Genomic DNA, 56,757 nt, shown 5'->3' with positions numbered 1-56,757 from the left:
TATCGTCAGCAGATTAAGTGCGGATTCAGCCTGACTACAAAACTCGATATTACTGCTTTGCGTACCGCACTGGCGGAAACAGATTATAAATTTTATCCGGTGATGATTTATCTGATCTCCCTGGTTGTTAATCAGTTTCCGGAGTTCCGGATGGCAATGAAAGATAATGAACTGATTTACTGGGATCAGACCGATCCTGTATTTACTGTTTTTCATAAAGAGACTGAAACATTTTCTGCGCTTTTCTGCCGTTATTGTCCGGATATCAGTGAGTTTATGGCGGGTTATAATGGGGTGATGGCAGAATATCAGCATGATACTGCATTGTTCCCGCAAGAAGAGTTACCAGAGAACCACCTGAATATATCATCATTACCCTGGGTGAGTTTTGACGGATTTAACCTGAATATCACCGGTAATGATGACTATTTTGCTCCGGTGTTTACTATGGCGAAGTTTCAGCAGGAAGATAACCGCGTATTATTACCTGTTTCTGTGCAGGTGCATCATGCCGTTTGTGATGGCTTTCATGCAGCCCGGTTTATTAATACACTTCAGATGATGTGTGATAACGTACTGAAATAAGTTAATTAATACTTTATTTAAGCCACTGTATCCGGAAGGAATGGTGGCTTTTTTTTATCTTTTCATCGTGATGTGTAATCTCGTTTCAGAATGGTTCAGGATCACTGTACGATAATGCTCCCGTAGTTTGGTAATATCCTTAATAAGAAAAAACAAGCAAAGACGAACAGCAATAGTAATAAAGAAAGCAGTAACAATAACAGTAATAAGATAGTAACAACACCAGATGTAGTTATAACAATAATAGTATTTATAATAATAGCACTTATGATAATAGTACTTATAGTAATAGTATTTACAACACCAGAAAGACTGCTGCGACAGTCGTTTTAAATAATACCAGAATGCTGTAAAAGCACCTGTGGTATTAACATTAGTATTAACACCAGTGAAAACATCATGATGGTATAGAAATATGCCTGATTATGTTTAATTAAACAATAAATAAACCGACATGTATAACAGAAGATAATATTCTGGTTGGCATTCTTTCTGTTCAGTATAAACATATCGTCCGGTTTCGTCAGAGCGGTATATAATAAGTTAAACTGAATAGGTATATATTTTAGTTTAATTTTTTGATGTTATAAATAAAGTAAGACGATCTGCTAAGTCAAAGCGGGGTATATTTTTATACCCCGCTTTTTTTATCTGCCGGCAGGGTGCGGGTAGTGGATCAGATTGTGCAGCGTGACCACGGAATGTCCGGGGTTGGCGTATGCATGCGGGATATCCGCGTGGAAGCGCAGAGATTCCCCGGCCGAAACAGTATGCCATTCATCTCCCAGCCGCAGCTGTAATGCGCCTTCCAGCACAATGACATGCTCGATAACGCCCGGCTCATGCGGGCCGGATTCACTGAGCGCCCCGGGCAGCAGGTCAATCTTCAGTAAGTCTGTTTTCAGTTCATCATCAAACGGGATCAGCGGTGTGACACGCATCCCGGAGCGGGTCTGCTCAAAGACCGGCAGTTTTGCAAAAGGGTGAAGCCCCGGTTGCTGCTGTGGTTGTGCACCTTCCAGAAATACAGAAAAAGCCACATTGAATCCGGTGGCGATTTTCCAGAGTGTCGATACAGTCGGGCTGGACTGCCCGCGTTCAATCTGGCCGAGCATGGCTTTGCTGACGCCCGTCAGTTGTGCTGCCTGGCTGAGACTCAGTCCGCGTTCGGCACGCAGTTGTTTAAAAGTTTCAGCAACAGCCGGTGTGATATCGTGCATAAATTGTCATTATTCCGGGTGATCGTCATTGTCCGTTATAGCATCCGGTGGTAGAGTTCCGGTCGTATGCTATAACATCCGATGGTGTGTTCCTATGACTAAGTTAACATTTTTTCGTGCCTTTTCTCCAGCAATGATGATGACGGGACTGGTTGCGGTACTGGTCGGTTACGCCAGTTCGGTGGCCATTATTTTACAGGCACTGGAGGTGGCGGGGCTTGATGCCGCACAAACCGGCGGCTGGCTGATGATGCTGGGGATCGGGATGGGGGTGACGACTATCGGCTTGTCACTCTGGTATAAAATGCCGGTGCTGACGGCCTGGTCCACACCGGGAATTGCGCTGCTGGTCACCAGTCTGTCCGGTGTGAGCATCAGTGAAGCCGTCGGAGTGTTTATTTTTGCGTCCGGACTGATGTTTCTGTGTGGTGTAACCGGTATTTTTGCCCGGCTGATGAATCACATTCCCCGGGCGCTGGCATCAGCGATGCTGGCAGGCATTCTGTTACGTTTCGGGCTGACGGCATTCGGTGCGCTCGATACCAGTTTTGTGTTGTGCGCCGCCATGATAGCCGCCTATGTGGTGATGCGGCGGATTTTCCCGCTGTATGCCATCATTGCGGCGCTGATCACAGGGATTACCGTGACCGGACTGAGCGGTGACCTGCATTTTGTCCGGACGGGCAATGTGTTTGTCCTGCCGGAATTTATAATGCCGTCATTTACACTGACTTCTCTGATCAGTGTCGGTATTCCGTTTTTTATTGTCTCTCTGGCCTCTCAGAATGCCCCGGGGATTTCTATTTTACAGGCTAACGGCTATCCGCCGCATACCTCTGTATTGCTGGCCTGCTCCTCGCTGGCGGCGATGGTGCTTGCACCGTGGGGCGGATTCAGTATCTGTATTGCCGCGATCACCGCTGCGATTTGTATGGCACCGGATGTGCATCCTGATCCGGCACGGCGTTATACCGCAGCTGTCTGGGCGGGAATATTTTATCTGCTGGCCGGGGTTTTCGGCGGAGCGGTATTTATGCTGTTCAATGCCTTTCCGGCGGTTCTGATACAGATCCTGGCCGGGCTTGCGCTGCTGACAACCCTGATGAACAGCCTGCATCAGTCACTGGCGGATGAAAAAGGGCGGGATGCAGCGATTATCTGTTTTCTGCTGACAGCGTCCGGCATTACGCTGCTCGGCATCAGCTCTGCCTTTTGGGGATTACTGGCGGGTATTGTGGTGCATCAGATTATGGCGGTGCGCAGACGCTGAGTATCAGCGCAGCCCTGAAATACCTTAACATTCCGATAAGGTATATGACGGCTTATGTTATAGAGTGGAGCAATCTGCATCTGTATTCATCTTCCGGATGCTCAAAACCCGTGTTTTTACCTGAGAGGCTCCGATGAAAACTATTGCTATAGTGATTTTTGATGAATTTACAGATATCGATTACTTTCTGATGCGGGATATTTTCGGACGGGAAAAACAGGCGTGGACGGTAAAAGTGCTTGGCACGAAACCCGTTCATGTCTCTGTACTCGGACAGGAAGTGAAAACAGACGGGCCGTTGTCTGAGGCTGCTGATGCGGATGCTGTGCTGTTCACCAGTGGTCAGAAAGGCATTCCGGCGGCACTGGCAGATCCGGCATTTACCGGGGCATTACAGCTGAACCCGGAAAAACAGTTGCTGGGCTCTGTATGTGCCGGTTCGTTTATCCTGCATAAACTGGGATTACTGACGGGCCTGCGTTCGACAACTCACCCCGATGCCATGGCACGTTTCAGAGCTGAGGGGGCAGAGCCGGAAGATACACCTATCGTGATTGCCGGTAATATTGCTACCGCAGGCGGGTGTCTGTCCGCTATCTATCTGACCGGCTGGGTGGCGCAGCGCCTGTGTGATGATAACAAACGCCGGGATATTCACCGCCAGCTGATCCCGGGCGGCCAGGAAGCGTTATTTGAAGAACTTATCTCACAGACACTGGCCGAATCTTACGCTGTTCCGGAGACACCATGAGTTTACAGAATTACCGCGCCACAGAGCGTCATTTCTGGCGCAATATCGCACAAACCGTTATCACTGTCAGTGATCGTGCAGAGTGTTATCTGACACCGTTACCGGTGCCGGTATTTAACTATATCTATTTGCAGGCCGGTGCGGATAAACATGAATTTGCACAGGCACAGCAGGCTTTTTCCGTTCATCACAAACCCCATTGCCTGGTGGCGGAGAAATCTGCCGCGGAAGCACTGCATCCGCAGATTCAGGCTGCCGGTTATGAGGCTGACGGTGAAACCAGTGCCATGCATCTGAATATTGATGAGTGGCAGCCATCTTCTGTCCTTCCGGCGGGATGTGAAATCCGGGAGGTCAATGATCAGCTTGCGTTATGGGCTGAGCCGCTGGAAGCCGCGTTTCCGGCTGATGAGGAAGACGGAGAGGAAATGCCGCAGTTCAGTATCATCAGTGATTATATCAGCTATCATCAGCGCGCAATGGCAAACGGTACTGAGCTGCACCATGCGGTTTTACTGTGTGACGGGAAACCGGTCAGTTGCATCACGCTGTCTCTGTCTGAATGCGGGGCGCGGATTGACGATCTCGGGACAATACCTGCACATCAGGGCAACGGTTACGCCACACTGCTGCTGGACCATGCACTGACACTGTGCCGGAAACGCGGGCTCCGTGATTGTTATCTGGAAGCCTCTTCTGAGGGGCTGAGTTTGTATCAGAAGCTGGGTTTCCGCACATTGTTTGATTATCTGTTTTATGTGAAGGGGTAAAAATGCGTCAGGCTGTCATCGGTGCATTACTGGGTTGTCTGCTGATTATGCCGGCAATGGCATCAGAAACAAAAAATAGCGGGAAAGCAGCGGCCCGGACAGAAAGTCTTGTCCGGCAGGATGGCAGTGATATCCATTATTATCTGTTGCATCAGCAGGCGGAACCGGCCCGGAAATTACTGGTGCTGATTCAGGGCTCAGACTGTAACAGTGCCAAAAATAACCGTTTTATGGTGGATACATTCGGTGGTGCGTTCCCGGATCATGACATTCTGCTGGTGGAAAAATACGGCATTACCGATGCGCTGCCTTTTAATGACCGTGATGGTGAGCGGGCAGATTGCCCGGCGGAAACCATGCTCAACGATACTTTATCAGTCCGGGTCAGTGATTATGCGGCGGTGCTCGATCGCCTGAAAGGGGAGTATGACACCGTGCTGCTGCTGGGCGGCAGCGAAGGGGCAACGGTTGCGGAGCATACCGCGCTGGCGTCACCGGCGGTTGATGCGGTGGTGGCGATCAACGGCGGCGGGCGCTTTTTCCTTGATGATGTCACGGATAGCTTCCGCAATAGTCCTCAGCCACCTGAGGAGACTGAATTAGCCGGTTTTCTGGCATTTACCGATGCGGTAAAACGCAATGAGGTGGCAGACGATATGCTGGTCAGTCAGCACGGACCACGCTGGTGGCGTGAATATCTGGCGGCAGATGCACAACAGGTGCTGAACGGTCAGACAAAACCGGTTCTGGTTATTCAGACGCTGAATGATACCAATATCAGTATCACGTCGTTTAAGCAGATGCAGAATGCAGTGGTGAACCCGGCCGTGACATTCAGAACCTTTGATAATCTGGATCACTACTTTAAGGATAGTGACGGAAACCGCCATACCGGACAAATCCTGTCAGTTATCCGTGACTGGTATGCCGGACAGTGATTATCTGCGGGATTGCGGGGAAATAAAAAAAACAAACGCCCGTTAAAACGGGCGTTCAGTCAGGCACTGCCGCGTATCAGCGGACAACCAGAACCGAGGTATGGGCGTAACGCACAACCGCTGCGGCGTTGGAGCCAAGCAGATAGGTGGACATATCCGGGCGGCGTGAGCTGATCACAATCAGGTCACTTTCCAGGGTATCCGCCAGTTTCAGAATCTGATCTTTTGGTGAGCCGGAAACGACATGCAGCTCAAACTGCTCCGCAGGCAGATTAAAATCACTGACCATCTTCGCCAGTTGTTCTTTGGCGCTGTCCAGAATCTCATCTTTTTCCGGCAGGGTTGCGGCATAGGCAATGCCGAACGACGCAAAGTGAGAGAATGACGGGATCACAGCGATAAAGTGAATTTTGGCATTTTCAAATTTGGCTAATGTCTGAATCGTCGGGATCACCTCGCGGGTCAGCCCGGTTTCGGAAATATCGATTGGAACTATAATCGTTTTATACATACACACCTCTCAATCTGAAAGCCGGCAAATAAGTTATTAGTAATAGTAACCTGCGTAAAGAGCACTATACGTGAAAACGATCAAAATTCACAAATAAACCCCTTAACGGGGCTTAATTGTGTGATGTGGTGACTAACTGAAAATAAAACGGTCAGATTTATCATCCAGAATCTGTTTCAGCAGTGCACTCAGTGTGCCGGCCGGGGTGTCGGGATCCGGCTGCCATTTATTGTTATCCACATAAAAAAGCTGCCAGTTATCATCAGCTTCTGACCAGGTCAGTTTGGCGATTTGTTTTTCGATGGTTTGCGGAGTGCCGCACGGGCAGACGAGTTGTTTCTGATAAATCAGTATGTTGTTATTGTCAGTACGGTACTGAACATCGAACTCATCGGGGATATGACCATTCGGATACAGGCGCTCAGTGAACAGGCGCATGTTCTGCTTTATTTGCTGTGTCTGAACTGAATTAAATTCCATAGCATTACCATTTTGTGACGAACGAAAATGAAAACATCCCGTTTATCCCGCCCGCCGTTCCGGCGGACCCGGCCGCATCAGGCAATATGTTATCTGCATAAATTGCGGACCGTCACGGGAGATCATGTTAGCGCATTTCACTGAGGTGAGAAATACTTTTCCGGCTGTTTCCGGATAACAGGCAGGGGATAATACAACAGAATTAATCAATCAAAGGAAAACAGGCGAAAAAAAACGGCTTCCGCAGAAACCGTTTTTCAGTGTACAGACTATGGTGCAAACGCTGTTATTTTTTGATTTTAATGACAACAGTTTCACCGACAGTGACCGGGCCGGTCATTTTGGTCATCTCTTTGATTTCATCCATATTAGAGATAACCACCGGAGTCAGGGTGGATTTGGCTTTCTCTTCGAGCAGAGCCAGATCAAACTCAAGCACCAGATCGCCTTTTTGTACGCGCTGGCCTTCTTCCGCAATACGTTTGAAGCCTTCACCTTTCAGTTCGACAGTGTCGATCCCGAAGTGAACAAACAGTTCAATCCCGCTGTCCGATTCAATGGAGAAAGCGTGATTAGTTTCAAAAATTTTACCGATTGTACCGTCAACAGGGGCAACAATTTTGTTTCCCGCCGGTTTGATGGCAATACCATCACCGACAATTTTTTCAGCAAAAACAACGTCAGGCACATCTTCGATATTCACAATCTCACCGGACAGCGGCGCCACGATGTCAATCGTGCCGCTGTCTTTTTTATCATCCGAAACCAGCGACTTCAGTTTGTCAAACAGACCCATGAATACTCTCCTAAATGTTGATACGGGACCGGGCGTGAATTTGGCGTTCTCAGCACAGGGTTTTTTCTTTGGTGAAAGTTTCCACCAGTGCCATCAGTTCTGTTGCTGTCGGCTGAGCGAGTGCCTGTTCAGCCAGTGCTTTCGCATCTTCATAATGCGTATTGCGGATCAGTTTTTTGATACGCGGGATAGCAATAGAACTCATACTAAATTCATCTAAACCCATGCCCAGCAACAATAAAGTTGCACGTTCATCACCCGCCAGCTCACCACACATTCCGGTCCATTTCCCTTCCGCGTGGGAAGCGTCAATGACTTGTTTGATAAGGTTCAGCACCGCAGGAGACATCGGGTTGTAGAGATGGGAAATCAGCTCATTTCCGCGATCCACAGCCAGAGTATACTGCGTCAGGTCGTTGGTTCCAATACTGAAAAAATCGACTTCTTTTGCAATGTGACGTGCATTGACTGCTGCCGCCGGGGTTTCCACCATGATACCAACTTCGATAGTTTCATCAAAAGGTTTCTGTTCATCCCGCAGCTGCTGTTTCATTTCGTCCACTATCTTATTGAGTTCGCGGACTTCTTCGACGGAAATAACCATCGGGAACATGATACGCAGTTTTCCGAAAACGGATGCGCGTAAAATCGCACGCAGCTGCGTATCGAGAATTTCACGGCGATCCAGACAGATGCGGATAGCACGCCAGCCGAGGAACGGGTTTTCCTCTTTCGGCAGATTCATATACGGCAGATCTTTATCACCGCCGATGTCCATGGTGCGGACAATAATGGCCTCATCCGGCATGGCCTGGGCGACTTCTTTGTAAGCACGGAACTGCTCTTCTTCTGTCGGCAGCGAGTCGCGATCCATAAACAGGAACTCGGTACGGTATAAACCGACACCTTCCGCACCGTTACGCTCCGCACCCGGCATATCACGTACCGTACCGATATTGGCACAGACTTCGACCTGGTGGCCGTCGAGAGTGATGGCAGGCAGATCTTTGAGTTTTGCCAGTTCGGCTTTTTCCGCCAGATAGTCGTCACGCACTTCTTTCATGCGTTCAATATCGTCTTCTGACGGATTGAGATAAATGGTGTTATTAACCGCATCCAGAATCAGGTAATCATCACTTTTGATATTTTCAGTGGCATTACCGGTACCGACCACGGCAGGGATTTCCAGAGAACGCGCCATAATCGAAGTATGGGAAGTACGTCCGCCGATATCGGTGATAAAGCCCAGCACTTTTTTCAGGTTCAGCTGTGCGGTTTCGGACGGCGTCAGATCTTTGGAAACCAGAATAACTTCATCGGCGATGGCGCTGAGGTCAATAATCGGCATACCGAGAATATTTTTCAGCAGACGGTTACCGATGTCGCGGACATCTGCCGCACGTTCTTTCAGGTATTCATCATCAAGGCCTTCCAGCGCGGCAGCCTGCTCTTCAATCACCTGATGTACCGCGTAATCAGCCGTTTTTTTGCTTTTGATGATGTCAGTAATTTCATTTTCAAGCTCCTCGTCTTCGAGCAGCATGATATGACCTTCAAAAATTTCGGCTTTCTCGGCACCGAGATTTTTTTCAGCGGTTTCTTTGATGGCATTCAGCTGCGCGGACGCCTTGGCGCGGCCTTCAGTGAAACGCCGGATTTCAGCATCAATCTGCTCAGCAGAAATCGACTTCTGGCTGATAATGATAGGTTCTTCTTTGAGTAACAACGCTTTACCAAAAGCGATACCCGGTGAAACAGAGATTCCTGAAACCATAATAATACCTTTGAGTTTACTGGGGGACGTACAGCAGCGGGCTGCGTGAGCGTACCCGGAAACAGACTATCCCCGGCATGCAGCAATAGCCGGGGATCCTGACAGGTGAGGGCGGAAGGAGATTACTCCAGTTCACCCATCAGTTTGACGAGGTGCTCTACTGCTTTCTGCTCATCTTCACCTTCTGCGGCGATAGTCACCACAGTACCCTGTGTCAGACCCAGAGTCTGTAATTTGAACAGGCTTTTGGCACTGGCGCTTTTGCCGCCGGAAGTCAGGGTGATGTCAGATGCGAAGGTTTTGGCTTCTTTGACAAACTGAGCCGCAGGACGGGTGTGCAGGCCGTTAGGAGCAGTAATGGTGACTTCTTGCTGATACATAGCGTTACCTCATGTTAGAAATTTTTTATCGGCAGTTAATATTAAGACATATAACAGTAATCATAGCCGGAGCAAGTAAAATAGCACAACCCGAAGATTCGACATACGTATTTGGTGTCATTATTTTGAGCTGTGAAATAATTACATTTTTAATACTAAACAACCGCACAAAAATCACCCCGCAGAGTGCCAAACTTTGATCCGTTGCACAAAAAAAGCACCCTTTACGGGTGCTTTCGATGTCAGGCAGGGCGCGGACTGAATCCGTTCAGTTGATCAGTCATCACTGATATCTGCGAACAGGGCAGTACTCAGATAACGTTCACCGGAAGACGGCAGGATCACAACGATATTTTTGCCCTTAAATTTATCTTCTTTTGCGAGACGCTCAGCGGCAATAACGGCCGCACCGGATGAAATACCGGCCAGAATACCTTCACGCTCCATCAGTTTGCGGGCGGTTGCAAAGGCATCTTCGTTGCTGACAAGTTCAACACGGTCGATCAGGCTCAGATCCAGGTTGCCCGGGATAAACCCTGCGCCGATCCCCTGAATTTTATGCGGACCCGGTTTGATCTCTTCCCCGGCAAGTGCCTGGGTGATCACCGGAGAGCCTTCCGGCTCGACAGCCACGATAGTGACGTCTTTTTTCCCTTTGATATTTTTCAGGTAACGGGCAATACCGGTGATAGTACCGCCGGTGCCGACACCGGCAACCACCACATCCACATTACCGTCAGTGTCTTCCCAGATTTCCGGGCCGGTGGTTTTTTCGTGAATCGCCGGGTTGGCCGGGTTACTGAACTGTTGCAACACGATATAGCGGGACGGATCAGACGCGCTGATTTCATCGGCTTTTTCAATCGCACCTTTCATGCCTTTCGCACCTTCGGTCAGTACCAGGTTTGCTCCCAGTGCTTTCAGCAGTTTACGGCGCTCGATACTCATGGTATCCGGCATGGTCAGGGTCAGTTTGTAACCACGGGCGGCAGCAACATAAGCCAGTGCAATCCCGGTGTTACCGCTGGTCGGCTCCACCAGCTCCACGCCGGGCTTCAGAATACCGCGTTTTTCCGCATCCCAGATCATATTGGCACCGATACGGCATTTGACGCTGAAACTCGGGTTACGGGATTCCACTTTCGCCAGGATATTGCCGTGACCGAAATGTTTGAGGCGCACCAGCGGTGTGTGACCAATGGTTAGCGAATTATCTTCATATATCTTACTCATCGGTTTTCCTTATAGGGTTATTCATAATCAGACTAAATATAAAACCACATTACCCGCTGACCGGCGGAAAGGAAATACATAATCGGCATATCCATATAACCGGACGGATAATTAATAGCGAAAAGGCATAAGAGACGGGAAAAACGGCAGAGCGGCGCGATAACCGCCCTGCACGGAAAGGGATGGCAGATCAGCCGCGGACAAACTGTCCGCGGTAGCGATCCACCCACAGCGCGGTGGCACCGCAGACGGCGGCCGGCATGATAAACAGGTTCACAAACGGGATCATGGTCAGCACACTGACCAGTGAACCGAACTGGAGGTTGGTCATATTATCGCGGCGCAGGGTGCGTTTCATGTCCGGGAAACTGACCTTGTGATTATCAAACGGAAAATCCCCGTACTGGACGGACATCATCCATGCACCGAAAATAAACCAGAGTACCGGTGCGATTGTCTGTCCGACCCCGGGAATAAAGAACAGAATCAGCAGGATAACGGCACGCGGGATGTAATAGAGCAGCTTGACCACCTCCCGTTTCAGGATACGCGGAATATCTTTCATCAGATCCGCCCAGCCCTGATCCGGCGCGGGACGCCCGGTCAGTTCCGCTTCCAGTTTCTCCGACAGCCAGCCGTTAAACGGCGAGGCGATGATATTGGCGACGGTACTGAAAAAATAGCTGAAAATCAGCAGCACGGAGATCACCGCCACCGGCCAGATAAGATAATCCAGCCATTGCAGCCAGCCCGGGACTTTATCCATCAGCCAGGTCATCCATCCGCCAAACTGACTGAATAACCACCAGAGTGCACCGCCCATAACCACGATATTGGCCAGCAGCGGCAGAATCACGAAGGCCCGGATACCCGGACGCATCATCAGCCGCCATCCTTGTGCAACATATGCAAAGCCGCTGAGCGGCCTGACAGGATTTGTCATACTTCCTATTCACTCCTATGATTGGAAAACGTTATACTATCAGACTGAACTATTGATTTGTCCGGCCACAAATGAAATGTCAGGATGAAAAATCAGTCAAAAAGAGCAATTAAATGATCTTTATTGCAAGAAATACGTGCAGGGACTTGAACTTAACATCATTGACAAATACTCTTGTAATCAAACGATAGTATTTTGCCATGGTGGCCTTTAATTTAAACAACAGAGATAGCACTGATGCAAGATTTGCGTCTGATATTAATCGTTGTGGGGGCGGCAGCAATCATCGCATTGTTGCTTCACGGACTGTGGACGAGCCGTAAAGAGCGCTCATCCCTGTTTCGCGCGCGCCCCATGAAGCGTCGTAAATACGAGTCACAGGATGAAGCCGCTGATGACATGTCAGAGGCTGACGGCTCCCGTCATGCTGCCGCATTACCGGAAGATCCGGCTCCGCGGGTTTCTCCGTATTCAGAAGCGCAGAATGAGCAGGATCCGTTATTATCTGCCGGCAGAGCATATCCGTCATCAGCGCCGGAAGAGCAGCCTGTGATACCGAAAGCTCAGAGCCCGCGCCGTCAGCCGGTAAAAACACCGGAAACAGAGCCGCAAATCGGATTATTTGATGCTTTAGAGCAGGAAGCACCGGCACCGGATGCCTCTGCTCCGGAGGAAATAACAACGGCAGCGGTGATCACGGCAGCAGAAGCAGAAGCCGGTATTTCTCATACACACGCAGAGGAACCTGCGGCTGAACCGGAAGCGGTTCCGGTACAGGAAGAGGTTCCGGCCAGCAGCGCTGAGAACAAGGAACTGGTACTGGCTCTGTTTGTGTCCGCACATCCGGGACAGATGCTTGCGGGTGACACCCTGCGCACGGCGATTGAGCAGGCCGGGTTCCGTTTCGGTGCCATGAATATCTATCACCGCCATGTTGATCCGGCGGGCAGCGGTCCGGTTCTGTTCAGTCTGGCCAATATGGTGAATCCGGGCACATTTGTGCCGGAGCAGATGGAAGAGATCGAAACCCCGGGCGTGGCCATGTTTATGATGGTGCCGTCCTACGGCGATGCCGGTCAGAACTTCAAGCTGATGTTACAGGCCGCCCAGCGCATCGCATCGGATGTCGGCGGGGTGGTTCTGGATGAAGAGCGCAAGATGCTGACACCGCAGAAAATCGAGGTGTACAAGGCGCGCATCCGGAAAGTTCTCGTCACCGGACAGAACTGAGAAACATAAATCGCATAAAAACCCCCGCAATGACGGGGGTTTTTTTCAGGTATAAACAGATTGCAGATAACTATGATGCCAAAAAATAACGAAAACGACATTGAACAACTGCGCGCCACGCTGCGCCATCATGAATACTGTTATCACGTACTGGATAACCCGGAAGTGCCGGATGCGGAATATGACCGTCTGATGCAGAGCCTGAAAGCACTGGAAGCGGCACATCCGGAGCTGATTACACCGGATTCCCCGACACAGCGGGTCGGGGCCTCGCCGCTGAGTGCCTTTGAACAGGTGCGGCATGAAATCCCGATGCTGTCACTGGATAACGTGTTTGATGAGGAGAGTTATCTCGCTTTTGACAAACGTGTGCGCGACCGTCTGAAAGACACGCAGGATCTGACATTCTGCTGTGAACTGAAACTCGACGGCCTGGCGGTCAGCCTGCTGTATGAGAACGGCAGCCTGGTACAGGCAGCAACCCGGGGGGACGGTACGACCGGGGAAAATATTACCGCCAATGTGCGGACTATCCGCGCTATCCCGCTGAAACTGCGCGGAGAGAATATCCCGCAGCGTGTTGAGATCCGCGGTGAAGTCTTTATGCCGCAGAAAGGCTTTGAGGCAATGAATGAGGAAGCGCGCCGCACCGGCGGCAAAGTTTTTGCCAACCCGCGTAATGCGGCGGCCGGTTCACTGCGCCAGCTGGACCCGTCAGTGACGGCAAAACGTCCGCTGACCTTTTTCTGTTACGGCGTGGGTGTGCTGGAAGGCGGCACACTGCCGGGCAGTCATTATGAGCGGCTGCAGCAATTTAAAGCCTGGGGATTACCGGTCAGCGACCGGGTGATGCGCTGTACCGGCAGTCAGGCCGTGCTGGATTTCTATCACAATGTGGAAGAGAGCCGTCCGGTGCTGGGTTTTGATATTGACGGTGTGGTGATCAAAGTGGATTCCATCGCACAGCAGGAGGCGCTGGGTTTTGTATCCCGTGCACCGCGCTGGGCGACGGCCTTTAAATTCCCGGCCCAGGAGCAGATGACGGTTGTCCGTGATGTGGAGTTTCAGGTCGGCCGTACCGGTGCCATTACCCCGGTTGCCCGTCTGGAGCCGGTGCTGGTGGCCGGTGTGACGGTCAGTAATGCCACACTGCATAATGCGGATGAAATCAGCCGCCTCGGGCTGAAAATCGGCGATACTGTGGTTATCCGCCGTGCCGGGGATGTGATCCCGCAGGTGGTGGGCGTGGTGGAATCTGAACGTCCGGCAGATGCACGGGAAATTGAGTTTCCGCTCCATTGCCCGGTATGCGGATCAGATATTGAGCGGGTGGAGGGCGAAGCTGTTGCCCGCTGTACCGGCGGCCTGATTTGCGGGGCGCAGCGCAAAGAAGCACTCAAGCACTTTGTGTCCCGCCGCGCCATGGATGTGGACGGTCTGGGCGATAAAATTATCGATCAGCTGGTGGATGCGGAATATGTGAAGACACCGGCAGATCTGTGGAAACTCACACCCGGAAAGCTGACCGGACTGGAGCGTATGGGGCCGAAATCCGCACAAAAACTGACAGATGCACTGGCGGCATCAAAACAGACGACGTTCGCCCGTTTCCTCTATGCGCTGGGAATACGTGAAGTCGGCGAAGCCACAGCTGCTAACCTGGCGGAACATTTCAGAACGCTGGAGGCCCTGCAGCAGGCGGATACAGAAGCGCTGAAAGCGGTTCCTGATGTAGGTGAGGTTGTGGCGAAGCATGTGGTGAATTTCTTCCGTGAACAGCATAACCGGGAGGTTATCACCAAACTGACGGACGAAGCCGGTATCAGCTGGCCGGATGTGGTGGCTGTGGATGCATCGGCACTGGATAATCCGTTTGCCGGTAAAGTGGTTGTGCTGACCGGCTCATTGCAGATTCTGACCCGTGATGAGGCGAAAGATCGTCTGACAGCTCTGGGTGCCAAAGTGACCGGCAGTGTGTCGAAAAAAACCGATCTGGTGGTTGCGGGGGAAGCGGCCGGCTCCAAACTGGCCAAAGCGGAAGAGCTGGGTATTAAAGTAATAGATGAAAATGAATTTATTGCGCTGCTGAACTGACAACAATGATGAAAAACGGTCTTCCGCGGAAGACCGTTTCAGTCACATCAGGAGAGATGATGGAGAAAGAAGATTTAGTGGCTGTCGCTAATACTGCTATGCCATTTGGTAAATACAAAGGTTGTCGTTTAATTGACCTTCCTGAGGAATACCTGCTCTGGTTTGCCCGTAAAGACTGCTTTCCTGAAGGACGACTGGGTCAGCTGATGCAGATCACCCTCACTATCAAAATTGAAGGTTTAAGTGGCCTGATAAAACCGCTTAAACGTCCTGCTCACTGATCCTGTGTCAGTGCATCGATGACTTTCCTGCTCAGTATACGAAACTGACGCTGTTCATCGTCATCAAGACTTGCAAATACTTTTTCTGCATTGCGTGTGCGTCCTGTTGCCGCGCGTGACAGAAACTCTTCACCTTCCGGTGTCAGCTGGGTAACCAGTTCCCGTTTATCGGTCTCCGACTGATACTGGGAAACAAACTGATGTTTTTTCAGCGCCCGCAATGATTTCGAGACATTCTGGCGCGAAATCCCGAGTTTCTGGCTTAAATCCGACGGGGTTAAATCCCCCTGAAGGCGCAACATTTCCATGACATCATATTGTGCCCATGTCACCTTCTCAGGTGAGCAGATGGTTCGTTGCGCTACCAATGTGCACTGTAACAATGACAGTGTATTTTCCAGTTCCTTGAATGACATAACACCTCCCTTTTATCCTCACTCCTTAGTTTAGCTGAAAGGCAAAATCAGGAAAAGAACATTGATTAACAAAAGTTAATCAATTAAGCTTTTAGTTAACCAAAGTTAATTAAAAGGTGATATCGTGTCTGACTTTCAACAGAAGATTATACTGATTACAGGAGCTTCAACCGGGGTGGGTGAAGGAATTGCCCGTGAATTACTGAAAAGAGGCGCTAAAGTGGCAATTACCGGGCGAAATCCGGGTCTTTTACAAAAAGCAATAAATGAGCTGGATCCTACGGGGGATAGCGTGCTGGCAATCAAAGCAGATGTACGTAAATTGAATGATTGCAGACAGATGGTGGATACGGTGCTGGATAAATTCGGTGCTTTACACGGTCTGGTGAATAATGCCGGCATCACCGGGCCGCACGGTGTGAAGATTGCGGATTACGATTTTGAGGCCTGGCAGGATGTGATTGATACGGATGTAACCGGTACATTTCTCGGGATGAAATTCGGCATTCCCGCCATTATCAAAAGCGGCGGCGGGGCGGTGGTGAATTTATCGGCCTGTAACGGGATAACCGGTATTGCAGGGATCGCCCCTTATACTGCAGCCAAGCACGCCGTACTCGGGCTGACCCGTGCAGCGGCGCTGGAATATGCAGAGCAGGGCGTGCGGATTAATGCGGTCGGGCCGGGTTATGTGGCGACACCGGCTATTCTGGATTTACCGCAGGATGTGCAGACAATGATGGCAGAAAGTCACCCGATGAAACGGATGGCCACTCGTGAAGAAGTAGCAAAAATGGTGGCGTTTCTGCTGTCAGATGACAGCCGTTTCTGTACCGGCGGGTTCTATCCGGTGGATGGCGGCTATACCGCACAATGACAGAAAACAGAAACAAAAAACCCCGGTCAGAGACCGGGGTTTGAATTTGGTGGAGCTAAGGGGGATCGAACCCCTGACCTCTTGCATGCCATGCAAGCGCTCTCCCAGCTGAGCTATAGCCCCGGAAAACCGGATGTCGCGATATTATCAGTCACCAAAGATTTGGTGGAGCTAAGGGGGATCGAACCCCTGACCTCTTGCATGCCATGCAAGCGCTCTCCCAGCTGAGCTATAGCCCCGATAAAATCGACCGGACGCGCAGCATAATAGGCAAGCTTCCCTGTGCTGTCAACGGCTTAATATGAAATTAGTGTGCGACCGATGAAAAAATACCCGGCACAGGGCCGGGTATTGAGCAGCAGATAATGATTATTGTGCTTCGCGCTCAGCAATAAAGCCCAGCGCCATATCGATACGCGCCAGAGAGCGGGACTGACCAATCGCATGTACGGTCACATCCAGGCCCGGAGACTGACCGGCACCGGTCACAGCAACACGTAACGGCATACCGACTTTACCCATACCGATTTCCAGTTCATCAGCCGTTGCCTGAATGGCTTCATGTACGGCTTCCGGTGTCCAGGTGGTCAGTGCGGCCAGTTTGGCTTTAACCACTTCCAGCGGCTGACGGGCAACCGGGCGCAGGTGTTTTTTCGCTGCATCGGCATCGAAGCTGTCAAAATCTTCATAGAAGTAACGGCAGGTTTCCGCCATTTCTTTCAGTGTTTTGCAGCGCTCGCCCAGCAGGCGGACCAGGTCGGCCAGTTCCGGGCCGTTACGGGTATCGATCCCGGCGTTTTCAATATGCCATTGCAGGTAAACGGCCACTTCTTCCGCCGGCATACTGTTAATATAGTGGTGATTGAGCCACTGTAATTTCTCAGTATTGAATGCACTGGCAGATTTGCTGACAGCTTCCAGCGTGAACAGCTCAGTCATTTCTTCAATACTGAAGATTTCCTGATCACCGTGAGACCAGCCCAGACGCACCAGGTAGTTCAGCAGAGCCTGCGGCAGATAACCGTCATCACGGTACTGCATTACACCTACCGCACCATGACGTTTGGATAATTTTTTACCGTCGTCGCCGTTGATCATGGAGACGTGGGCATATTCCGGCACCGGTGCGCCGAGCGCTTTCAGGATATTGATCTGGCGCGGCGTGTTGTTGATATGGTCTTCACCACGGATAACATGGGTAATTTCCATATCCCAGTCATCGACAACCACACAGAAGTTATAGGTCGGGGAGCCATCAGTACGGCGAATGATTAAGTCATCCAGTTCCTGGTTGCTGAATTCAATCGGCCCGCGGATTTTGTCATCAAAAATAACAGACCCTTCCTGCGGGTTACGGAAACGCACCACATGCGGTTCGTCCGCAGTATGGTTATGCGCGTGATCGCGGCAGCAGCCGTCATAACGCGGCTTCTCATTATTTGCCATCTGTTTTTCACGCAGGGCTTCCAGGCGCTCTTTGGAGCAGTAGCAGCGGTAAGCGGTTCCGTTTTCAATCATGGTGTCGATCACCTGATTGTAGCGATCGAAACGTTTGGTCTGGTAATACGGGCCTTCATCCCAGCCGAGATTTAACCAGTTCATCCCGTCCATAATGGCGTCGATAGCTTCCTGAGTTGAGCGTTCAAGATCGGTATCTTCTATACGCAGGACGAATTCACCGTGATTGTGACGGCTGTACAGCCAGGAGTACAGAGCGGTACGTGCACCGCCCACATGCAGGTAGCCGGTAGGGCTGGGTGCGAAACGGGTTTTTACTTTACTCATTGGAATGCCTTTCATAACGTCTGCGCCAGACGTAGTGGATGATGAAATACGATGCGGGATATTTTAGCACTGAGACATAATTCCTCAATGAAAAGGGGGAAAGAAGGCCGAAAAAGTCATTTTTCTCGCGTTAAAAGGAAAAAAGCATGACAAAACAGCGTGTTTTTGCAGCGATTAACCCGACGGAGATCACGATTTATCCGATTTCTGCTTACATACTGCACGCGGATGGCGATAATCAGAACAGGGTGACTAAAATTACAACGAACGATCATTTTCTTTCGAAAAAGCGTTGACTCAAACGCGGAGATCCCTATAATGCACCTCCATCACGACGGGCGATTAGCTCAGTTGGTAGAGCATCTCCCTTACAAGGAGGGGGTCACTGGTTCGAGCCCGGTATCGCCCACCATTCTTATTAAGAATGAACGTTGTGATAGTGAAGTAAAGAAGTAAATGTTATGAATGGGCGATTAGCTCAGTTGGTAGAGCATCTCCCTTACAAGGAGGGGGTCACTGGTTCGAGCCCGGTATCGCCCACCATTCATAATAATGATGTAAGTTGCAGTCATCCTGAAGTGGGCGATTAGCTCAGTTGGTAGAGCATCTCCCTTACAAGGAGGGGGTCACTGGTTCGAGCCCGGTATCGCCCACCACTTCACATGATTCTCCCGCATCACTCAGGTATGGGTCGTTAGCTCAGTTGGTAGAGCAGTTGACTTTTAATCAATTGGTCACAGGTTCGAATCCTGTACGACCCACCATTCCTGAAAAGTAAATCCCAAAGATGGGTCGTTAGCTCAGTTGGTAGAGCAGTTGACTTTTAATCAATTGGTCACAGGTTCGAATCCTGTACGACCCACCATCTTTCTTCTTTCTTTTTTTTCTCTCTCTTTTTCGTCTTATTATCCTCTTTCTGTATTTCTGTCTGTTTCCCGATACTTTCCGTCTGATTCTGTGATCTGCCTCATACTGTTCCATTAAAGTTTTTAACCGGTCTGCCGTTATTTTCCTGTATCAGTCACGATTTTTTGTGATCTCTCTTTTTATAACCAATACTGACGTCGTTCCGGCAGCCCGGAGCGGCATATCTCTGTTTTTTTCAGCATGGAGCTCTATTCCGATGTCGTGGCCTGTTCCTGAATTTCCGGTTAAACGTGATGCGCCGGGTGCCAAAATTACGCTGTGGCTGGGATTGCTGTTCGCTGTTCTGGCACTGATCTTTTTCCTCGATTTTTATATTTTCAAACTCCCGCTGACAGAAGTACTGATCTTTATCTACCTGCCTTACATTCTGATCTGGATGTGTCTGTTTACTTATGCCATGCACCGTCATGAGCAGGCGCGGATAGCCTGTCAGAGCTGGAATGCCTCCATTAATTTTAAACGTAATGAATGGGTAAACTGGTGTCAGCGCAAACTGATGGTGACCGGGGTTTCATTACTGATGTCGAAAAATGTTAAACAAGCTTACACATCAGAGCAAAAACGGCGGACAGAAGAGGAAGATAAACAGCCGCTTGCCGGTTATGACCACTCGGTTGAAGCTATTTTTACCGCACTGGATAAAGATCTGAATCAGCAGCACGAAGGTTACCAGTCAAAATTAAAAACGGTGTATGTGGTTACCCCGAATCAGCTGCAAAATTCAGAAATCGAACGTGCGGTGACAAAAATCTGGGGTTGCACGGCAGAAATCATTCAGAGCCCGGATGATATCGGTCATTTGTTTGATGAGGAAGATAACAGCGCCATGTGGCTGCTCGCCGGACTGAATATCTGGCAGGTTGGTCAAATCCCGGCCTTTCATGAAATGGCAAGTGCCATTCTGCTGACGTCCTGCTACTATTTTGAGCGCAATACATTCCCGTTCAGCGGCAGTCTGTCACGTTTTATGCCGATCAATGAAATGCAGTTAACGTCCGATCTTCCGATGCTGGAAAAAATGAATCTGCTGGATAAAGAGGAAGAAAAATCGTTCTGGCTGATGCGGGAAAGTGAACTGGCTCAGGATGTGATTTATGAGTTCTGCAATAAAGCACAACGCCGTACCTTCCTGAAAAATAATATTTATATTGCGGATAATCAGGTCAGTGCTGACAGAGAAGCCGTCTTTGTGATGGCGATGATGCTGATAAAAGCCATGGAAACCCTCAGCCCGCAATGCCTGCTGATGATGGACAGTGACGGCCTGGGGTATGCGACAGTAGTCGGCTGTGAAGTCCGCTGATACATATTTTGCTGATACAATATTCCGGTGGTGAGCGCACCACCGGAATCACTCAGTTTTTCTGACTTGCGCGGATAGCTGCAGCCAGTTCAGCCAGTTTCCCGTCATCTGCCCGCTCACAGTCGTGGGATGACAAAAAACCGGGATACTGCGTGTAAAAAGCGGGTTGTTTATGTTCAATCGGCCGCCATTCCGTCATATCCGCCGTCCCGTGCATCGGGCTGAGTTTACTGTGGATATGATCCACACCGTAGCCCTCAAAAAACATCCCGCAGCGTGCGACATCCGGAAATGCCTGTTCCAGAATTTTTGCCACTTTCCTGGTCGCCAGTACCAGTCCGGTCAGGACATCATCTTCCAGATCAAATGCATAGCTCGGATAATGCGCTTTCGGGATCACAACAGTAAACCCGTCGGTATTGGGAAAAATGGACAAAAACGCCAGATAGTTTTCGTCTTCCCAAATCTTATGACAGGGGGATTTCCCCGCTGCAATATCACAAAAAATACAGGCCATTTATCAGATACTCCCGGGCAGTGAACAGGTTGTATCCAACATACAGGATGCAACCCGGAAATACCATTATGCAGGCATTAAATCAGTAACTTAGAGAAAACTTTATTATTTTCAGTAAGTTGCTATAATGGGTGAACGTTCATAACAATGAGGAGTTTATTATGCGAACTAATAGAGCTGCGAGACGTTTGTTAGGAATGCCTTACACGTACAGTAAGGGAAAATCAAAAATTAACATCTTTATTGCAGCTGCCGCGGATGAAAACGCGGAAAAAATCCCGCAGGCGCTGAAGTCAAAAAGCAGAATCTGTGTGATTCAGGACGACAATAAGAAAACCCGGACCTATCATAAAATCGAGACACATTATCCGGGCTATATGGCATGTTAATACCACGGCACATGTGATAACGGCATGATGCAATAAGAAAAGGGGCTGAGGCCTCTTTTTTAATGTCTGAAACGTGCAATAGCTCGCAACCGGAACAAATTATGTTTATGCTGGCAGCACAATAATTAAAACCATTCAGCATGTGATTACGGCAGGGGAAGATGGACTATCTGTATTACGCGGGGCAGGGGCTCGGTATTGTTGCGTTTATTATAGGAACAACTGTTTTTGTCCAGCGCAATGAGCGGAAGCTCAAAATCCGGTTATCAATTTACACCGCTATTATGGCATCCCACTTTTTTCTGCTCGGGGCTTATCCGGCGGGGATCAGTGCCACTCTCAACAGTATCCGCACGTATGTTTCCATCAGTCACCGCCAGCGCCGGATTCTCTGGTTATTTGTCTCACTGACGCTGATTCTTGCTGTGCCGAATATCCGTACCTGGCAGGAAGTGCTTCCGGTGACGGGCACACTGATGAGCACCTTTGCATTTTTTCTGCTGGGCGGATTGCGTATGCGCTATGTACTCTGGTGTTCAACGGCCTGCTGGGTGGTGTATAACGCCTGGCTGGGAACCGTGGGCGGTACACTGATTGAATCAACGTTTCTGGTAATCAACGGCTGGGCGATTTACCGTTTCCGGCGCCTGATAAAACAGGGAATTAATCCGTTCAGCTGAAGAATTACGGCTGCTCATCTGCGGGAAGCGTGTTTTCCGGATTGTCCGGAATACCGGGGCTGTCGTCATTGCCGGCGCCGGTTTCACGCATCACCTCATTACACATAAAATAGAGGCCGGGACGGCGTTTGGCGATATATTCCAGGCGGAGTTCACATTCATGTTTGCTATAGATATCCTCTGTGACCGGCAGAGCCTCGCAGGCATCATCGCCGCACGTACTCACCAGTAACACAAATCCGATAGTTTCTAACATAAACATCCGCCGGTTTTATTTCAGAGGGGCTATTATGTCGTAAATGGTTGCCTGTCGTCCAGTTTTTATACTGCGAAAGGGTCATCACCGGCATCATTATGCCACCGGTATTCAATGTGTTGTGCGATCTCTTCTGCTGCGGCTTCACCATGGCGATCAGCAATAAATGCCAGCGCCATATCTGTGCCTGCCGATACACCGGAAGAGGTATAAAAACGGCCGTCCGTACACCAGCGTGCCTTTTTCACCCAATTTACCTGTGCCGGCAGCGAGGTTACCCACTGCCAGGCGCGTTTATTGGATGTCGCCCGTCTGCCGTCAAGCACACCGGCCGCCGCCAGCAGGGCCGAACCGGTACAGACAGAAAGGCACCATTGTGCGTGCTGTGCCGCGGTACGCAACGCTGCGAGCATATCTTCATCACTGACCAGCCGCCGTGTGCCCTGACCTCCCGGCACCAGCATCAGTGCGGTTTTCTCCGGCTCAAATACAGTTGTTATTATCTGTGCCCCCTGTGAGCTGGTGATCACACCACCGCTGAGGGAACAGTAATTCAGTGTGTAATGCGGGGAACGGCCGAAAATCTCAGCGGGGCCGAACACATCCAGGGTTTCAAAACCATCGAACAATACAATATCGAACAATACAATACCGGCTTGCATCAGTGTGATCTCATTTGCGGAAGGCTGGTTAAGATGTAACGCATCAGCGGAAATTATACAACAACGGATATTTCCTGCCGGACATTGCTTTTGCGGATGTATTTTGTGGCTGAATCCGGGATGAAATGTAACCGTTTCATTGAAAAATGTGGCGGTAAACGATAACTTTTACTTGAACAGCATAAATGATAATGATTATTATTGTCGGTACTATTTGTATAATGACAATGAGGAATCAGCATGCGTATCGGGATGAGTGTGGCAGCAGCATTACTGGGCGTGGTATCAACCTCCGCCATGGCACTGGAGTATCCGCTCGGACAGCCTGTTATCAAAAACGGTATGGAAATTCAGGGTGTGTATCTGCAGCCGATTACCATGGCAGTGGAAGGCAAACATGAAATGCATCACCTGGCGGCAGACAAATCAGATATCCATCTGGAAGCGGATATCCATGCCGTTGAGGAAAACCCGAACGGTTTCGCGGAAGGAGACTGGATCCCGTATCTGAAAGTGGATTACAAAGTCACCAAACTGGATGATCCGAAGAAAGCCCAGTCCGGCACCTTTATGGCAATGGTTGCCAGCGATGGCCCGCACTACGGTGAAAACCTGAAGCTGGATGGCTACGGTAAATACCGTGTCGAATACCGTATCTCTCCGCCGAGCATGAATGACAGCGTGGCATTCGGTCGTCATATTGATAAAGAAACCGGTGTTGCCCCGTGGTTTGAACCGTTTGATGTCTCCTGGGACTTCGAGTATGCCGGTACCGGCCGCAAAGGCAGTTACTGAGTTTATTATTTAAGGAAAACAGCAGGCCGGGTAACACCGGCCTGCTGTCCGGACACCGGACGTCACTATCCCGCAGAGGTCACTCATGAAATCCTTTGTTATGGCACTGTGTTTATCTGTGCTTTCACTGATATCACTACCCGCCGGTGCGGCGGAAAAATTCACTGTCGAACTGGAAATGAATAACGGCGTACTGACTCCGCCGGTACTTAAAGTGCCTGCGAAAACACCGATCCGCATCAAAATAGCCAATACCGGAACAGAACCGGTCGAATTTGAAAGCACCCAGCTGCGCAAAGAAAAAGTGCTGGCGCCGGGCGCATCTTCCGTGGTGGTGATTGCGCCGCTTAAACCCGGGAAATATACCTTTTTTGATGATTTTCATCTGTCGCATCCGGCCGGTGAAATCATCGCGGAATAAGTGTCAGTTCACAGGAATTAATTATGGGACAGGTTCTTTTTGTCGTCTGGCGGGAAAGCTTTGAAGCTCTGCTGGTGGTCGGCATCATTTATGCGTGGATAAAACAGCACCCGGATGCAGCCGCAGGACGCCGCTATCTCTGGGGCGGGGTGGCACTGGGTGTCGCGTTGTCACTGTTTCTCGCTCTGCTTATCTATGGCGTATTTAATGTGCTGGATGACAGCGGCCAGACGTACTTTATGATCGGTATGTCGCTGTTCGCATCGGTACTGATCGTACAGATGGTGTACTGGATGCAGCAGCACAGCGCATCTCTGAAAGCCGGTATTGAGCAGGAAATGAACGACAGCGCCCGGCAGCATTCCTGGTGGGGAGCACTGTTTATTGTCGCGATTGCGATAGCCCGTGAGGGAAGTGAAATTGTGGTGTTTCTCTCCGGTATTGTGATGGGGCTGAATGCGGACACCATGTGGTCATTTACCGGTGAGGTTGTGGCCGGTATCGCCGTGGCAGCACTGACTCTGTGGCTGTTTATGTTCACGTACCGCAAAATTGCCTGGAAATGGTTTTTCCGTATCACCGGTATTGTGCTGCTGTTTCTGGCCTGTTCTCTGTTACTTAAGGGAACGGAAGAAATTGTCAATCTGCTGACAGAGCATGATATCGAACTGAATGATTTTCTTATCTATCCGCTGTGGGATACCACGGACTGGCTCGATGACACCGGAACCACCGGCAGTTTCCTCGCCAGCCTGTTCGGCTACCGTGCGCAGCCTATCGGCCTGAGCGTGATTACCTTCGTGGTGTACTGGCTGGTGATTATTGCGCTGTTCTGCCGCAAAGGAAAAAAACATGCTGATTAACCGGACTGCTGTACTGATACTGACATCTCTGTTGCTCAGTACGCCCGGCTATGCGGAGAAATACCGCGCCGGTAATCCGGATACCGGCAGTGATGTGGTGATCGCCAAAGGGGATATTCCGTCCCCTGAAAAATTCCGTCCGGTTGTGGCGGATTATATGACGATGATGGGAAAACAGGCGGCAGAAACTGAACATCAGCTGCTGTTGTTACAAAAAGCCCTGACCGCCGGGGATATGGCTGCTGCACGGCAGGCCTGTATTCAGGCACATTATGATTACGAAGTTATCCGTGCGGCGGTGGTGGTCTTCGGTCACGCCGACAGAGTGATTAACCCTCATGCCGGATATTTTCTCAGCCGCGAGCAGGATCCGAAATTCACCGGGTTTCACCGCATCGAATATGCCTTGTTTGCACAAAATGATCCTGCCGCTGCACAGGCTGCCACCGCAGATTTACTGCGCAATATTGCCGATCTGAAACAACGGATCGCCGTGGAAACTCTGCCGGCAGCGAAACTGGTGCAGTCAGCGGATGATAGTATTGAGCTGATCCTCAGTACCAAACTGGCCGGTGATGAAAACCGCTACAGCCGCTCGGATTTATCAGATATTGCCGCGAATATTGAGGGTGCGCGCCGTATTGCCAGCGGGCTGGCACCGTTATTATCCGACAAAACCAATGATACACTCCGAAAACAGTTTGCCGGGCCGGATGCCGTAATGGCACGCTACCGGGATACCCGGGGGCAGTATGCTGTGTATGAAAAACTGACACCGGAAGATAAACAGCAGCTGTATGCCGATCTGACACTGCTGGCGGAATCTCTGGCACAATTGCGTGCGGAGCTGAAAATAGATGTGTATTACAAATACCGGAATGAACAATGAGACACGGTAAACCGAATCCGGCTGAATCAGACGAGTCTGTCAGCCTCAGCAAACGAAACACCCTGAAATGGCTGGGGGCAGGGAGCGTCCTGTTATCCGGCGGATTACCTGCCTTTTCTGCCGTTGCCGCACCGGCAGCGTGCGATAACAGCGCCCGGCTGCGGGAAATTCCGTATACAGGTAAACATCAGGCCGGGGTTATCACTCCGGAGCAAAAAGAAGCGGTTTTCCTGGCACTGAATCTGACGGTGAAAACTCTGGATGAGATTGAGGATGTTTTCCGGCGGCTGACAGGCTGTATTGCGGAACTGACCCGTAACCGGCAGGCCGCAACACCGGGCGATGACAGAATGCCGCCTGCGGAATCGGGTATTCTCGGTACGGCACTGACGGCTGATGCGCTGACGGTCACGGTTTCTCTCGGTCACTCTCTGTTTGATGCGCGTTTCGGCTTATCTCCGCTGAAACCAAAGAAATTTACGGGCATGACCGCATTCCCGAATGACCGGCTTGATCCGGCCTGGTGTGGCGGGGATATCCTGCTGCAGTTTTGTGCCAACAGCCGTGAAACGGTGATTTACGCATTACGCGAAGTGCTGCGCCGTCTTTCCGGCCGGGTGGCACCATTATGGAAAATTGACGGTTTTCTGCCTGCAAGAGATATCGAGTGCCGCACAACGCCGGTTAATTTGTTTGGCTTTAAAGACGGCACCGGGAATGCAGACGCCGGTGATGATGTCCTGATGAATGATCTTGTCTGGATCACCAGCCGGGAACCCGCCTGGGCGGAAAACGGCAGTTATCAGGCAGTACGCCTTATCCGCTTTGAACTGGAGTTCTGGGACCGGACACCGCTTGAGGATCAGGAAAATGATTTCGGCCGTCATAAAGCCAGTGGTGCGCCGATGGGGAAAACGGCGGAACATGACGATCCGGACTTTAAACAGGACCCGCACGGTGACCGGGTCTTGTTTGACTCACATATGCGCCGCGCGGAACCCCGATCTACTGAAAGACATGTTGCCAAACTGCGCCGCCGCAGTTACAGCTACTCTCTGGGGCTGACCCCGTCAGGACAGCTGGATATGGGGCTGGTGTTTATCTCATTCCAGAAGGATCTGAAAACAGGATTTATTGATACACAAAAACGTCTGAACGGCGAACCTCTCGAACGTTACATCAAACCGTTCGGCGGGGGATATTATCTGGTGCTGCCGGGGATAACATCTGAGAAAAGTTACCTGGGTGAGACACTGATTGCTGCCGCGCGGGAACAGGGCGAATAAGAGGATACCGGCGGTATCCTCACCTGCATGGTTTTTTTCAGAACAGATTTATCAGAACAGCTTTATCAGAGCAGCGCTTCCGGGGATTCCGGCAGGATCTGGCCGCCATCAATAATGATGGTCTGTCCGGTAATGTATTTCGCTTCATCAGAGGCAAGGAACGCCGCTGCATAACCGATATCTTCCGGTTCGCCGAGGGTATGCGTCGGAATAGTGGCGCGCATCTGATTCAGATACGTTTCACCCTGTGCTTTGAGCCCTTCTGTCAGGATATTTCCCGGTTGTACCGCATTAATGGTGATCCCCAGACGGGCGTACTCCAGCGCGGCGCTGCGCATAAAGCCGAGTTGTGCTGCTTTGCTTGCACCGTAATGGCTCCAGCCCGGAAAACCGGTGACGGGGCCGGTAATTGAAGATGTAATCACGATCCGGCCGTATTTTTGTTCCTCCATCACGCTCAGTGCCGCCTGAATCAGGAAAAACATTCCCTTCACATTCACTTTCTGCATGGTATCCCAGTCCTGCTCCGTCATGGATTTGATGGTGCACTGCGGGAAAATACCGGTATTTGAGCAGAGAATATCAAGACGGCCATACTTTTCTCTGATCTCACTGACAACAGCACGGCACTGAGACTGAGAGGTCACATCCAGTGCAATGAAGTCTGTACCCAGCTCAGCAGCTGTCGCACGGCCGGTTTTTTCATCAATATCGGCAATAATGATGGTGGCGCCGCCTTTTTTCAGCGCGGTTACGATGCCGCGGCCAATCCCTTTGGCGCCGCCGGAAACCACTGCGATTTTACCTGTCAAGTCGAACATATACATTCTCCTGTTTACCGGGGTTAACACTTAAGTCGTAAATCATTACAGCATGGCTGTCCCGGAATGCAATGGCAAAGCCATCATGATTGATGAAGTATGAAGACTGTCACACAGGTTAGTGTCTGCCGCCTGAGTAGTGAGTTGTAACAGATAATTGTGTCAGCGGGGCAGAAAACCATTCTTATGACTGAATCGATTTTAGCAAAATAACATTTTCTTCCGTTTTAATGTCATCCGGCAATGGATTAACGATAGGCACTGGATGCTTTTACAGTGACATTAACGTCTATTTTTGTTTTACACGGCAGGATAAAAATCCACTGATTCGTTGATAGTTGCCTTATGTTGATATTGGATGCTATACCCACAGACGAAAACCGGCTATTTTTGACCGGGAAGAAATAAAAAGCCATAAACCGTATTATAAAAAAATATAAATATATCGTTTTTTGATTATTAAATAGGTTATAAATCAAATTATTTATTCACACTATTTAATTCCTGTTTAAAAATACCGGATAAATAAAATTGTCACAAATTTAATATATATTTAATTAACGGTCTGGCTGAAAAAAATACAGATCAGGGCTAAAAAAACAGCTGTTTAGCTGTTTCCTAAAGTGAACAATTTTTCAGGGGTACAGGCAAAAAAACGTTACGATTTATGTCATGCAAATGTAACATCCCGGCTTTAAATGGTAATCATTAACATATAAACAAAAGATTTGGTGATTTTTTATCCGAATTTAACCCTCAGAAGAATCCGGTGGTAATCCGTACAGATGGAAGAACATGTTACGTCTTACTGCAAATCCGGATTGTTATGGGTAAAAAATACACAAAGTCATTATAAACAATAAGATGTGTGTTTTTTAGTGATTTGTGTCACATTGTATTTTCAGGATTGTTAAAAAAATCAGGATATTTCGCTGTAAGATGGGACCTTGGTAAGATTAATTTTTGTCAAAATACAGGGGCTTTTTTACGCAGAGGGATCATTTATACGTCTTTTTACGCAGTGGTTTTCTCACAAAATAGTAACGCAGATAACAAAAAACGGAAAACATGTCACGTTACATAACCAAGTATTAATGTTGCTGCTTATTTTTAACAAATTAATAACATTAAGTCATTTTCATTTAACTTGAAATGAAATATAAAACATTAAAAAAGACAGAAAACCGGAAGAAATTTGGATTGGATCACACGTTGAGAAAGTTTTTCGGGAATATTTTAAAAATATGATTTGAAATACAGTTGTTTTTAAATTTATCGGTATAGTTAGACTCAATTTTAATATATATAAAAAGATAGGACGAGGTTTGTCATGATTACATACGATCTTCCGGTAACCATTAAAGATATCATTGATGCACAAAAAACCATCAGAGGACATGTCTATAAAACGGGAATGCCGAAGTCCAATTATTTAAGTGAGAAGTGCAACGGCACAATCCACTTAAAATTTGAGAACATGCAGCGCACAGGTTCATTCAAACTCCGTGGTGCATTTAACAAGTTAAGTTCGCTGACACCAGAAGAAAGAGCACAGGGTATCGTTGCCTGCTCAGCCGGTAACCATGCTCAGGGCGTTTCTTTATCTTGTGCGATGTTAGGTATCGACGGCAAAGTTGTTATGCCTACAGGTGCACCAAAATCCAAAATTGCAGCAACCTCGGATTACTCTGCGGAAGTTGTTCTGCACGGTAATAACTTCAACGACACGATTGCTAAAGCAAGAGAGATCATTGAGCAGGAAGGCCGTATCTTTATCCCGCCATACGATGATGAAAAAGTGATTGCAGGCCAGGGGACTATCGGTCTGGAAATCCTCGAAGATCTGTATGACGTCGATAACGTTATCGTTCCAATCGGCGGCGGCGGTCTGATTGCCGGTGTTGCTATTGCTCTGAAATCCATCAACCCGACTATTAATGTGATCGGTGTCCAATCTGAAAACGTTCATGGTATGGAAGCATCATACCGTGCTGGTAAAATCACGACCCATCGTGATGCCGGTACTGTGGCAGATGGTTGTGATGTTTCGACTCCGGGCAGTATCACGTATGACATCGTGAAAGAGCTGGTTACAGACATCATTCTGGTAACAGAAGAAGAAATCCGCGAAAGCATGATTGCGTTAATTCAGCGCAACAAAGTAGTGACCGAAGGTGCCGGTGCACTGGCGTCTGCTGCGATTCTGAGCGGAAAACTGAAAAAATATATCGAACACAAGAAGACAGTCAGCATCATTTCCGGCGGGAACATTGACCTGACTCGTATCTCTGAAATTATTGGTACCCACGAAAAATAATATTTGCATAGTCTTTTAAAAGGAAAAGCAACATGAGTACTGACAAAACCCAGATTCCGGCTGAGTACAAAAGCTGGCGTAAATCGGACACGACCTGGACACTCGGTCTGTTCGGTACTGCTATAGGTGCAGGGGTACTATTCTTCCCGATTCGTGCAGGTTACGGTGGTTTGATCCCGATTCTGATCATGCTGGTTCTGGCATATCCGATCGCGTTCTTATGTCACCGTGCATTAGCCCGCTTATGTCTGTCAGGCAGCAATCCGTCAGGCGATATCACAGAAACTGTTGAAGAACACTTTGGTAAAAGCGGTGGTGTTGTCATCACTTTCCTGTACTTCTTCGCAATCTGTCCGCTTCTGTGGATCTACGGCGTAACTATCACCAATACCTTTATGGCATTCTGGGAACAGCAGCTGGGTCTGATGCCGCTGAACCGTGGTGTGGTTTCTCTGGTTCTGCTGTTAGCCATGGCTGTCATCATTTACTTCGGTAAAGATCTGATGGTTCGTGTAATGAGCTACCTGGTATTCCCGTTCATTGCCAGCCTGGTGCTGTTATCCCTGGCTCTGATCCCTTACTGGAACACTGCCGTATTTGACAATGTGAACGCAGAAAGCTTTGAACTGTTCGGCCACAGCGGTATCCTGGTAACAGTATGGCTGGGTATTTCTATCATGGTGTTCTCTTTCAACTTCTCACCAATCGTTTCTTCTTTCGTGGTATCAAAACGTGAAGAGTACGAAGCGGCGTGCGGTAAAGATTTCACCGAGCAGAAAGTTAACAAAATCATCTCCCGTGCCGGTTTACTGATGGTGGGTGTGGTTATGTTCTTCGCATTCAGCTGCCTGTTCGCGCTGTCTCCGGCTAACATGGCTGAAGCAAAAGAGATGAACGTTCCTGTTCTGACTTACCTGGCTTACCACTTCAACAACGTGGGCGGCGCTAACGGTACTCTGGCGACTATCCTGGTCTGGGCTGCACCAATCATCGCACTGGTTGCAATCTTCAAATCATTCTTCGGTCACTACCTGGGTACTCTGGAAGGTATGAACGGTCTGTTACTGAAATTTGCTTTCGGTGGCGACAAAAACAAAGTCAGCGTTGGTAAACTGAACCTGATCTCCATGGTCTTCATCATGGGTTCTACCTGGTTCATCGCTTACATCAACCCGAACATCCTGGATCTGATTGAAGCAATGGGTGCACCAATCATCGCATCTCTGCTGTGCTTACTGCCAATGTATGCTGTTAACCGCGTACCGGCTCTGAGCAAATACAAAGGTCAGGCATCTAACTACTTCGTTACTATCATCGGTCTGCTGACCATCGGTAACATCGTATTCAAACTGATCGTGTAGTCTTACTGACAGTTAATAACTGAAAGCCCGCACTCACCGGAGTGCGGGTTTTTTTTTTGCTTAATCATCACGCACCGGTATCCGGAATCAAATTCATGCTAAGGTAAATAAATCATCCGGATAATAAATGGAATAAACAGGAGCCTATATGAATGTTATTGATGCAGTGCGCCAGCGCAGGGCAACCAAGAAGTTTGATCCTGATTTTGTGATCCCGCTTAATGAGAAAAAAGCGCTGTTGTCACTGGCGATGGAAAATGCCCCGAGTGCCTTTAACCTGCAGCACTGGCGTCCGCTGCTGGTGGAAGATCCGGCACAACGCCGCAATATCCGTAAAGTGGGATGGGATCAGCCGCAGATGACGGATGCTTCCATGCTGGTGATTTTGTGTGGTGATGTCGCGGCCTGGAGTTCCCGTACCCGTGAAATATGGCATGATGCCGACCCGCTGGTGCGTGATTTTATGGTCGGTGCGGTTGATAACTACTACCGCGGTAAACCGGAAACCCAGCGTGATGAAATCATGCGCAGCGCCGGTATTTTTGCCCAGACGCTGATGCTGCTGGCAAAAGCACAGGGATATGACAGTTGCCCGATGGACGGATTTGATTTTAATGCGGTGGCTGAAGTTATCGATTTGCCGGAAAATTATGAAATCTGCCTGATGGTCGCCATTGGTAAATCTTCGGGCGAACCCTATCCGCGTATCGGTAAACTGCCTTTTGACCAGCTGGTCAGCATTGACCGTTTTCATCCGGATATGCCGTAATATATTCTGACTGCCACCACCCGGTGGCAGCTTTATTTATATTCCGCCGTTTCTGTTGAATCATCACTGATATCAATTTCCCGTCGCGAAATATATTTATAATTTTCAGTCTTTTACTGAAAGAATGTCATCTTTATTAAATAACGGTTTAACCGGGGCTTGTATAATTTACGGCAAACTTATTGAAAATTCAGAAAGGAGTTCTGTGTGATTTCAGTATTGGTGGCAAACGTGAATGAATTTTACCGTGCAGGGATTGGTGCGATTATTACGGCAACATCAGGTATGAAGATGGCGGGGGAAGTCAGAGACAGTAATAGTGCTGTGCGCTGGTGCCGTGATAATCACGCCGATGTGGCACTGCTTGATATCGGTTTTCCCATGATGAGCGGCCTCGATGCGGCAAAGAAAATTACCCGTTACACCTCAGAAACTAAAGTGATTATCCTCACCGATGAACACAGCCTGATCTCACCGTATAAAGTCATGAACAGTGGTGCGGCCGGGTATCTGTATCAGAGCAGTGACCGGGAGGATTTACTGCATGCTATCCGGATTATCAGCAGGGGTCAGCGTTATGTTGCACCGGAAATCGCGCAGCAGACGATTCTTGACACCCGTCTTCATGCACATGACAGCAATCCGCTGGATAAACTGAGCCATCAGGAGCGTCAGGTGATGGTAATGATAGCGCAGGGCATCAAAGTCACACAAATTGCTGACAAAATGTGTCTCAGCAGCAAGACGGTGAACAGTTATAGATATAGAATATTTAATAAGCTGAATATTGATGGTGATATTAAACTCACCCATCTGGCACTGCGCTACGGACTGATCCATATTGACAGCGTGGTGCCATCCGTACCTGCTGAGAGCAGCAGGCGCGATAACCAATGACTGAATAAACGCCGAGAACAGAGAGTCTGCATCACGTATGGAAAAACTGGTTGTTACTGAATTCGATGCGAAAGCATTTTTAAAAACTGTGACCAGTCAGCCCGGTGTATACCGGATGTATGATGCTGAAGGCACTGTGATTTATGTCGGGAAAGCCAAAGATCTGAAAAAACGGCTTTCCAGCTATTTCCGCACGCAGGTTTCAGGCAAAAAAACCGAACAGCTGGTTAAAAATATTGCTCAGATAGATGTCACCGTAACGCATACGGAAACAGAGGCATTACTGCTTGAGCACACCTATATCAAAAAATATCAGCCGCGTTACAACGTACTGTTGCGCGATGATAAATCCTATCCTTATATCTATCTGAGCAGCAATGACAAACACCCGCGGCTGGCTGTTCACCGCGGGGCCAAACACGCCAAAGGAGAATACTTCGGGCCGTTCCCGAATGCGTATGCTGTCCGCGAAACACTGGCGCTGATGCAGAAACTGTTCCCCGTCCGCCAGTGTGAGGACAGCGTCTACCGCAACCGCTCACGTCCGTGTCTGCAATATCAGATTGGCCGCTGTCTGGGGCCGTGTGTGAAGGGACTGGTGAGTGATGAGGATTACGACAGAGAAGTGAATCTGGTCCGCTTATTTCTGGAAGGCAAAGATCAGCAGGTACTGACAGAGCTGGTGGAAAAAATGGAGCAGGCCAGTCAGTCGCTGCGTTTTGAGGATGCCGCACGCCTGCGGGATCAGATTCAGGCTGTCCGTGCGGTCACTGAAAAACAGTTTGTCACCGGTGCCGGTGATGACCTGGATGTTGTCGGTGTCTGTTTTGATCAGGGGCTGGCCTGTATTCATGTTCTGTTTATCCGTAACGGGCGGGTACAGGGAAGCCGCAGTTACTTCCCGAAAGTACCGGCCGGCACTGAGCAGGATGAAATTGTACAAACCTTTATCGGCCAGTTTTATTTGCAGGGCAGTGAAAACCGCTCATTACCGGATGATATTCTGCTGGATTTCCCGTTACCGGAAAAAGAGATTATGGAAGAAACCCTGTCTCAGTTTGCCGGGCGGCGGATACTTATCCAGCCGAAACCGCGCGGTGATCGTGCCCGTTATCTGAAGCTGGCACACACAAATGCCGTTACCGCATTAATGACAAAACGGGCGCAGCAATCCACGATTGCGACACGAATGAAAGCGCTGTCAGAACTGACCGGCATTGAAACCATCAACCGTATGGAATGTTTTGATATCAGTCATACCATGGGGGATCAGACCGTGGCCTCCTGTGTGGTATTCGACAGCAACGGACCGGTGAAATCGGAATACCGCCGTTACAACATCACCGGCATCACCCCCGGGGATGACTATGCAGCGATGGATCAGGTTCTGCACCGTCGTTACGGCAAACATATCGGTAATGAGAAAATTCCGGATATTATTTTTATCGATGGCGGCAAAGGCCAGCTCGGTAAAGCGATTGACGCCTTTAACAGCCTGGAGGTGGACTGGGACAAAAACCAGCCGAAGCTGATTGGGGTGGCGAAGGGCGCTGACCGTAAAGCGGGACTGGAAACGCTCTTTTTTACCGCCTCCGGGGAAGGTATGGCATTGCCGCCGGACTCACCGGCGCTGCATGTTATCCAGCATATCCGTGATGAATCCCATAACCATGCGATCACCGGTCACCGGCAGCGTCGGGCGAAAGTCAAAAATACCAGTGCACTGGAATCGATAGAAGGTATCGGGCCGAAACGGCGGCAGATGCTGCTTAAATACATGGGCGGATTACAACCGTTACGCAATGCCAGTATTGAGGAGATTGCCAAAGTACCGACGATTTCTTATGCACTGGCGGAAAAAATTTACCACGCGCTTAAGCATTAACGATTCGGCTTATATGTATGGTTGATGTGAGAATTTTTTCAATAACAGCGGTGAGTTATCTGTAACTGTGGTAATATGGTGGTATCCGGTAGGATTGCGCAGAACCTGAAAATTACGCAACGTGCCCCGGAATCAGCGGGGCGGTAATATGTGCCGGCAGATGCGCAAGCGGCTTTTTCATCTGACTTATAAAATAATGGCTCCGTTATGCGATTAAATATCCCTACATGGCTGACTCTGTTTCGCGTTATCCTGATACCGTTCTTTGTCCTCGCCTTCTATTTACCGTTCAGCTGGGCGCCTGTTGTCAGCGCCGCTATTTTTGTCCTTGCTGCGATGACAGACTGGTTTGATGGCTTCCTGGCCCGCCGTTTAAAGCAAACCACCCGTTTTGGCGCATTTCTGGATCCGGTAGCGGACAAAGTCATGGTTGCGACCGCTCTGGTACTGGTAACAGAGTACTATGCAGTCTGGTGGATAACACTGCCTGCTATCACAATGATTGCCCGCGAGATTATTATTTCATCACTGCGTGAATGGATGGCTGAACTGGGTAAACGTAACAGCGTCGCGGTCTCCTGGATGGGTAAAGTAAAAACCACGGCACAAATGGTGGCGCTGGTGGGGCTTATCTGGCGGCCGAATGAGCTGACGGAAATTGCTGCTTTCGTCCTTTTCTACATTGCAATGATTCTGACTTTCTGGTCTATGTTCCAATATTTACGCGCTGCATGGGCGGATTTGAGCGAAGCCTGATCGATGTGCTGTAAAAAACAGCGAACGATCATTTTTCATGAATTAAGCGGTTGACTCACAGCGTGAAATCAGTAGAATGCAACGCATCCGAACGACACAGCGGTTTACGAAAACAAATAAGTAAATCAGTAAGTTCAGAGATGCGGGAATAGCTCAGTTGGTAGAGCACGACCTTGCCAAGGTCGGGGTCGCGAGTTCGAGTCTCGTTTCCCGCTCCAAGGCGCGTTGGCAGAGTGGCCATGCAGCGGATTGCAAATCCGTGTACCTCGGTTCGACTCCGGGACGCGCCTCCATATTCAGCCCAGATGGTGAAATCGGTAGACACAAGGGATTTAAAATCCCTCGGCCGCAAGGCTGTGCGGGTTCAAGTCCCGCTCTGGGCACCATACAGAAATTCATTGAGTTTTCAGTGAGTTAGAGTTAAGAAAAGCCACCCTTGCGGTGGCTTTTTTCTTTGGTTTTCCGTGCATCAAAATCAAAAGTGGCAGCGCTGGTAGTCAATATCACCGGCGAGGATATTGTCAGCTCGTTGCCATAGCCGCAGTACCTGTGCCGGCCATTTTGTTTCTGACATCCATCGTCTTCTGATAGCTGTCCCATGCGCTTTTCCTGCTCTGTGTTGTGGCGCAGGTGCTGTTCCTGCCGTTGCAGTTGCTGGGTGGATAGCTGTAGTTGTTCAAACCTATTTTTCAATTGCCTGGCTTCATGTTATGCACGTTTAAGTGCTTCAACCTGTTGTCGTGTCGGGTTGCCGGAGGGGCTCATTTCGCGAGTGAGGGTGTTGCTTTGCGTCCATTTGTCCGGCCCGCTGTGGATTGGCCGGGTATCGTGATTGTACTCAATAACTCGTACACCGTGGTGATATTTTTGTGACATAGAAATTCCCTTTATTGAGATTTTCTATGATGTCACTGATGTGGCATTGTGTCGTGTCGCTGGTGACACAGAAGGCGGGAATACAACAATCAATTCTGACATTGCGGGCATAGAAAAGACTCCCTAAGGAGCCTCTCTTCAATAAATGAACCAGATAGGCCTGGTGACAACCTGCCCGGATTTTTTTTCACCAGCAGGAAACGCGGAAGCATTGCATTTTTTGCACTTTGATAGCGGTATAGTCAATCCCAGTGTTTGTCTTAGTTGTCTGTTCGTATAACATAACAAGCCATTTCTATATGTGCATCCGGATATCTTCAGTTTCAGCTATACGGAGAATGATGCCAACAAAGGTAAAGAGCCTCTGACGCGGTAAGATCTGGTGCTTAGTCGCGACACCTGAATCCACAGCATACTGCAATTTTATTTTTTGCTTCTGAAAGCAAATGTTGTTTTTCCCATTCGGATTTTACATGGTGGCTATGTGTTAAAACGGCATCGATATGACCTCTTTCCTTCTTCATTACGGGGTATCAATATGCAGTTATTAAGATACACATATAGCAAACCAAATTATTGGTTTGCTATACTTATTATCGTTTAAATGCTTTAGATATGCTTATGGATAATTTGTCAATATAAAAAAACAACATTGATATCAATAGTGTTAAGACTATCGATAATACTATCGATATTACCGTGTTATTTATACCTACCAGCATTAATGTATTTGATACTATATATATAGCACTCCAATGTACTAAATAAATTGGGAATGATAATTTTCCTAATTTTTGCAATATTTTTGCTGATAATACTTTTTTTATACCTGGACTTGAGACTACAACGTAAACAAATATGACACCGGCGATAGCATTTAACAGTGTGTATGTGTACTTACCAAAAAATAAGGTAAATATATAATAACTTGGCGAGTCTGAGTGAATGCCAGAAAAATATATGCCGATAAAAATTAATGGTAAATTAATTTTGTTTGGGAGGTTTTTTATATTTTTAAATATTAACATGCCAATAAGAAAGCAAAATATTCCACAAAATATATTAAAGCTTATTATTGAGCATAAAGCGGAGAATATACTCATTGAAATAATAGGTTTTTTTGTTCTGTATGAGATATACAAAAATATGGAACCATAAAACTCAATAGCCATAGTCCATAAAACAGGGTTATATTCTATTGAACCTCGAAGGTAAAATACAGAACGTACTGCACCATAATAAATTGCATTAAGTATACCCGGATTATCTACAGAGAGTGATTTATTAATTAAATTATCATCAATGCTTATATTGTATATCCGAATGATAGATATCATGAAGTAAGCTATTATACATGATGCAGCTGCAGGTATTGCTAATCTGACATACCTCGATATTATTAACTTTCCAGTACTAGTTGAATACTTTGAAGCTCCTATACTTAGCACTATTCCGCTCATTACAAAGAAGATATATACAGCTGTAGAGCCAGAATAAAAAAAACCAAAGGGGCTATTATGGAGCCATGATTGTATAACGTAGTCTTCTGGTATTTTAGATTCTCCAAAATTATGCAGATAAGGAAAATAAAGTAGTGTTATATGTGAAATAACAACAACAATACTGGCTATTCCCCTTAGCGAATCAAGATATGCAAGTTTCACCGATGAACCCATAAAAACATTCTCATTCTATAATTAAAAAGCAATTGTATTTTCACAATATTATACCATGATCATCTGTATGCTGTTGATACTACAAACGGATATAATTTAACTTCTTGGTGAGTGTTATAGTTAACTTATTGATATATAGTCTAAATCTATTCCCTTGATTTTTTGTGTAAAATGGTGTTAACCTATTGATATCAATATAATAATAAATAAATTTAAAATCCTCTTTGCAACACAAAGGGGATCGCATCGTTATGCCTGATGAAGTACAGGCTGATGATTCACTGTCTTATATTCAGGGCTATCACTACGATTATGAGCATGACCAGGCGACCGATCAGGCGGCCAAAGATATCGAACACAGGAAGATGAATAGTATATTTTATGATATTGCCGGTGTAGTAAGAGAAATACAGCTTTCCAGTATGCCGGTAGCATACAGGCGGAACTGAAAGCGGATATGACCAACGGTGATATCTGTGCCTATGCCCAAGGTGAAAGCGATAAGAAATTTCAGTTACCGGCTAATTATCTGCCCGCCGGTTGCAGCTATTCAAAAGCACAATCTGACAACCGTACATTTATCTGCTCACGATCATAATTTTGAGGGTTTGCATCAAGCTTTGATTACGGGATACTTACAGTGGCTCTTCGGTGTCTGTAGTAAAAACTTATATTATGCGGATGGATGGGGCGGGTAAGCTGATAAGATAAAGCAATGAAGGGCATAACCCTTCATTGCTGGTTTGAATTACTTAAATGGATTTTGGTATTTATCTAAATACCATTTTCCAAAAATAACTGATGCATAGTCGGTTAAATGTCCGACATCACGGTAAACAGGAATACCGTCAATATCTGTCAGACAGGATCCGTTATCACATTGAGTATCTTTAGGGTCAATCACTACCAGTGAAGGGTACTCTTTTTTAAGTGTCACAAATAGCTGACTGAACCATTCTTGTTCATCGCCGTTAAATGTGCCGGAATTACAATTGTTATTCCGGTAATCACGACGCAATTTTACATTCTGGTAAAAACAAGTCATAAAATTCTGTGGCATTGGGTTGATGGCTTTGAAAATAACCGGTTTTGCACCAGATTCTGTAATGATATTCAGTGCCTCCCGTAGTGCTTTTTCTGTACGTGATCTGGATTCTTTTACAGTTCTTGTATCACCTATCTGATTAATTACATTATCGCCGGCATAGTTAGCCCAGACCTCAGCAATAATGACATAATCATAATTCCCTGCTTTCACTTCATCATAATATTTTTGGGTATCATCATAGCAGCGTTGGTACACAGTATTTTTATAATTCCACCAGTCGTAAAGGTAGACGCCCGGTAGCGTCAGACAGGATGACGTTGCTTGTGCTTTTACATCCATATTGGCATCTTTTCCGACGACATCCATAAATCCCCAAAAATGATTGGAGTGTGAGTCACCAAATAAAAATGCTTTTTTATCCGCGTTTTTCTTTCCTGTATGGCAGACACCATCGGCTACTACACTATCATTACTAAGACATAATGAACGATTTTCATACTGATGATCTTTCAGTGCTTTTTCCATTTTCAGATACTCAGTTCCGAGTCTGAAACTGAATCCGGTGTTTTTTTCAGTAACTTTACTGAACACTAATGAAGTGATCACAGGAATAACGAATAAAATCAAAACGGTATACTTGAAGTTTAGTTTGGATTTTCTGAATTTATTTTCAATGTAACTATAGGAAATATAAGATAAAATTAGTGTAATTAGTATGGCTGATAATTTTTCGGTATCAGTTTCGAAATAACCGATATAACGTGCTGCAGCAAAAACAGGCCAATGCCATAAATAAAGGGAGTATGATATGGTACCAATAAAAACAATCATATTTATTGAAAGTACTTTATTTATGATGGTTTTGTTTTTTCCGGTGTAGATAATGATTGCCGCACAGATACAAACGCCTATAGTATAAAGGTTAGGATACCCGGGCAATACGGAATCACTGATTGCTATAAATAATAATATAAAAAAAGAAAATATAGATAGTATATTATCTGTTGTTTTTCTTCGTTTTTTTGTTTGAGGTATATAAGAAATAATCACCCCAATCATAAACTCAAAGATCCGGGTTGAGAATAAGTAGTAGCTTTTGGTTGGGTAATTACTTGATAAATATAATGATAAAGCCATGGTTAATAAAGAAATTAATAAAACAATACCTGCTTTGTTAAAATGATAACGATGACATAATCTATGTAACAAGAATAACGCTGGCGGCATAAAGAGATACCATTGCCATTCAATCGCCAGTGACCAGGTATGCAAAAGCGGAAGATATACAGAATCCTGTGCGGCATAACTTGTCGTTACACGGGAAAAATACTGATTAGATAAGAATAATGAGGTGTATTTCTCACTATTCATAGCATCAATATAATCATCGGGTAAATAAAGTATTGATGTTATCACCAAAACAAACAGCATTACCAATAGCAGTGCAGGCTGTAACCGCCAGAGACGGCGCCTGTAAAAATCAGAAAATGAAAAGCTATTATCAATAAGTTGCTGTCTTATTATTGATGAAATTAAAAATCCGGATATGACAAAAAATATATCAACACCAATAAACCCGGATGGAATTAAATTATCATAGCTATGGAATATCACAACGAAGAGAACAGCAATTGCTCTTAATCCATCGATATCTGATCTGTATTTAATTGACATAATAGTTAAGCTGTTATTCATATTAATTAATAAAAGTATACCACAGACATACTTTTACCTCTATAAACATCAACAGCTCTACATGGCCGGGAACAGCGATATTCTTCATAATAAAGGTAACTATATGCTGTGGGAGGATGTGCTCTCGCCACAGATCCGGAAAATAAACCGGACAAAAACGCAGTGGCCCAGACAACCGGGACATCAACAACAACACCATGAGCCAGAAAGCGATTACTGAGGCATTACAAAAAGCTGTTAATATCGACATTATTTACCCGGTAGGTGTGGTGATCTGGTTTGCACAAAGCAAGAACCCGGACAGCCTGTTTCCGGGCTCCAAGTGATCGTCTATCGGTGAAAATAAAACTATCCGGTTGGTGAACAGCAGCGGAAATGACAATGTTGCGCTGACAACTGCGCATTTACCTGCACACAGTTATGGTTTTTCAGGATTTACATCAAGCTTTGATTACGGGACTAAGACAATAAGCCATGGAGGGAGTTCCTGCTGGTGAAGGCGGACCGGCGGCGTGTACGTCGGGTACTAATTCAGCTGAAGGGCATAGCTACACTGTTGCGACAGGTGCTCATAGCCATAATTTTCCTGAACGACAGAAAATATGGTGAATAGTTTATCAGTATTAGTTGTTAATGCTAATGTAATCGGGGCGGTATCGTATAGGGTAATTCTGATGGGTAATTATAGCGGTATATGTGCATACCGCTATAATTTCGTGACTTATTTTCTTATAGCAGATTCAAATTCTTTAATGAACAGGTCATAATTCATGGTTTCTTTAGACCACTCCAGCGCACTTTTGCTAAATTGTTCATAATCTTCAATGATATTCATAATTGCTGATGTACATTTTTGAGGATCAATTAATTTAGGCGGTACAAGACAATCGTTAACAGGATCATAGACATCATGAGGAAAGTTAATATTTATCCCTGTTTCTTTGTAGTATTCTTCTGCTGAAATATCCGGGACGATACCAATACCACATATTTTATCTCTTACTGCTTCTGGTTGTCCATTCAATAAAGGGAATATGACTGGTACACCATTTGACATAGCTTCAATACATGATAAGCCGAAGGCCTCAGCAACGGGTGTACTGATATATATATCAATAGAGGAGTAAAATTTTTTCATATCATCCTGATAGCCAATGAATTTAATTTTTTCCTCTAACCCTAATTTAATAACTAACTTTATTAGGTCATCCTTTTGTTCACCATCTCCGGCTATAATTAACCTTGCATCTGTTCCCTGATCTGCAAGAGATTTAATACACAGAATTGCAATTCCAATACCCTTAAGGCCAACCAGCCGGGAGGCGACTCCCAAAGTAATAGGTTTTTCATTGTTAATCATTTTAGATGATAGCAATGGTTTTATTGGCAACCGGTTTATTACCGTATTTATCGGGCATGACAGATTAAATCTTAATTCCATGACTCTTTTTGATGCGTCAGAAACAGCAATGGCACAATCTAACTTTTTAAAAAAAGATATGGTTTTTTCATTGGCTTCATACTGCCAGGAGCAACCATGGTCATAGTAAACTAAAGTTGTATTTTGGGGCTTGTATGGTAATCGTGGTATAAAATCCCAAATGATAGTTATATCAGCCTTACTTTTCTTTATTTTTTGGACTAATGCAATTTTTCTTAAAAATGTTGGGTATTTTATTTTTGTATTACCGATAAAGTTTGAGAATTTAATTCTTAATGATGATACTTCATCTTTTATGTTTTTATTTATACTGTTGCTGGTGCATAATATTTCATTATCAAAAGAGCTGTTTTTTAAATATTCCAGAAAGAGACGTTCGGCACCACCAAATCCTTGTAAATTAATCAAATGTAATAATTTCATTCTATCTTTTCCTGTAATATTGTAAACTACATTAATTCTATATTAAATTTAATGAAAGAGCATTGTTCTTTTTGTTTTTTACTATCATTGCGGGAACACCAACAGCAGTTACATTATCAGGGATATCATGCACAACAACAGAGCCAGCTCCAATTTTAACATTATTTCCAATAGATACATTTTCAATAATACAAGTATGTGGTGCAATATAAACATTGTTTCCAATATTTGCTGCTTTCCCTTTATTTGACCCTATCGTTATTTGATGGCTTATATTAACGTTTTCACCAATGATTGCTGTCGGATTAATACATATACCGCCAACGGTTATATGTCCAATGTATAAGCCGCCACCAATAGATGTCTCAACAGGAAGGAATATGTTAAACTTTCTGCATTTTTTCCTATAAAAGAATCGTGATAGCTTCCGGATTGCTTTATTTCTGTGATTACTCAATCTGAACCAGAATAAAAAATTAAATGACTCATTTTTTCTGAATATTCTATAAAACGAATAAAATGTTAGTTTATTGCAGTATCTGGCAAAATCAGCAAACACTAATTTTTTTGTATCGTCATTATTGTACATATTCATGTTCATGGCCTTAATATCTTTCACAATATCATATCACATTTTTCGGTAGCCTATTGATATTCAAGCATAGAATAACACAATCTTATTGTACAATCATGATACAATTGCTTGAAATGATTCACGTAAGCAATGAATTTAAAAATTCCCCCTCCGGCAACGCTGTGCTGGTTCTGGCGGGGAGTCGTTTTCTGATGCCATTTCTCAATGATCTCCCCGGTTTCTGTGACTATCCGCTGATGCAGATCCTTTCTGCGCATATGTTTGCGGAACAAAACCAGATAACCATAAAGGCTATCCGGTTTTTACTGAGAAAATCAAAGTTCAGTAAATGTTGTTTTATCCAGGCAGTGTGCATAAACTTTGTATAAAAATACAAAATATAAAATCCCGAATGTGATTATTGACAGAATTGTCCACAGTATGATGTAACCGATCATTCCAGAAAGACTTATCTCACATTTGAGGCGGCAAATTCTGGTGTTATCACGTTTATCGACAACCTCAGTATTGTTCAGGATAAATTTTATGAGGTAATACGGAAACACCATCATGGCGAGCCCAAACGTAACAATGGACAGTAAAAGCCATATAATGAGATGGCCCAGTATATCTGTTGTGCCGGCCGTACACCGTAATTTTGCGTTTCGGAGATCGGGAGAAACCATTATTTATCTGCCTCTGTGGATTGAAATTAGTGCCTGCAGCATGTCTTTGCAGGTTAATGTCAGCGGTGGCGCTGTCTTCTGAATTAATAATTCCTGATAATTATACCGCCTGATAACGCTCCGTAAAGGCCAAATAATTTTGCGGTGAAGAGGGGCTATCACCACACCTCAGGCTATCAGTGGATAAACGCATTAAACGATTATAGCCCGAAAATGATAATCTGAGCCGGGAACCGTACTATTATTGCGGGTAAAAATACGGTTATCTGCTGATAAATACTCAGCAGAAATGAAAATAATGAAATAAACAAATAAAATTGAAAATGTAATGTATATCGTTTCAGTCAGTTATAAACAGGCAAGTAATATATAATATAAAAATGGTATTTATTTTAAAAAACAGAATGACAATACAAAGTCAGAGGTATCTGATGGATAACATATCACCGAATAATGTTCAGATCCTGGAGTTCGTGGAACGCCTGAAAACAGTAACAGGTCCTGAATTTTTTCATTATCTGAATGATAAAAAAGTCAAAACCACGTGTCTTATGTGCGGGCATAATGGCAGACAAATTATCGATGAAACACACTATACGACAGCGCAGGACAAACTGGATAGCAAGCCACCACAGACATTTGTCACTTTCTATTATCATACTCCGGGTATTCCGGCTGACAGTATAAATCATTACTATTATCGTCTTATTTGTGATAACTGTGGTTTTGTCTCCCAGCATAGTGCCAGATATGTCATAAACTGGCTGGATAAAAAAGAGCGTCGGGAACAGCAATTAACTGATAGTAAATGGAAAAATTCACCGGAAACTGTTATTGAAGAGCTGAACGAAGAATAACTGCAGCATAATGATACCGGGAGAGAATGCCCGGTTTTCTTTTTGTGTTTTCCGAACGGTTCTTTTTACTGCCATCTTCTTGTTCTGACATCAGAATGTTGTGATTTTTAAGAACTTTACTTTACCTTAAGAGCAAGGTTCAATGTCATACGCAGAATTACCTGCAGGAAAGGTAAACGGAGGGTGTATGGAAGACGGTTTAATGGTTATTGCAGGACTGGCACTTGTAGCTGCGGTTGCGGGTCTGATCAAGCCTTCTCTTGTGGGAATGAAAAGCCGTACAGGTGCATTATTGGGATATTTGATTATTTTTGTTATCTTTTTAGTACCTGCATTAATATTGATGCCTGATTAATGAAATATTATCTGAATTGTTCAGAGATTGTGGAGAGAACTTTATTAAATGTAAATATGGTAAAGTTATTTTCATCACATTGACCTTTCCCTTAGGGCAACCTTTATGATTAATTCCGTCAACCAGATATTAAAAAAGGAATGAATCATGAAAAAAACACTTATCCTCACTGCATTGTTATCCGGCATAATTACCTTTGGTGCTGCGGCAAATCCGGTATTATTAAGCGGTGATATGCATGCCGTTACCACGCCGGTACAGAAAGAGCTGGGTGATTCGATGATGCGTATGCATGATGATATGGCAAAAACATTATCCGAGCAAAATGCGGATATTGCCTTTGCGGAAGGTATGATTGCACATCATAAAGGCGCAGTTGAAATGGCAAAGATTGAACTGAAGTACGGTTCAGACCCGGAAATGCGAAAATTAGCTCAGGACATCATTGCCGCTCAGGATCCGGAAATAAAGCAGATGCAAAATTGGCTTAAGGATAATAAGCCAGCTAAAAAATAAAAATTCAATAATAATTACGGCATCTCTTTTTCAGATGTGCCGTTTTTTGTGTTTTTAGTGATGGATTTATTTATTAATCTCCATCCGGATCGCAAAAATAAATTTATCACGCTAAAATTTATATTTTGCTTGTAGACAAAATCCTTTCTGAGACATATTAAATATCCTGTGAATTGATGATGTACGACTCAATCTCTGATGAAGATTTCAGTATTATTATCAACCTGATTATTTTAAGAAAAGGATATTCTATGCCTGACCCGGAAATTATTGCTTTTTTTACAAAATACCCGGCTTTAAAAGAATCACCCGGGTTTTCCCGCCGGCACTGGTTATCTGATGCGGCGAAACGTGCGAAACAGCTGTCACTGACCACACATCCTCTGGCGTTCTCGCATCCCGGTGCCCGTAAACATCGTCACAAAAAAGTAAGTACAGTGCTGGCAGGTGCCGGTGTAAAAAAGAAAAATGATGGCTTCCTGCGATCCGGTAATGCGGAAGTTTCGCCGGATGCAGAAGGCAATGCGGCGGCACTGGAAATATACACATTTCTGATGCTGAGGATGCAGGATGGAAAGACGTTACTGACTCATCTGTGTGAAGAAAGTGAACTGGCAATAAAAATCCTGGGTAAAGAAGATTATCTGACATTACGCACTGGTTTTTTACAGATATTATCAGCAACAAAAACAACAGTAACCAGCCCGAAAATAAAGCAGGTGTTTTTTCCTGTACCGGATGACGGGAACACAACGGATTATCATTTGTTGTCGGTTCTGACACCGTCGGGGTTATTATTTGAACTGCGCCGCCGGCTTGAAATATCCGGTGTGTTTCCCCGCGATCTTGTTGTTATTCGTATCGGCGGCAGTAAACCACAAAATATTTCTGCACTTACTATACGCAATCAAGGAAAAGCCTTTTTGTTGTTGTCGATCCCGCCGGGAACGGTCTGTGCCGGAGATCCTTATCGTGTTCATTAATTATCTTCTGCTGAAAAATATAATGATTCAGAATGCGAATGCCTTATCCGGTGCACTGATTGCCGGTTTTCCGGCAGTCACTGCCTGGCTGGGATTTGTTCATGCACTTGAGCGAAAAGTGAGAGAAAAGGGATTTCCGTCAGTCAGGTTTAATGGCGCCGGTATTATCAGTCACGATTGTCATTTACGGTTGTATGCAGGATCAGGTGAATTGGCGTATTCCGTGCTTAATAACCGGAAGCCGCCTGATAAAAAAGGCAGAAATTCATCATTGATTGAGGAAGTATATTGTCATCTTAATGTTTCATTGTTTATCCGTGGTGAAAATACAGAAGAGAAAAATAAGGAATTTATCCGGGTTGTATCAGAGGCTATAAGAATACTGAAAATTGCAGGAGGTGATATCACGGATGCAGGTATTCCGGAGACAGGTATTATTCCGGACAATAAACAAGGATGGTGTGAATTACGACAACGCATAGCTCCCGGATATGCATTACTGGAACGACGGGATGTCATGATCAGGGCAATGAACAGCGGAATGGATGCAATGGCAGCATTACTGAAATATATCACGGTTCCCGGTTCGGGGCTGATTCCGGTGGTAACCGGCTATCAGGGGCTTTCTCCGCCGGGGACGGCGGAAAATGCCAGGGATGAAGGCATACCGCATCGCTTTGCGGAGAGTGTTATCACATTAGGTGAGTTCCGGCGGACAGATAAATTACGGAATCCTTCAGCTATGTTGTGGTGTTATCACTATTTACCTGATGACAATCTTTATCTGTGTCAGCAGAAAAATCATTAACGGAAAAGTATAAATGAAAGGAATCTGTAATATACCGTCCGTTTTATCATTCTCAAAAAAGCTTAGCCCCTCGGATGGCCTTTTTTCCGGAACATCACAGCAACCGGATTCTCCGGTTACTTCGCTGAATATACAGACGAGAACGGTACGCGGGACATGTGCTTTCCGCCGGACATCCCGCGGGACAGATAAAAGCAGGATATCTTCACCGGACATTCATGATCCGAATATTCAAAATATGGATTGTTGTATGCTCGGACCGGAGCAGGATGTGCTTATACTCCGTTTTTCACTGAAAATAACCGGCGGACTGCCATTTCCGGCTGCCTGTAATAATGAATGTTTTCGTCAGGATTATCAGGCCGTCATCAGAGATTATCTGAAAAGGGAACAGTGCAGGGAGCCATCAAAGCGGTATGCATATAACATTGCCTGCGGCCGTTTTTTGTGGCGCAACCGGATTGGCGCAGAGCATATTAATGTGGTTGTGGATAACCGCAGTACGGAAAAAAAGCAGCAATGGATATTTGATGCCGGAAAATACAGTCTTCGTCATTTTGAACAGACAGATAATTCAGTCAGAGATCTGGGGGGGCATATTGCCGCAGCACTGAGCGGTGATGAGGGGGCCTTATCACTGGTTATCACGGCCAGAGTCAGAACAGGAAAAGGGCAGGAGGTTTATCCCAGTTGTGAATTTGTGGTGAATAAAAGAAAGGGCGGAAAAAGCCGGATACTCTGCAATATTGACGGAGCAGCGGGAATGCATTCACAAAAAATAGGCAATGCTTTGCGTTCTGTGGATACCTGGTACCCTGACTTTTCTGATTTATCAGCCGGGGCAGGTGTTATTGCCGCTGATCCTTTTGGTGCGGTAACACATCTGGGGGCAGTATTTCGTCCGCCGGGATCAGGGCAGGATTTTTATACACTTTTTGAAAAATGGGTCAGCGGGAAAACACTTCCGGCACATGAAGAAAATTATGTCGTGGCAGTGTTAATCCGCGGCGGGGTTTTCGGCTGCGGAGGGTAAGCGGGTGAGATTTTATCAGACAATTACTATCCTGCCGGATGCGCTGATATCTGTTGTATTTCTCCGCCGTCAAATCTGGCAACAGCTTCATCTGGTACTGACAGAGAATAAAACCGGTAAAACGGACAGCTCTATTGCCATTGCATTTCCGGATTACTGCCGTGAGCCGAAAACGCCGGGGAACCGCCTGCGGTTGCTGGCACAGGATTATGACTCATTGGCAATACCGGCAATCTCTGCCCGGTTGTCTTCATTTTATCCTTATATCCGGTTAAGCCGGATTTTACCTGTTCCGGAAAAAAATCAGCCGGTCAGTTATGTCCGTGAGCATGTAAAAGGGTTACGGCGTTTTCAGAGTACGGGGAACGGGCGGTTGTTTATTCCGGAAACATTACCGTTTATCTGGACTGAATCCTTGTCAGGTAAAGGCCGTCACCGTCCGTTTCCTTTTTTCATCAGAAAACTGGAGGCTGAGTTTACGGCGGAGGGGACGTTTACCTGTTACGGGCTGAGCCATAAAAAAACGGAAAACGGAGTGATTGCAACAGTACCTCACTTTTGAGGCTGTTTACTGCCACGGCGGCAGCTCAGAAATAATTATGATAAAAAAATAATGTACTGCCGGAAATACCCCTGCACTCAGACAGGCAGGGGCGGCAGCGCTTACTGTACCGGCGGAGAAATGGTCAGTGACGGTGTGACACTGTGAGAACCGGGATCAACAGTAAAATGGATATCGGAGGAAAATCGTTTTTTCGGTGCCAGTTCCCAGACGACGCGTACCGGGAATTCACCGTATTCGGTTGGCGTACCGTGCAGATTGCCGGTTTTATCATTAAAGCTCAGGCCGATATTGCGCCGGAAATAGATGCCGAGAATCGCGACCGCTTTGCCGTCTTCCAGTGTTGCGGTTACCGGCGAGCTGAAAGGTTCGAGTAAGCGGGCGCGGGCAATACTGACGCGGATTGCCGGTTGTCCTGGAGAGGAGGCCGTTGCCCCGGATGCTGTATTTTCAGGCGGTGCCTTTTCCGCGACAGTTGTATTTCCGGCAGACTCCCGCTCAGTATCCGGTGCGGCCGGTGGCGGACTCTCTTTTTTTCCTGCCGCAAACAGCGCTGTCAGCCCCCAGGGTTTTTGTTCTGTGGCCGGGGATGAGAGATATTCTTCCGGGTCTGTCTCTGACAGCGGATTGTTTTCTGTATTGAATGACCAGTCGTGATTCGGTACAGGCTCACTGACCGGGGCGGATGCGGCAGCAATCTGAGGTTGTTCCGGCTCCGGGAGTTCACCGATAACCGGGGTATCCGTTTCATCAGTGTCCAGGTCGTCAAACAGCCAGTTGCCGTCCTTCAGCGGATCACTGAGGGTGACAGGTTCCGGGAAGAGGGATGTATCACTGAATACCGATCCGGCTAACACTGTTGTTTCATCAGTGTTATCAGCAGCAGGCAGTGCAACGGATTTTTCTGCATTGCCGCCGGCAAAAATATTGTCGTCAGCAAAAACATTGTTGTCAGAAAAAACATTGTCGTCGGCAGAGCAATTGTCGTCAGCAGAAAAATTCAGTGGTTCAGCAACGCCGGATTCGCCGGTAAGAAAGGCATGCGGACCAAATATGGAAGATAAACGATCGATCTCTGCGGAGGCTTGTTCTTCCTCTGAGGCAGACTGCGGTACTGTAACAGTATCATCCGTAATAACCGGTGCTTCCTGATCAGAAGAAAGAATAAGTGGTTCCGGTTCAGCTGCAAAAAATGCGGAATGAACGGTATCAGTATTTGTATCTGTATCCGAAGGTGAGTCAGGGATTTCCGCCGGGGCGGAAAGCGTACTGTCACTGAGCGGGCAGCCCATCATCATTTGCGGGTTATTGCGCTCATATTCATCCCGGGCTGCAGACAGTGAGACGGTTATTTCGCGGTATTTAATGTCAACCAGACTGCTGAGAATGAGCAGGGCGGCGCGGATGGTTTCATCATCACACAATGCCGTGATTTCTGCGTTGCGGATTTGGTGTCCGGCCTGTTCAGCTAACAGGGCACAGATTGTCCGCTTCTGATCGGATGTTATTTCCATTAACGTTTCCCTCTGTGACGCACTGATTGTCACGGTTTTTAGAACGGAACTTCGGGTGGCTTCTGCTCCGGCACTGATTACAGGCCGGACGTGTTCCCTGAACAACGGATGCCGGGAAATTATGCGGTAATGATACGGTATAATCCTGTTGCCGAAATATGGGGTAAGTCTGATTGACGCAGAATGGCGCATAATAAAATAATGACAACCTTAATTATCCGAAATTATCATTATTTTATAAATAAGAAGAATTATCCCGGATACTCTGGTTGCAGGCTCCTGAACAGCTATATTTACCCGGCCCGCTCCGGCAGGAAAAGGCACGTAAACAGCATATGCAACGTTTTTTATGATATTAAACAAAGATTCAGGCATCGCTGATTGTTTCTGATGCGAAGGTCGCTAAGATAGGTATTCCACTTAAGGAAAAGCGGCAGTGCGGGTAAATCTACCGGAGGAGACGGCGGAGTGTCGTATCGTGCATTTTTTCAGCCTGTAAAAACCCTGACACAAGCGCAGCGTCAGGAAATGGCCTCACTCTATTTTATGTATTACACCGGCAGTGACGGTGTTCAGTTTTTGTCAGATCTCGATCATAAACAGGAAGTGCTGTTTCTGATGTCGGGTGATGAAATGGCCGGGTTCAGTACTCTGCAGTTTTATTCGTTCCGCGGACACCGGATTGTTTATTCCGGCGATACAATTGTGCATCCCGCCCACTGGAAACAGCAGACACTGCACGGTGCCTGGCTGCGGCGTATTGCGCTTCTGCGCAGCGAACATCCCGGGGAGCGGGTATTCTGGTTCCTGCTGGTAAAGGGGGTGCGCACTTACCGGTATATGAGCACACTGGCACAGACTTTCTATCCGCACCGGAACGGTAATATCAAAGAACCGGAACTGGCGCGGCTGGCAGCAGAACTGGCAAAAGATAAATTCGGCTTACTCTATAACCCGGTACGTGGTGTGGTGGAATGTCCGTCATCATTCGGTTATCTGAGCCGTGAAATGGCAACGGTTACTGACGCGCAGCGCAGCAAACCGGATGTCGCGTTTTTCCTGCATAAAAACCCGCACTATGTCTGCGGTCATGAGCTGGTCTGCTTGTGTGAAGTTTCTCCTGAGAATGTGGCAAAACGTTTTCAGCCTCTGTTTGAAGATCCCGGTGTTGAGTTCTGCTATGGATAATGCATGGCAGCATTTCCGGGCCGGTACGCCTCCTGTGTTGTCTCCGGGTTCACTGCGTGAGAGACAGTTCCGCTGGTTATCTGCCTGTCTGGCTGATAATGCGGCGTGTGAATACGGGCGGCAGTATCATTTCTCATCTGTAAAATCCGTGGCGGATTATCAGCAGAACGTCCCTCTGACAACCTATTCTGAGCTCAGTCCTTTTATCACCCGTATGACGGACGGGGAAGAAAATCTGCTGTGCAGTGCGCCGGTCCCGGCATTTGAACTGACCGGCGGCAGTCACAGCGGCGGTAAACTTATTCCCTATACTGCCGCCGGATTAACCGATTTCCGTCTCGCTGTCACCGGCTGGCTGCATAACGTTATCCGCCGTTTTTCACTGACCTCCGGCCATGTTTACTGGGCGCTCAGCCCGGCAGTGACACGAACGACAAAAACACCCTGTGGTATTCCGGTCGGCGGCGGTGATGCGCTCTATCTGGGCGCGGATAATCTGGCGGCGTTCAGTGAATTATCCGCAGTACCGCTGACACTGTCACAGGTTGAGGATGCAGCCGACTGGCAGTTACTGACCCTGATTTATCTGCTTCAGTGCCCCGGTTTACGTCTGATCTCAGTCTGGAGCCCCGTATTTTTATTTCCGCTGCTGACAGCCCTGGACTCACGGCAGGAGGCTATATCTGTATTGCTGCGTGATGGCGGAGTGCTTGCCGGTCATTCCCTGAAGGCGGACCCGGCGGCTCTGGCGCGTTACCGGCAGTATCTGCGGGAGCATAAAACTGCACTGTTATGGCCGCAGCTGGTTCTGATCAGCTGCTGGGATCAGGCGGCATCCGCCTCACCGGCACAGGCGCTGATGGCTCACTTTCCCGGCGTGACACTCCAGGGAAAAGGGCTGCTTTCCACTGAAGCCGTGATCACGGTTCCGTCTGACTGCGGCGATCCGCAGCTGAGTGCAGACAGTAATTTTTATGAATTCCGGCATAGCAGCGGGCAGATATATCTGGCGGATGAGCTGATCCCCGGTGAAACATACAGTGTGATTGTCACCACCAACAGCGGGCTGTACCGCTATCAGACAGAGGATCTCGTGTTGTGTACCGGTCATACAGCGGAAGCTGTTCCGCAACTGCGTTTTTGCGGGCGTGACGGTATATGCAGTGATCTGGTCGGGGAAAAACTGACCGAACCTTTCGTGTGTGGCGGATTACCGGCATCACAGGATTTTGCCGCACTGGCAGCGGATGAACGGGGCTATGTGCTGCTGCTCAGTGATACCTCTGTCAGTGATATACAGGCTCAGGCGTATTGTGAGGAAACCGAGCGCTACCTGTGCACCAATCCGCAGTATCACTACGCCCGCCGCATCGGACAGCTTAACCCGCTGACATACCTCCGCCTGCATAAACCGGCGGAGCACTATTTTCACCGGCAGCTGCAACGGGGAAAACGGCTGGGGGAGATAAAAATCCCGGCTCTGCTGACCCTGCCTGACTGGCGTGCCATGTTTGATATCAGGGAGTTTTCGTGACGACACAGACTGTTTATACGCCGCAGCGGCCGCTGGATCTGGTGCTGCTTTCGCCGAAAGGGCCGCTGTACCGGAAACGGGGCGGGATCTTCAAACGCTCGCTGCGTTATCAGCCGCTGACGCTGACCACGCTGTCGGCGCTGGTGCCGAAATCCCTGCCGGTCAATATCCGTCTGATTGACGAAAGCATTGAGGAACTGCCTGAGGATTTCACCGCAGACCTGGTGGCGATGACGGTGATCACCGGCAACGCACCGCGGGCTTATGAACTGTCAGCTCAGATGCGGGCGAAAAATATTCCGGTGGTACTCGGCGGGCCGCATGTCACATTACTGCCGCAGGAAGCATTACAGCATGCTGATACGGTCTGCACCGGGTATTCCGAGCAGAGCTGGCCGCAGCTTATCCGCGATTTTATGGCGGGTAATATGCAGCGTGAATATCGCCAGGGTGCGGATTTTACCCTTGATATCCCGGGTCTGCCATTCCCTGAGCGTGAGCGCTTCGATGCGAAGCACTTTCTTACCCAGGGGGTGTTTGAGGCGACCCGCTCGTGTGCGCATAACTGTGAATTCTGTGTTGCGCCGAGTGCCTGGGGACGTAAACAATTCCAGCATCCGGTGGAATGGGTTGCTGAGGATATCCGCCGTTATGTGGAACGTACCGGCAAGCGGAAAGTGATTTTTGTCGATCTGAACCTGGTGTCAGATATCGGCTATGCCAAACGGCTGTTCACCGCACTGATCCCGCTGAACATTCAGTGGTTCGGTTTATCTACCGTGCTGATTGCTCATAATCATGAATTGATGGAGCTGATGGCCCGCAGCGGCTGCAAAGGGTTACTGCTGGGGCTGGAAACCGTCAGTGACGGCAGCCTGAAAGATGCCGGGAAGAAATTCAACGGTTCGGTGGATTATAAAGAACTGATCGGCGATCTGCACCGGCTGGGAATTGCGATTCAGGGCTGTTTTGTGTTTGGTCTGGATCACGACACCACGGATGTGTTTGATCGCACGGTTGATCTGGCTATCGACGCAGGGATTGATTTACCGCGCTTCTCGGTTCTGACGCCGTTCCCGGGCACGCCGCTGTTTAAACGCCTTGAGGAAGAGCAGCGGATTTTAACCACGGACTGGTCGCTGTATGACGCACAGCATGTGGTATTCCGTCCGGCACTGATGAGTGCGCGGGAGCTGGAGCTGGGGCACGAACGTGCCTGGAAAAAAGTGTACCGTTACCGCAGTATTGCTAAGCGGTTGTGGCAGGCGCGTAACTTTAAGCCTCTGGCGCTGACCGCAAATCTGGGTTACCGCTTCTATGCGCATCATCTGCATCAGTACTATACCTGTGACTGGCCGGTTGAGCACCGTCCGGCAAAATCAGGCAGTCACTGATGCGGCTGACGTTTATCCATCCGGCAATCGGCCACCGGCGCGATGAAACCTATCTGCGTTCCTGGCAGATGGAGCCGCTGCCTGTTGCGGCGCTGAAAGGGCTGACACCGGCAGATATTGAAACCCGTTTTTATGACGATCGTCTTGAACTGATCCCGTTTGATGAACCGGCAGATCTGATCTCAATTTCAGTTGAAACCTATACCGCAAAGCGGGCTTATCAGATAGCCAGTGAGTACCGGAAGCGGGGTGTGCCGGTACTGATGGGCGGATTCCATGCCACGCTGATGCCGGAGGAGGTAAAACGTTTTGCGGATGTCATTATCACCGGGGAGGCTGAGTCAGTCTGGGAATCGATGATTGATGATTTACGCCACGGCACACTGCAGCGGGAATATCACGGAACACAGACCGATCTGCGCAGTATCCGTGTTGACCGCTCTCTGTTTGCGGGGAAACGTTATTTACCGATTGGCCTGGTGGAAACCGGGCGCGGCTGCCGCTTTCATTGTGAATTTTGTGCGGTACAGTCGTTTTATCAGCAGCGTTACCGGCGGCGCGATCCGGATCATGTGCTGCGGGAGTTATCAGAACTGAAAGGCACAAAAAATTTGTTTTTCTTTGTGGATGATAATTTTGCGGGCAGTCTGCGTGAGAGCCGTGAATTTTTGCCGGCGCTGGCGAAAGCCGGGATACGCTGGGTAACCCAGATGAGTATTGACGCCGCGCATGATGAAGAGTTTGTCCGTGCGCTGTCGCAGGCAGGATGCAGAGGGGTTCTGATCGGTTTTGAATCCCTGAATGAAGCTAATCTGCGGCAGATGAAAAAAGGTTTTAACACCATGAAAGGCGGTTACAGTCAGGCGCTGGCCAATCTGCGCCGCCATCATATAGCAGTATACGGCACATTTGTATTCGGTTATGACCATGATACTCCGGACTCATTCAGCGAGGCGGTTGCGTACGCCCGTGAACAGAGTATGTATATCGCGGCATTTAACCATATGACGCCGTTCCCGGGGACGCCGCTTTATGCGCGGCTGGCGCAGGAAAACCGCCTGCGCTATGAACACTGGTGGCTCGATGATAACTACCGTTACAACGAGCTGCCGTTTTATCCGGCACAGCTGTCTCCGGAGGCAGTAACGCAGGGGTGCCTCTCAGCAAGGAAGGCATTTTACAGTTCACGTTCGATTCTTCAGCGCAGCTGGCGTAACCGGGGCGATTTTTTTATGTTTCGCAACTATTTCCCGATTAACTGGCTGCATCACCGTGAGATAAGCAGCCGCAACGGCTACCCGCTTGGTGATGAAAATTGGCAGGGTAAATTAGCAGAGGTTAAATGATAGAGGTTATCGACGCGACAACGGAGCACATCGCGGATTTACTCGGGCTCCTCGAAGATAATGCCATGCAGGGGGACTGGGAGCTGGTGATGACCCGGCGGCCCGGTTATTTTTCCCCGA

The 56,757-nt window shown here is 47.5% G+C and carries 58 protein-coding genes and 10 tRNA genes (2 of these 68 only partly in view); 46 read left to right on the top strand and 22 right to left on the bottom strand.

The features are described from left to right. Positions 1-585, top strand: the 3' portion of a protein-coding gene (gene catA, locus AAZR23_RS09450) for a type A chloramphenicol O-acetyltransferase (protein WP_434692068.1). It extends 57 nt beyond the left edge of the window; only the last 585 of its 642 coding nucleotides appear in the window; its start codon lies off the left edge, out of view; it ends in the stop codon at positions 583-585. A gap of 647 nt (positions 586-1,232) precedes the next feature. Here catA and AAZR23_RS09445 read toward each other — a convergent pair. After that, on the bottom strand, positions 1,233-1,805 hold the full coding sequence (locus AAZR23_RS09445) for a helix-turn-helix domain-containing protein (protein ID WP_052927506.1): 573 nt from the start codon (positions 1,803-1,805) through the stop codon (positions 1,233-1,235). Between the two features lie 94 nt (positions 1,806-1,899). On the opposite strand from AAZR23_RS09445, the gene AAZR23_RS09440 reads away from it, so the two are divergent. From AAZR23_RS09440 to AAZR23_RS09425, 4 genes are all read left to right on the top strand, one after another. Further along, a complete protein-coding gene (locus AAZR23_RS09440; RefSeq protein ID WP_434692064.1) occupies positions 1,900-3,075 on the top strand; it encodes a benzoate/H(+) symporter BenE family transporter in 1,176 nt (391 codons plus the stop codon). Positions 3,076-3,208: 133 nt separating this feature from the next. Beyond that, positions 3,209-3,826, top strand: a complete 618-nt coding sequence (locus AAZR23_RS09435; protein WP_107679960.1) for a DJ-1/PfpI family protein — start codon at positions 3,209-3,211, stop codon at positions 3,824-3,826. Then, entirely contained in the window at positions 3,823-4,596 is a 774-nt protein-coding gene (locus AAZR23_RS09430) for a GNAT family N-acetyltransferase (protein WP_434692060.1), read from the top strand. The genes AAZR23_RS09435 and AAZR23_RS09430 overlap by 4 nt, the downstream gene beginning before the upstream one ends. Before the next feature lie 2 nt (positions 4,597-4,598). After that, a complete protein-coding gene (locus AAZR23_RS09425) occupies positions 4,599-5,534 on the top strand; it encodes an alpha/beta hydrolase family protein (RefSeq protein WP_434692057.1) in 936 nt (311 codons plus the stop codon). Positions 5,535-5,610: 76 nt separating this feature from the next. Here the strand turns inward: AAZR23_RS09425 and uspF are convergent, their stop codons facing one another. The 7 genes from uspF to cysZ all read right to left on the bottom strand — a co-directional run bounded on the left by uspF (position 5,611) and on the right by cysZ (position 11,651). Next, the gene (gene uspF, locus AAZR23_RS09420) at positions 5,611-6,045 is read right to left on the bottom strand and encodes a universal stress protein UspF (protein WP_004240247.1); all 435 of its coding nucleotides are present in this window, start codon (positions 6,043-6,045) and stop codon (positions 5,611-5,613) included. A gap of 132 nt (positions 6,046-6,177) precedes the next feature. After that, on the bottom strand, positions 6,178-6,525 hold the full coding sequence (locus AAZR23_RS09415; RefSeq protein ID WP_046894802.1) for a DUF3024 domain-containing protein: 348 nt from the start codon (positions 6,523-6,525) through the stop codon (positions 6,178-6,180). 286 nt (positions 6,526-6,811) lie between these two features. Continuing rightward, a complete protein-coding gene (crr, locus tag AAZR23_RS09410; RefSeq protein ID WP_004240252.1) occupies positions 6,812-7,321 on the bottom strand; it encodes a PTS glucose transporter subunit IIA in 510 nt (169 codons plus the stop codon). Between the two features lie 49 nt (positions 7,322-7,370). Continuing rightward, positions 7,371-9,095, bottom strand: a complete 1,725-nt coding sequence (gene ptsI / locus AAZR23_RS09405) for a phosphoenolpyruvate-protein phosphotransferase PtsI (RefSeq protein ID WP_166708227.1) — start codon at positions 9,093-9,095, stop codon at positions 7,371-7,373. Positions 9,096-9,217: 122 nt separating this feature from the next. Next, complete coding sequence (ptsH, locus tag AAZR23_RS09400) at positions 9,218-9,475, bottom strand: phosphocarrier protein Hpr (RefSeq protein ID WP_004240254.1); 258 nt, start codon at positions 9,473-9,475, stop codon at positions 9,218-9,220. Positions 9,476-9,751: 276 nt separating this feature from the next. After that, on the bottom strand, positions 9,752-10,708 hold the full coding sequence (cysK, locus tag AAZR23_RS09395) for a cysteine synthase A (RefSeq protein WP_107679956.1): 957 nt from the start codon (positions 10,706-10,708) through the stop codon (positions 9,752-9,754). Between the two features lie 190 nt (positions 10,709-10,898). Continuing rightward, positions 10,899-11,651: a sulfate transporter CysZ gene (cysZ, locus tag AAZR23_RS09390; RefSeq protein WP_218426429.1), complete on the bottom strand. Its 753-nt coding sequence runs from the start codon at positions 11,649-11,651 to the stop codon at positions 10,899-10,901. Positions 11,652-11,885: 234 nt separating this feature from the next. Here cysZ and zipA point away from each other — a divergent pair, with 234 nt between their 5' ends. The 3 genes from zipA (at position 11,886) to AAZR23_RS09375 (ending at position 15,256) form a co-directional block, all read left to right on the top strand. Next, entirely contained in the window at positions 11,886-12,881 is a 996-nt protein-coding gene (zipA, locus tag AAZR23_RS09385; RefSeq protein WP_208323389.1) for a cell division protein ZipA, read from the top strand. A gap of 72 nt (positions 12,882-12,953) precedes the next feature. Further along, the gene (gene ligA, locus AAZR23_RS09380; RefSeq protein ID WP_218426428.1) at positions 12,954-14,975 is read left to right on the top strand and encodes an NAD-dependent DNA ligase LigA; all 2,022 of its coding nucleotides are present in this window, start codon (positions 12,954-12,956) and stop codon (positions 14,973-14,975) included. 59 nt (positions 14,976-15,034) lie between these two features. Next, on the top strand, positions 15,035-15,256 hold the full coding sequence (locus AAZR23_RS09375) for a DUF3820 family protein (protein ID WP_046894807.1): 222 nt from the start codon (positions 15,035-15,037) through the stop codon (positions 15,254-15,256). On the opposite strand, the gene AAZR23_RS09370 is transcribed toward AAZR23_RS09375, so the two are convergent. Continuing rightward, positions 15,250-15,672: a MarR family winged helix-turn-helix transcriptional regulator gene (locus AAZR23_RS09370; RefSeq protein ID WP_046894808.1), complete on the bottom strand. Its 423-nt coding sequence runs from the start codon at positions 15,670-15,672 to the stop codon at positions 15,250-15,252. The genes AAZR23_RS09375 and AAZR23_RS09370 overlap by 7 nt on opposite strands. A gap of 124 nt (positions 15,673-15,796) precedes the next feature. On the opposite strand from AAZR23_RS09370, the gene AAZR23_RS09365 reads away from it, so the two are divergent. After that, entirely contained in the window at positions 15,797-16,549 is a 753-nt protein-coding gene (locus AAZR23_RS09365) for an SDR family NAD(P)-dependent oxidoreductase (protein WP_166708223.1), read from the top strand. A 47-nt stretch (positions 16,550-16,596) separates the two neighbouring features. On the opposite strand, the gene AAZR23_RS09360 is transcribed toward AAZR23_RS09365, so the two are convergent. The 3 genes from AAZR23_RS09360 to gltX form a co-directional block, all read right to left on the bottom strand. Further along, positions 16,597-16,672: transfer RNA gene (locus AAZR23_RS09360), tRNA-Ala, on the bottom strand. 40 nt (positions 16,673-16,712) lie between these two features. After that, positions 16,713-16,788, bottom strand: a tRNA-Ala gene (locus tag AAZR23_RS09355). Positions 16,789-16,918: 130 nt separating this feature from the next. Next, positions 16,919-18,334, bottom strand: a complete 1,416-nt coding sequence (gene gltX / locus AAZR23_RS09350) for a glutamate--tRNA ligase (protein WP_166708222.1) — start codon at positions 18,332-18,334, stop codon at positions 16,919-16,921. 146 nt (positions 18,335-18,480) lie between these two features. On the opposite strand from gltX, the gene AAZR23_RS09345 reads away from it, so the two are divergent. The 7 genes from AAZR23_RS09345 (at position 18,481) to AAZR23_RS09315 (ending at position 20,564) form a co-directional block, all read left to right on the top strand. Continuing rightward, a complete protein-coding gene (locus AAZR23_RS09345) occupies positions 18,481-18,630 on the top strand; it encodes a hypothetical protein (RefSeq protein ID WP_160316257.1) in 150 nt (49 codons plus the stop codon). 40 nt (positions 18,631-18,670) lie between these two features. Beyond that, positions 18,671-18,746: transfer RNA gene (locus tag AAZR23_RS09340), tRNA-Val, on the top strand. Between the two features lie 55 nt (positions 18,747-18,801). Then, a tRNA-Val gene (locus AAZR23_RS09335) sits at positions 18,802-18,877 on the top strand. Positions 18,878-18,914: 37 nt separating this feature from the next. Beyond that, positions 18,915-18,990, top strand: a tRNA-Val gene (locus AAZR23_RS09330). A 32-nt stretch (positions 18,991-19,022) separates the two neighbouring features. Then, positions 19,023-19,098, top strand: a tRNA-Lys gene (locus AAZR23_RS09325). Between the two features lie 25 nt (positions 19,099-19,123). Further along, positions 19,124-19,199 (top strand) — tRNA-Lys (locus AAZR23_RS09320). 258 nt (positions 19,200-19,457) lie between these two features. Further along, a complete protein-coding gene (locus tag AAZR23_RS09315; RefSeq protein WP_434692046.1) occupies positions 19,458-20,564 on the top strand; it encodes a hypothetical protein in 1,107 nt (368 codons plus the stop codon). A gap of 52 nt (positions 20,565-20,616) precedes the next feature. Here the strand turns inward: AAZR23_RS09315 and AAZR23_RS09310 are convergent, their stop codons facing one another. Then, on the bottom strand, positions 20,617-21,081 hold the full coding sequence (locus AAZR23_RS09310) for an HIT family protein (protein ID WP_166708221.1): 465 nt from the start codon (positions 21,079-21,081) through the stop codon (positions 20,617-20,619). 161 nt (positions 21,082-21,242) lie between these two features. On the opposite strand from AAZR23_RS09310, the gene sra reads away from it, so the two are divergent. After that, entirely contained in the window at positions 21,243-21,470 is a 228-nt protein-coding gene (sra, locus tag AAZR23_RS09305) for a stationary-phase-induced ribosome-associated protein (RefSeq protein WP_015422863.1), read from the top strand. Between the two features lie 161 nt (positions 21,471-21,631). Beyond that, the gene (locus tag AAZR23_RS09300) at positions 21,632-22,150 is read left to right on the top strand and encodes a YgjV family protein (protein ID WP_054424653.1); all 519 of its coding nucleotides are present in this window, start codon (positions 21,632-21,634) and stop codon (positions 22,148-22,150) included. Between the two features lie 4 nt (positions 22,151-22,154). On the opposite strand, the gene AAZR23_RS09295 is transcribed toward AAZR23_RS09300, so the two are convergent. Next, complete coding sequence (locus AAZR23_RS09295) at positions 22,155-22,406, bottom strand: hypothetical protein (RefSeq protein ID WP_434692040.1); 252 nt, start codon at positions 22,404-22,406, stop codon at positions 22,155-22,157. Positions 22,407-22,471: 65 nt separating this feature from the next. Continuing rightward, positions 22,472-23,068 carry a DJ-1/PfpI family protein gene (locus tag AAZR23_RS09290; protein WP_166708220.1) on the bottom strand — a complete coding sequence of 199 codons (597 nt, stop codon included), beginning with the start codon at positions 23,066-23,068 and terminating at the stop codon, positions 22,472-22,474. A gap of 240 nt (positions 23,069-23,308) precedes the next feature. On the opposite strand from AAZR23_RS09290, the gene AAZR23_RS09285 reads away from it, so the two are divergent. From AAZR23_RS09285 to efeB, 5 genes are all read left to right on the top strand, one after another. Continuing rightward, a complete protein-coding gene (locus tag AAZR23_RS09285) occupies positions 23,309-23,863 on the top strand; it encodes an iron transporter (protein WP_046894814.1) in 555 nt (184 codons plus the stop codon). A gap of 100 nt (positions 23,864-23,963) precedes the next feature. Beyond that, positions 23,964-24,284, top strand: a complete 321-nt coding sequence (locus AAZR23_RS09280) for a cupredoxin domain-containing protein (RefSeq protein ID WP_431739772.1) — start codon at positions 23,964-23,966, stop codon at positions 24,282-24,284. 23 nt (positions 24,285-24,307) lie between these two features. Further along, a complete protein-coding gene (locus AAZR23_RS09275) occupies positions 24,308-25,147 on the top strand; it encodes an FTR1 family iron permease (protein WP_052927516.1) in 840 nt (279 codons plus the stop codon). Further along, a complete protein-coding gene (locus AAZR23_RS09270; protein ID WP_434692037.1) occupies positions 25,137-26,036 on the top strand; it encodes an EfeM/EfeO family lipoprotein in 900 nt (299 codons plus the stop codon). Before AAZR23_RS09275 ends, AAZR23_RS09270 begins: the two co-directional genes overlap by 11 nt. Beyond that, the gene (gene efeB / locus AAZR23_RS09265; protein WP_434692034.1) at positions 26,033-27,322 is read left to right on the top strand and encodes an iron uptake transporter deferrochelatase/peroxidase subunit; all 1,290 of its coding nucleotides are present in this window, start codon (positions 26,033-26,035) and stop codon (positions 27,320-27,322) included. Before AAZR23_RS09270 ends, efeB begins: the two co-directional genes overlap by 4 nt. 65 nt (positions 27,323-27,387) lie before the next feature. Here the strand turns inward: efeB and fabG are convergent, their stop codons facing one another. Then, complete coding sequence (gene fabG / locus AAZR23_RS09260; protein ID WP_434692031.1) at positions 27,388-28,143, bottom strand: 3-oxoacyl-ACP reductase FabG; 756 nt, start codon at positions 28,141-28,143, stop codon at positions 27,388-27,390. Between the two features lie 1,330 nt (positions 28,144-29,473). Here fabG and tdcB point away from each other — a divergent pair. From tdcB to AAZR23_RS09215, 9 genes are all read left to right on the top strand, one after another. Next, positions 29,474-30,460 (top strand): bifunctional threonine ammonia-lyase/L-serine ammonia-lyase TdcB, encoded by a 987-nt coding sequence (gene tdcB / locus AAZR23_RS09255; RefSeq protein ID WP_107678818.1) that lies wholly within the window; start codon positions 29,474-29,476, stop codon positions 30,458-30,460. Positions 30,461-30,492: 32 nt separating this feature from the next. Next, positions 30,493-31,821 (top strand): threonine/serine transporter TdcC, encoded by a 1,329-nt coding sequence (tdcC, locus tag AAZR23_RS09250; RefSeq protein ID WP_166708215.1) that lies wholly within the window; start codon positions 30,493-30,495, stop codon positions 31,819-31,821. A 148-nt stretch (positions 31,822-31,969) separates the two neighbouring features. Further along, the gene (locus AAZR23_RS09245) at positions 31,970-32,590 is read left to right on the top strand and encodes a nitroreductase family protein (RefSeq protein WP_166708214.1); all 621 of its coding nucleotides are present in this window, start codon (positions 31,970-31,972) and stop codon (positions 32,588-32,590) included. Positions 32,591-32,797: 207 nt separating this feature from the next. Continuing rightward, positions 32,798-33,487 carry a response regulator gene (locus tag AAZR23_RS09240; protein WP_046894822.1) on the top strand — a complete coding sequence of 230 codons (690 nt, stop codon included), beginning with the start codon at positions 32,798-32,800 and terminating at the stop codon, positions 33,485-33,487. Between the two features lie 37 nt (positions 33,488-33,524). Beyond that, entirely contained in the window at positions 33,525-35,372 is a 1,848-nt protein-coding gene (gene uvrC / locus AAZR23_RS09235; protein ID WP_434692027.1) for an excinuclease ABC subunit UvrC, read from the top strand. Positions 35,373-35,579: 207 nt separating this feature from the next. After that, entirely contained in the window at positions 35,580-36,128 is a 549-nt protein-coding gene (pgsA, locus tag AAZR23_RS09230) for a CDP-diacylglycerol--glycerol-3-phosphate 3-phosphatidyltransferase (protein WP_046894824.1), read from the top strand. Between the two features lie 142 nt (positions 36,129-36,270). Next, positions 36,271-36,346 (top strand) — tRNA-Gly (locus tag AAZR23_RS09225). A gap of 1 nt (position 36,347) precedes the next feature. Beyond that, a tRNA-Cys gene (locus AAZR23_RS09220) sits at positions 36,348-36,421 on the top strand. 6 nt (positions 36,422-36,427) lie between these two features. Then, positions 36,428-36,514: transfer RNA gene (locus AAZR23_RS09215), tRNA-Leu, on the top strand. Between the two features lie 1,083 nt (positions 36,515-37,597). Here AAZR23_RS09215 and AAZR23_RS09210 read toward each other — a convergent pair. Next, the gene (locus AAZR23_RS09210; protein WP_434692024.1) at positions 37,598-38,680 is read right to left on the bottom strand and encodes an acyltransferase family protein; all 1,083 of its coding nucleotides are present in this window, start codon (positions 38,678-38,680) and stop codon (positions 37,598-37,600) included. Between the two features lie 251 nt (positions 38,681-38,931). Between AAZR23_RS09210 and AAZR23_RS09205 the strand changes: the two genes are divergently transcribed. Further along, positions 38,932-39,129, top strand: a complete 198-nt coding sequence (locus tag AAZR23_RS09205; protein WP_218426419.1) for a hypothetical protein — start codon at positions 38,932-38,934, stop codon at positions 39,127-39,129. A gap of 299 nt (positions 39,130-39,428) precedes the next feature. Here the strand turns inward: AAZR23_RS09205 and AAZR23_RS09200 are convergent, their stop codons facing one another. Beyond that, positions 39,429-41,402 carry an acyltransferase family protein gene (locus tag AAZR23_RS09200; RefSeq protein WP_434692021.1) on the bottom strand — a complete coding sequence of 658 codons (1,974 nt, stop codon included), beginning with the start codon at positions 41,400-41,402 and terminating at the stop codon, positions 39,429-39,431. Between the two features lie 218 nt (positions 41,403-41,620). On the opposite strand from AAZR23_RS09200, the gene AAZR23_RS09195 reads away from it, so the two are divergent. Then, positions 41,621-41,749, top strand: coding sequence for a hypothetical protein (locus AAZR23_RS09195; RefSeq protein WP_282102737.1), 129 nt, complete (start codon positions 41,621-41,623; stop codon positions 41,747-41,749). A 395-nt stretch (positions 41,750-42,144) separates the two neighbouring features. Here the strand turns inward: AAZR23_RS09195 and AAZR23_RS09190 are convergent, their stop codons facing one another. From AAZR23_RS09190 to AAZR23_RS09180, 3 genes are all read right to left on the bottom strand, one after another. Continuing rightward, positions 42,145-43,287: a glycosyltransferase gene (locus AAZR23_RS09190; RefSeq protein ID WP_218426417.1), complete on the bottom strand. Its 1,143-nt coding sequence runs from the start codon at positions 43,285-43,287 to the stop codon at positions 42,145-42,147. A 37-nt stretch (positions 43,288-43,324) separates the two neighbouring features. Then, entirely contained in the window at positions 43,325-43,906 is a 582-nt protein-coding gene (locus AAZR23_RS09185; RefSeq protein WP_434692018.1) for a serine acetyltransferase, read from the bottom strand. Between the two features lie 290 nt (positions 43,907-44,196). After that, positions 44,197-44,547 carry a DUF6693 family protein gene (locus tag AAZR23_RS09180; protein ID WP_046894866.1) on the bottom strand — a complete coding sequence of 117 codons (351 nt, stop codon included), beginning with the start codon at positions 44,545-44,547 and terminating at the stop codon, positions 44,197-44,199. 473 nt (positions 44,548-45,020) lie between these two features. Here AAZR23_RS09180 and AAZR23_RS09175 point away from each other — a divergent pair, with 473 nt between their 5' ends. The 7 genes from AAZR23_RS09175 to cas6f all read left to right on the top strand — a co-directional run bounded on the left by AAZR23_RS09175 (position 45,021) and on the right by cas6f (position 49,661). Continuing rightward, on the top strand, positions 45,021-45,404 hold the full coding sequence (locus AAZR23_RS09175; protein ID WP_247716649.1) for a hypothetical protein: 384 nt from the start codon (positions 45,021-45,023) through the stop codon (positions 45,402-45,404). Between the two features lie 187 nt (positions 45,405-45,591). Then, a complete protein-coding gene (locus AAZR23_RS09170) occupies positions 45,592-45,759 on the top strand; it encodes a hypothetical protein (protein WP_155402989.1) in 168 nt (55 codons plus the stop codon). A 147-nt stretch (positions 45,760-45,906) separates the two neighbouring features. Beyond that, positions 45,907-46,275 (top strand): CopM family metallochaperone, encoded by a 369-nt coding sequence (copM, locus tag AAZR23_RS09165; RefSeq protein WP_046894867.1) that lies wholly within the window; start codon positions 45,907-45,909, stop codon positions 46,273-46,275. Between the two features lie 251 nt (positions 46,276-46,526). Then, positions 46,527-47,258 carry a type I-F CRISPR-associated protein Csy1 gene (locus AAZR23_RS09160; RefSeq protein ID WP_434692013.1) on the top strand — a complete coding sequence of 244 codons (732 nt, stop codon included), beginning with the start codon at positions 46,527-46,529 and terminating at the stop codon, positions 47,256-47,258. Next, entirely contained in the window at positions 47,248-48,066 is an 819-nt protein-coding gene (locus tag AAZR23_RS09155) for a type I-F CRISPR-associated protein Csy2 (protein ID WP_434692011.1), read from the top strand. Before AAZR23_RS09160 ends, AAZR23_RS09155 begins: the two co-directional genes overlap by 11 nt. Positions 48,067-48,079: 13 nt before the next feature. After that, positions 48,080-49,099, top strand: coding sequence for a type I-F CRISPR-associated protein Csy3 (csy3, locus tag AAZR23_RS09150; protein ID WP_434692008.1), 1,020 nt, complete (start codon positions 48,080-48,082; stop codon positions 49,097-49,099). 4 nt (positions 49,100-49,103) lie between these two features. Next, entirely contained in the window at positions 49,104-49,661 is a 558-nt protein-coding gene (gene cas6f, locus AAZR23_RS09145) for a type I-F CRISPR-associated endoribonuclease Cas6/Csy4 (protein ID WP_434692005.1), read from the top strand. Positions 49,662-49,762: 101 nt separating this feature from the next. On the opposite strand, the gene AAZR23_RS09140 is transcribed toward cas6f, so the two are convergent. After that, the gene (locus tag AAZR23_RS09140) at positions 49,763-51,175 is read right to left on the bottom strand and encodes a hypothetical protein (RefSeq protein ID WP_434692002.1); all 1,413 of its coding nucleotides are present in this window, start codon (positions 51,173-51,175) and stop codon (positions 49,763-49,765) included. Between the two features lie 468 nt (positions 51,176-51,643). Between AAZR23_RS09140 and AAZR23_RS09135 the strand changes: the two genes are divergently transcribed. The 5 genes in view from AAZR23_RS09135 to AAZR23_RS09115 are tightly spaced (each overlapping or abutting the next) and all read left to right on the top strand, a layout consistent with a single transcriptional unit that may run on beyond the window. Continuing rightward, positions 51,644-52,363: a hypothetical protein gene (locus AAZR23_RS09135; protein ID WP_218426411.1), complete on the top strand. Its 720-nt coding sequence runs from the start codon at positions 51,644-51,646 to the stop codon at positions 52,361-52,363. Further along, on the top strand, positions 52,356-53,897 hold the full coding sequence (locus AAZR23_RS09130; protein WP_434691999.1) for a GH3 family domain-containing protein: 1,542 nt from the start codon (positions 52,356-52,358) through the stop codon (positions 53,895-53,897). The genes AAZR23_RS09135 and AAZR23_RS09130 overlap by 8 nt, the downstream gene beginning before the upstream one ends. Continuing rightward, on the top strand, positions 53,894-55,291 hold the full coding sequence (locus AAZR23_RS09125; protein WP_434691996.1) for a B12-binding domain-containing radical SAM protein: 1,398 nt from the start codon (positions 53,894-53,896) through the stop codon (positions 55,289-55,291). Before AAZR23_RS09130 ends, AAZR23_RS09125 begins: the two co-directional genes overlap by 4 nt. Further along, positions 55,291-56,637 (top strand): B12-binding domain-containing radical SAM protein, encoded by a 1,347-nt coding sequence (locus tag AAZR23_RS09120; RefSeq protein WP_314045123.1) that lies wholly within the window; start codon positions 55,291-55,293, stop codon positions 56,635-56,637. Before AAZR23_RS09125 ends, AAZR23_RS09120 begins: the two co-directional genes overlap by 1 nt. Next, on the top strand, positions 56,634-56,757 hold the start of the coding sequence (locus tag AAZR23_RS09115) for an N-acetyltransferase (protein WP_434691992.1). It continues 905 nt past the right edge of the window; only the first 124 of its 1,029 coding nucleotides appear in the window; it begins with the start codon at positions 56,634-56,636; its stop codon lies beyond the right edge, outside the window. The genes AAZR23_RS09120 and AAZR23_RS09115 overlap by 4 nt, the downstream gene beginning before the upstream one ends.

It is taken from the genome of Morganella sp. Je.2.23 (assembly GCF_051129855.1).
GTDB lineage: Bacteria > Pseudomonadota > Gammaproteobacteria > Enterobacterales > Enterobacteriaceae > Morganella > Morganella sibonii.
The sequence above is the reverse complement of the archived record's forward strand: the minus strand, read 5'-3'. Positions and strand labels throughout refer to the sequence as shown.

Excerpts from the sequence above, each read along its gene's own strand:
- AAZR23_RS09300 (WP_054424653.1), top strand. The coding sequence starts at position 21,632 with ATGGACTATCTGTATTACGCGGGGCAGGGGCTCGGTATTGTTGCGTTT.
- AAZR23_RS09130 (WP_434691999.1), top strand. The coding sequence starts at position 52,356 with ATGGATAATGCATGGCAGCATTTCCGGGCCGGTACGCCTCCTGTGTTG.
- AAZR23_RS09245 (WP_166708214.1), top strand. The coding sequence starts at position 31,970 with ATGAATGTTATTGATGCAGTGCGCCAGCGCAGGGCAACCAAGAAGTTT.
- AAZR23_RS09195 (WP_282102737.1), top strand. The coding sequence starts at position 41,621 with ATGAGCCAGAAAGCGATTACTGAGGCATTACAAAAAGCTGTTAATATC.
- uvrC (WP_434692027.1), top strand. The coding sequence starts at position 33,525 with ATGGAAAAACTGGTTGTTACTGAATTCGATGCGAAAGCATTTTTAAAA.
- AAZR23_RS09200 (WP_434692021.1), bottom strand. The coding sequence starts at position 41,402 with ATGTCAATTAAATACAGATCAGATATCGATGGATTAAGAGCAATTGCT.
- AAZR23_RS09415 (WP_046894802.1), bottom strand. The coding sequence starts at position 6,525 with ATGGAATTTAATTCAGTTCAGACACAGCAAATAAAGCAGAACATGCGC.
- AAZR23_RS09375 (WP_046894807.1), top strand. The coding sequence starts at position 15,035 with ATGGAGAAAGAAGATTTAGTGGCTGTCGCTAATACTGCTATGCCATTT.
- tdcB (WP_107678818.1), top strand. The coding sequence starts at position 29,474 with ATGATTACATACGATCTTCCGGTAACCATTAAAGATATCATTGATGCA.
- csy3 (WP_434692008.1), top strand. The coding sequence starts at position 48,080 with ATGAAAGGAATCTGTAATATACCGTCCGTTTTATCATTCTCAAAAAAG.
- AAZR23_RS09440 (WP_434692064.1), top strand. The coding sequence starts at position 1,900 with ATGACTAAGTTAACATTTTTTCGTGCCTTTTCTCCAGCAATGATGATG.
- AAZR23_RS09430 (WP_434692060.1), top strand. The coding sequence starts at position 3,823 with ATGAGTTTACAGAATTACCGCGCCACAGAGCGTCATTTCTGGCGCAAT.
- AAZR23_RS09435 (WP_107679960.1), top strand. The coding sequence starts at position 3,209 with ATGAAAACTATTGCTATAGTGATTTTTGATGAATTTACAGATATCGAT.
- tdcC (WP_166708215.1), top strand. The coding sequence starts at position 30,493 with ATGAGTACTGACAAAACCCAGATTCCGGCTGAGTACAAAAGCTGGCGT.
- AAZR23_RS09180 (WP_046894866.1), bottom strand. The coding sequence starts at position 44,547 with ATGGTTTCTCCCGATCTCCGAAACGCAAAATTACGGTGTACGGCCGGC.
- cysK (WP_107679956.1), bottom strand. The coding sequence starts at position 10,708 with ATGAGTAAGATATATGAAGATAATTCGCTAACCATTGGTCACACACCG.
- gltX (WP_166708222.1), bottom strand. The coding sequence starts at position 18,334 with ATGAGTAAAGTAAAAACCCGTTTCGCACCCAGCCCTACCGGCTACCTG.
- AAZR23_RS09370 (WP_046894808.1), bottom strand. The coding sequence starts at position 15,672 with ATGTCATTCAAGGAACTGGAAAATACACTGTCATTGTTACAGTGCACA.
- copM (WP_046894867.1), top strand. The coding sequence starts at position 45,907 with ATGAAAAAAACACTTATCCTCACTGCATTGTTATCCGGCATAATTACC.
- AAZR23_RS09205 (WP_218426419.1), top strand. The coding sequence starts at position 38,932 with ATGCCTGATGAAGTACAGGCTGATGATTCACTGTCTTATATTCAGGGC.
- crr (WP_004240252.1), bottom strand. The coding sequence starts at position 7,321 with ATGGGTCTGTTTGACAAACTGAAGTCGCTGGTTTCGGATGATAAAAAA.
- ptsI (WP_166708227.1), bottom strand. The coding sequence starts at position 9,095 with ATGGTTTCAGGAATCTCTGTTTCACCGGGTATCGCTTTTGGTAAAGCG.
- AAZR23_RS09120 (WP_314045123.1), top strand. The coding sequence starts at position 55,291 with ATGCGGCTGACGTTTATCCATCCGGCAATCGGCCACCGGCGCGATGAA.
- AAZR23_RS09170 (WP_155402989.1), top strand. The coding sequence starts at position 45,592 with ATGGAAGACGGTTTAATGGTTATTGCAGGACTGGCACTTGTAGCTGCG.
- pgsA (WP_046894824.1), top strand. The coding sequence starts at position 35,580 with ATGCGATTAAATATCCCTACATGGCTGACTCTGTTTCGCGTTATCCTG.
- AAZR23_RS09310 (WP_166708221.1), bottom strand. The coding sequence starts at position 21,081 with ATGGCCTGTATTTTTTGTGATATTGCAGCGGGGAAATCCCCCTGTCAT.
- AAZR23_RS09140 (WP_434692002.1), bottom strand. The coding sequence starts at position 51,175 with ATGGAAATAACATCCGATCAGAAGCGGACAATCTGTGCCCTGTTAGCT.
- efeB (WP_434692034.1), top strand. The coding sequence starts at position 26,033 with ATGAGACACGGTAAACCGAATCCGGCTGAATCAGACGAGTCTGTCAGC.
- AAZR23_RS09275 (WP_052927516.1), top strand. The coding sequence starts at position 24,308 with ATGGGACAGGTTCTTTTTGTCGTCTGGCGGGAAAGCTTTGAAGCTCTG.
- uspF (WP_004240247.1), bottom strand. The coding sequence starts at position 6,045 with ATGTATAAAACGATTATAGTTCCAATCGATATTTCCGAAACCGGGCTG.
- AAZR23_RS09190 (WP_218426417.1), bottom strand. The coding sequence starts at position 43,287 with ATGAAATTATTACATTTGATTAATTTACAAGGATTTGGTGGTGCCGAA.
- AAZR23_RS09445 (WP_052927506.1), bottom strand. The coding sequence starts at position 1,805 with ATGCACGATATCACACCGGCTGTTGCTGAAACTTTTAAACAACTGCGT.
- AAZR23_RS09315 (WP_434692046.1), top strand. The coding sequence starts at position 19,458 with ATGTCGTGGCCTGTTCCTGAATTTCCGGTTAAACGTGATGCGCCGGGT.
- fabG (WP_434692031.1), bottom strand. The coding sequence starts at position 28,143 with ATGTTCGACTTGACAGGTAAAATCGCAGTGGTTTCCGGCGGCGCCAAA.
- cysZ (WP_218426429.1), bottom strand. The coding sequence starts at position 11,651 with ATGACAAATCCTGTCAGGCCGCTCAGCGGCTTTGCATATGTTGCACAA.
- AAZR23_RS09290 (WP_166708220.1), bottom strand. The coding sequence starts at position 23,068 with ATGCAAGCCGGTATTGTATTGTTCGATATTGTATTGTTCGATGGTTTT.
- AAZR23_RS09160 (WP_434692013.1), top strand. The coding sequence starts at position 46,527 with ATGCCTGACCCGGAAATTATTGCTTTTTTTACAAAATACCCGGCTTTA.
- ligA (WP_218426428.1), top strand. The coding sequence starts at position 12,954 with ATGATGCCAAAAAATAACGAAAACGACATTGAACAACTGCGCGCCACG.
- ptsH (WP_004240254.1), bottom strand. The coding sequence starts at position 9,475 with ATGTATCAGCAAGAAGTCACCATTACTGCTCCTAACGGCCTGCACACC.
- AAZR23_RS09270 (WP_434692037.1), top strand. The coding sequence starts at position 25,137 with ATGCTGATTAACCGGACTGCTGTACTGATACTGACATCTCTGTTGCTC.
- AAZR23_RS09210 (WP_434692024.1), bottom strand. The coding sequence starts at position 38,680 with ATGGGTTCATCGGTGAAACTTGCATATCTTGATTCGCTAAGGGGAATA.
- AAZR23_RS09280 (WP_431739772.1), top strand. The coding sequence starts at position 23,964 with ATGGCACTGTGTTTATCTGTGCTTTCACTGATATCACTACCCGCCGGT.
- AAZR23_RS09425 (WP_434692057.1), top strand. The coding sequence starts at position 4,599 with ATGCGTCAGGCTGTCATCGGTGCATTACTGGGTTGTCTGCTGATTATG.
- AAZR23_RS09295 (WP_434692040.1), bottom strand. The coding sequence starts at position 22,406 with ATGTTAGAAACTATCGGATTTGTGTTACTGGTGAGTACGTGCGGCGAT.
- AAZR23_RS09345 (WP_160316257.1), top strand. The coding sequence starts at position 18,481 with ATGACAAAACAGCGTGTTTTTGCAGCGATTAACCCGACGGAGATCACG.
- sra (WP_015422863.1), top strand. The coding sequence starts at position 21,243 with ATGCGAACTAATAGAGCTGCGAGACGTTTGTTAGGAATGCCTTACACG.
- AAZR23_RS09285 (WP_046894814.1), top strand. The coding sequence starts at position 23,309 with ATGCGTATCGGGATGAGTGTGGCAGCAGCATTACTGGGCGTGGTATCA.